The 55,878-nt window shown below is 67.8% G+C and carries 56 protein-coding genes (2 of these 56 only partly in view); 27 read left to right on the plus strand and 29 right to left on the minus strand.

Annotation, left to right across the window (positions count from 1 at the left end):
- Both ACFXHA_RS15365 and ACFXHA_RS15370 read right to left on the minus strand, forming a co-directional pair.
- Positions 1-667, minus strand: the 5' portion of a protein-coding gene (locus tag ACFXHA_RS15365; protein WP_379357025.1) for a Rieske 2Fe-2S domain-containing protein. It extends 476 nt beyond the left edge of the window; 667 of the gene's 1,143 nt are visible here — the first part of the coding sequence; it begins with the start codon at positions 665-667; its stop codon lies off the left edge, out of view.
- Between the two features lie 85 nt (positions 668-752).
- Positions 753-1,256: a flavin reductase family protein gene (locus tag ACFXHA_RS15370; protein WP_379357027.1), complete on the minus strand. Its 504-nt coding sequence runs from the start codon at positions 1,254-1,256 to the stop codon at positions 753-755.
- Positions 1,257-1,489: 233 nt separating this feature from the next.
- On the opposite strand from ACFXHA_RS15370, the gene ACFXHA_RS15375 reads away from it, so the two are divergent.
- The 5 genes from ACFXHA_RS15375 (at position 1,490) to ACFXHA_RS15395 (ending at position 7,023) form a co-directional block, all read left to right on the plus strand.
- Positions 1,490-2,323, plus strand: a complete 834-nt coding sequence (locus tag ACFXHA_RS15375) for an IclR family transcriptional regulator (RefSeq protein ID WP_379357029.1) — start codon at positions 1,490-1,492, stop codon at positions 2,321-2,323.
- 37 nt (positions 2,324-2,360) lie between these two features.
- Positions 2,361-2,996 (plus strand): PadR family transcriptional regulator, encoded by a 636-nt coding sequence (locus ACFXHA_RS15380; protein ID WP_379357031.1) that lies wholly within the window; start codon positions 2,361-2,363, stop codon positions 2,994-2,996.
- Between the two features lie 81 nt (positions 2,997-3,077).
- The gene (locus ACFXHA_RS15385; RefSeq protein ID WP_379357033.1) at positions 3,078-4,886 is read left to right on the plus strand and encodes an MFS transporter; all 1,809 of its coding nucleotides are present in this window, start codon (positions 3,078-3,080) and stop codon (positions 4,884-4,886) included.
- 156 nt (positions 4,887-5,042) lie between these two features.
- Complete coding sequence (locus tag ACFXHA_RS15390) at positions 5,043-6,269, plus strand: bifunctional 3,4-dihydroxy-2-butanone-4-phosphate synthase/GTP cyclohydrolase II (RefSeq protein ID WP_379357035.1); 1,227 nt, start codon at positions 5,043-5,045, stop codon at positions 6,267-6,269.
- A gap of 49 nt (positions 6,270-6,318) precedes the next feature.
- Positions 6,319-7,023 (plus strand): carbon-nitrogen hydrolase family protein, encoded by a 705-nt coding sequence (locus ACFXHA_RS15395; RefSeq protein WP_379357037.1) that lies wholly within the window; start codon positions 6,319-6,321, stop codon positions 7,021-7,023.
- Between the two features lie 21 nt (positions 7,024-7,044).
- On the opposite strand, the gene ACFXHA_RS15400 is transcribed toward ACFXHA_RS15395, so the two are convergent.
- Positions 7,045-8,133, minus strand: coding sequence for an erythromycin esterase family protein (locus tag ACFXHA_RS15400; RefSeq protein ID WP_379357039.1), 1,089 nt, complete (start codon positions 8,131-8,133; stop codon positions 7,045-7,047).
- Between the two features lie 108 nt (positions 8,134-8,241).
- Here ACFXHA_RS15400 and ACFXHA_RS15405 point away from each other — a divergent pair, with 108 nt between their 5' ends.
- From ACFXHA_RS15405 to ACFXHA_RS15420, 4 genes are all read left to right on the plus strand, one after another.
- On the plus strand, positions 8,242-8,772 hold the full coding sequence (locus ACFXHA_RS15405; RefSeq protein ID WP_379357041.1) for a pyridoxamine 5'-phosphate oxidase family protein: 531 nt from the start codon (positions 8,242-8,244) through the stop codon (positions 8,770-8,772).
- Between the two features lie 149 nt (positions 8,773-8,921).
- Positions 8,922-9,587 (plus strand): tetratricopeptide repeat protein, encoded by a 666-nt coding sequence (locus ACFXHA_RS15410; protein ID WP_379357043.1) that lies wholly within the window; start codon positions 8,922-8,924, stop codon positions 9,585-9,587.
- 66 nt (positions 9,588-9,653) lie between these two features.
- Positions 9,654-10,565: a DUF1295 domain-containing protein gene (locus ACFXHA_RS15415; protein ID WP_379357045.1), complete on the plus strand. Its 912-nt coding sequence runs from the start codon at positions 9,654-9,656 to the stop codon at positions 10,563-10,565.
- Positions 10,562-11,671: an FAD-dependent oxidoreductase gene (locus ACFXHA_RS15420; RefSeq protein WP_379357047.1), complete on the plus strand. Its 1,110-nt coding sequence runs from the start codon at positions 10,562-10,564 to the stop codon at positions 11,669-11,671. Before ACFXHA_RS15415 ends, ACFXHA_RS15420 begins: the two co-directional genes overlap by 4 nt.
- 22 nt (positions 11,672-11,693) lie before the next feature.
- On the opposite strand, the gene ACFXHA_RS15425 is transcribed toward ACFXHA_RS15420, so the two are convergent.
- The 3 genes from ACFXHA_RS15425 to ACFXHA_RS15435 all read right to left on the minus strand — a co-directional run bounded on the left by ACFXHA_RS15425 (position 11,694) and on the right by ACFXHA_RS15435 (position 13,762).
- Positions 11,694-12,551, minus strand: coding sequence for a hypothetical protein (locus tag ACFXHA_RS15425; RefSeq protein WP_379357049.1), 858 nt, complete (start codon positions 12,549-12,551; stop codon positions 11,694-11,696).
- A 21-nt stretch (positions 12,552-12,572) separates the two neighbouring features.
- Complete coding sequence (locus ACFXHA_RS15430) at positions 12,573-13,025, minus strand: RICIN domain-containing protein (RefSeq protein WP_379357050.1); 453 nt, start codon at positions 13,023-13,025, stop codon at positions 12,573-12,575.
- Between the two features lie 140 nt (positions 13,026-13,165).
- The gene (locus ACFXHA_RS15435) at positions 13,166-13,762 is read right to left on the minus strand and encodes a TetR/AcrR family transcriptional regulator (protein WP_379357051.1); all 597 of its coding nucleotides are present in this window, start codon (positions 13,760-13,762) and stop codon (positions 13,166-13,168) included.
- A gap of 55 nt (positions 13,763-13,817) precedes the next feature.
- On the opposite strand from ACFXHA_RS15435, the gene ACFXHA_RS15440 reads away from it, so the two are divergent.
- Both ACFXHA_RS15440 and ACFXHA_RS15445 read left to right on the plus strand, forming a co-directional pair.
- Positions 13,818-14,666, plus strand: a complete 849-nt coding sequence (locus tag ACFXHA_RS15440; RefSeq protein WP_379357052.1) for an alpha/beta fold hydrolase — start codon at positions 13,818-13,820, stop codon at positions 14,664-14,666.
- 57 nt (positions 14,667-14,723) lie between these two features.
- The gene (locus ACFXHA_RS15445) at positions 14,724-15,641 is read left to right on the plus strand and encodes an alpha/beta hydrolase fold domain-containing protein (protein WP_379357053.1); all 918 of its coding nucleotides are present in this window, start codon (positions 14,724-14,726) and stop codon (positions 15,639-15,641) included.
- A gap of 29 nt (positions 15,642-15,670) precedes the next feature.
- On the opposite strand, the gene ACFXHA_RS15450 is transcribed toward ACFXHA_RS15445, so the two are convergent.
- Positions 15,671-16,051 (minus strand): MmcQ/YjbR family DNA-binding protein, encoded by a 381-nt coding sequence (locus ACFXHA_RS15450; protein WP_379358272.1) that lies wholly within the window; start codon positions 16,049-16,051, stop codon positions 15,671-15,673.
- Positions 16,052-16,228: 177 nt separating this feature from the next.
- Here ACFXHA_RS15450 and ACFXHA_RS15455 point away from each other — a divergent pair, with 177 nt between their 5' ends.
- Complete coding sequence (locus ACFXHA_RS15455; RefSeq protein WP_379357054.1) at positions 16,229-18,529, plus strand: LuxR C-terminal-related transcriptional regulator; 2,301 nt, start codon at positions 16,229-16,231, stop codon at positions 18,527-18,529.
- Here ACFXHA_RS15455 and ACFXHA_RS15460 read toward each other — a convergent pair.
- Together ACFXHA_RS15460 and ACFXHA_RS15465 are read right to left on the minus strand one after the other, a co-directional pair.
- Positions 18,526-18,753: an anti-sigma factor family protein gene (locus ACFXHA_RS15460; protein WP_379357055.1), complete on the minus strand. Its 228-nt coding sequence runs from the start codon at positions 18,751-18,753 to the stop codon at positions 18,526-18,528. The two genes, ACFXHA_RS15455 and ACFXHA_RS15460, sit on opposite strands and share 4 nt — an antisense overlap.
- Complete coding sequence (locus ACFXHA_RS15465) at positions 18,750-19,403, minus strand: RNA polymerase sigma factor (RefSeq protein WP_379357056.1); 654 nt, start codon at positions 19,401-19,403, stop codon at positions 18,750-18,752. The genes ACFXHA_RS15460 and ACFXHA_RS15465 overlap by 4 nt, the downstream gene beginning before the upstream one ends.
- Positions 19,404-19,573: 170 nt before the next feature.
- On the opposite strand from ACFXHA_RS15465, the gene ACFXHA_RS15470 reads away from it, so the two are divergent.
- Positions 19,574-20,212, plus strand: a complete 639-nt coding sequence (locus ACFXHA_RS15470) for a hypothetical protein (protein WP_379357057.1) — start codon at positions 19,574-19,576, stop codon at positions 20,210-20,212.
- Here ACFXHA_RS15470 and ACFXHA_RS15475 read toward each other — a convergent pair whose 3' ends face one another.
- From ACFXHA_RS15475 to ACFXHA_RS15495, 5 genes are all read right to left on the minus strand, one after another.
- Positions 20,213-20,737, minus strand: coding sequence for a DinB family protein (locus ACFXHA_RS15475; protein WP_379357058.1), 525 nt, complete (start codon positions 20,735-20,737; stop codon positions 20,213-20,215).
- Between the two features lie 97 nt (positions 20,738-20,834).
- On the minus strand, positions 20,835-21,689 hold the full coding sequence (locus ACFXHA_RS15480) for an alpha/beta fold hydrolase (RefSeq protein WP_379357059.1): 855 nt from the start codon (positions 21,687-21,689) through the stop codon (positions 20,835-20,837).
- Positions 21,689-22,849: a 3-hydroxy-9,10-secoandrosta-1,3,5(10)-triene-9,17-dione monooxygenase oxygenase subunit gene (gene hsaA, locus ACFXHA_RS15485; RefSeq protein WP_379357060.1), complete on the minus strand. Its 1,161-nt coding sequence runs from the start codon at positions 22,847-22,849 to the stop codon at positions 21,689-21,691. The genes ACFXHA_RS15480 and hsaA overlap by 1 nt, the downstream gene beginning before the upstream one ends.
- A 95-nt stretch (positions 22,850-22,944) precedes the next feature.
- Positions 22,945-24,801 carry an alpha/beta hydrolase gene (locus ACFXHA_RS15490; RefSeq protein WP_379357061.1) on the minus strand — a complete coding sequence of 619 codons (1,857 nt, stop codon included), beginning with the start codon at positions 24,799-24,801 and terminating at the stop codon, positions 22,945-22,947.
- Between the two features lie 62 nt (positions 24,802-24,863).
- Complete coding sequence (locus tag ACFXHA_RS15495; protein WP_379357063.1) at positions 24,864-26,375, minus strand: FAD-dependent oxidoreductase; 1,512 nt, start codon at positions 26,373-26,375, stop codon at positions 24,864-24,866.
- Between the two features lie 166 nt (positions 26,376-26,541).
- Here ACFXHA_RS15495 and ACFXHA_RS15500 point away from each other — a divergent pair, with 166 nt between their 5' ends.
- The 5 genes from ACFXHA_RS15500 (at position 26,542) to xylB (ending at position 33,753) form a co-directional block, all read left to right on the plus strand.
- Complete coding sequence (locus ACFXHA_RS15500; RefSeq protein ID WP_379357065.1) at positions 26,542-28,929, plus strand: PEP-utilizing enzyme; 2,388 nt, start codon at positions 26,542-26,544, stop codon at positions 28,927-28,929.
- Positions 28,930-29,173: 244 nt separating this feature from the next.
- The gene (locus ACFXHA_RS15505) at positions 29,174-30,127 is read left to right on the plus strand and encodes a tyrosine-protein phosphatase (protein ID WP_379357067.1); all 954 of its coding nucleotides are present in this window, start codon (positions 29,174-29,176) and stop codon (positions 30,125-30,127) included.
- A 105-nt stretch (positions 30,128-30,232) separates the two neighbouring features.
- On the plus strand, positions 30,233-31,237 hold the full coding sequence (locus ACFXHA_RS15510; protein ID WP_379357069.1) for a glycoside hydrolase family 172 protein: 1,005 nt from the start codon (positions 30,233-30,235) through the stop codon (positions 31,235-31,237).
- Between the two features lie 102 nt (positions 31,238-31,339).
- Entirely contained in the window at positions 31,340-32,350 is a 1,011-nt protein-coding gene (locus ACFXHA_RS15515) for a zinc-dependent alcohol dehydrogenase family protein (protein WP_379357070.1), read from the plus strand.
- A gap of 14 nt (positions 32,351-32,364) precedes the next feature.
- Complete coding sequence (gene xylB / locus ACFXHA_RS15520) at positions 32,365-33,753, plus strand: xylulokinase (protein WP_379357072.1); 1,389 nt, start codon at positions 32,365-32,367, stop codon at positions 33,751-33,753.
- Here the strand turns inward: xylB and ACFXHA_RS15525 are convergent.
- Complete coding sequence (locus ACFXHA_RS15525; RefSeq protein WP_379357074.1) at positions 33,750-33,929, minus strand: ribbon-helix-helix protein, CopG family; 180 nt, start codon at positions 33,927-33,929, stop codon at positions 33,750-33,752. The two genes, xylB and ACFXHA_RS15525, sit on opposite strands and share 4 nt — an antisense overlap.
- Before the next feature lie 156 nt (positions 33,930-34,085).
- Here ACFXHA_RS15525 and ACFXHA_RS15530 point away from each other — a divergent pair, with 156 nt between their 5' ends.
- The 3 genes from ACFXHA_RS15530 (at position 34,086) to ACFXHA_RS15540 (ending at position 37,069) form a co-directional block, all read left to right on the plus strand.
- A complete protein-coding gene (locus ACFXHA_RS15530) occupies positions 34,086-35,651 on the plus strand; it encodes a serine/threonine protein kinase (protein WP_379357076.1) in 1,566 nt (521 codons plus the stop codon).
- A 151-nt stretch (positions 35,652-35,802) separates the two neighbouring features.
- Complete coding sequence (locus tag ACFXHA_RS15535; protein ID WP_379357078.1) at positions 35,803-36,456, plus strand: hypothetical protein; 654 nt, start codon at positions 35,803-35,805, stop codon at positions 36,454-36,456.
- Between the two features lie 223 nt (positions 36,457-36,679).
- A complete protein-coding gene (locus tag ACFXHA_RS15540) occupies positions 36,680-37,069 on the plus strand; it encodes a nitroreductase family deazaflavin-dependent oxidoreductase (protein WP_379357080.1) in 390 nt (129 codons plus the stop codon).
- On the opposite strand, the gene ACFXHA_RS15545 is transcribed toward ACFXHA_RS15540, so the two are convergent.
- From ACFXHA_RS15545 to ACFXHA_RS15555, 3 genes are read right to left on the minus strand one after another with little or no spacing between them, the layout of a single operon-like run.
- Positions 37,047-37,280 carry a hypothetical protein gene (locus tag ACFXHA_RS15545; protein ID WP_379357082.1) on the minus strand — a complete coding sequence of 78 codons (234 nt, stop codon included), beginning with the start codon at positions 37,278-37,280 and terminating at the stop codon, positions 37,047-37,049. The two genes, ACFXHA_RS15540 and ACFXHA_RS15545, sit on opposite strands and share 23 nt — an antisense overlap.
- Complete coding sequence (locus tag ACFXHA_RS15550; protein WP_379357084.1) at positions 37,259-37,456, minus strand: hypothetical protein; 198 nt, start codon at positions 37,454-37,456, stop codon at positions 37,259-37,261. The genes ACFXHA_RS15545 and ACFXHA_RS15550 overlap by 22 nt, the downstream gene beginning before the upstream one ends.
- Entirely contained in the window at positions 37,453-37,623 is a 171-nt protein-coding gene (locus ACFXHA_RS15555; RefSeq protein ID WP_379357085.1) for a hypothetical protein, read from the minus strand. Before ACFXHA_RS15555 ends, ACFXHA_RS15550 begins: the two co-directional genes overlap by 4 nt.
- Positions 37,624-37,795: 172 nt before the next feature.
- On the opposite strand from ACFXHA_RS15555, the gene ACFXHA_RS15560 reads away from it, so the two are divergent.
- Together ACFXHA_RS15560 and ACFXHA_RS15565 are read left to right on the plus strand one after the other, a co-directional pair.
- A complete protein-coding gene (locus tag ACFXHA_RS15560; RefSeq protein WP_379357087.1) occupies positions 37,796-38,683 on the plus strand; it encodes a helix-turn-helix domain-containing protein in 888 nt (295 codons plus the stop codon).
- A complete protein-coding gene (locus tag ACFXHA_RS15565) occupies positions 38,680-39,057 on the plus strand; it encodes a DUF397 domain-containing protein (RefSeq protein ID WP_379357089.1) in 378 nt (125 codons plus the stop codon). Before ACFXHA_RS15560 ends, ACFXHA_RS15565 begins: the two co-directional genes overlap by 4 nt.
- On the opposite strand, the gene ACFXHA_RS15570 is transcribed toward ACFXHA_RS15565, so the two are convergent.
- The 3 genes from ACFXHA_RS15570 to ACFXHA_RS15580 are packed head-to-tail and all read right to left on the minus strand — an operon-like array spanning position 39,054 to position 42,907.
- Positions 39,054-40,541, minus strand: coding sequence for an FGGY-family carbohydrate kinase (locus ACFXHA_RS15570; RefSeq protein WP_379357091.1), 1,488 nt, complete (start codon positions 40,539-40,541; stop codon positions 39,054-39,056). The genes ACFXHA_RS15565 and ACFXHA_RS15570 overlap by 4 nt on opposite strands.
- Position 40,542: 1 nt before the next feature.
- On the minus strand, positions 40,543-41,961 hold the full coding sequence (locus tag ACFXHA_RS15575; protein ID WP_379357093.1) for an L-fucose/L-arabinose isomerase family protein: 1,419 nt from the start codon (positions 41,959-41,961) through the stop codon (positions 40,543-40,545).
- Positions 41,962-42,016: 55 nt separating this feature from the next.
- Positions 42,017-42,907, minus strand: a complete 891-nt coding sequence (locus ACFXHA_RS15580; protein ID WP_379357095.1) for a glycosyl hydrolase family 32 — start codon at positions 42,905-42,907, stop codon at positions 42,017-42,019.
- Positions 42,908-42,948: 41 nt separating this feature from the next.
- On the opposite strand from ACFXHA_RS15580, the gene ACFXHA_RS15585 reads away from it, so the two are divergent.
- Positions 42,949-44,040: a winged helix DNA-binding domain-containing protein gene (locus ACFXHA_RS15585; protein WP_379357097.1), complete on the plus strand. Its 1,092-nt coding sequence runs from the start codon at positions 42,949-42,951 to the stop codon at positions 44,038-44,040.
- Position 44,041: 1 nt separating this feature from the next.
- Here ACFXHA_RS15585 and ACFXHA_RS15590 read toward each other — a convergent pair whose 3' ends face one another.
- Genes ACFXHA_RS15590 through ACFXHA_RS15600 form a run of 3 tightly spaced genes read right to left on the minus strand, consistent with a single transcriptional unit; the run spans position 44,042 to position 47,425 of the window.
- Positions 44,042-44,785 (minus strand): succinate dehydrogenase/fumarate reductase iron-sulfur subunit, encoded by a 744-nt coding sequence (locus ACFXHA_RS15590; protein WP_379357099.1) that lies wholly within the window; start codon positions 44,783-44,785, stop codon positions 44,042-44,044.
- A 13-nt stretch (positions 44,786-44,798) separates the two neighbouring features.
- On the minus strand, positions 44,799-46,733 hold the full coding sequence (locus tag ACFXHA_RS15595; RefSeq protein WP_379357100.1) for a fumarate reductase/succinate dehydrogenase flavoprotein subunit: 1,935 nt from the start codon (positions 46,731-46,733) through the stop codon (positions 44,799-44,801).
- A gap of 2 nt (positions 46,734-46,735) precedes the next feature.
- Complete coding sequence (locus tag ACFXHA_RS15600; RefSeq protein WP_379357102.1) at positions 46,736-47,425, minus strand: succinate dehydrogenase cytochrome b subunit; 690 nt, start codon at positions 47,423-47,425, stop codon at positions 46,736-46,738.
- A gap of 199 nt (positions 47,426-47,624) precedes the next feature.
- Here ACFXHA_RS15600 and ACFXHA_RS15605 point away from each other — a divergent pair, with 199 nt between their 5' ends.
- Both ACFXHA_RS15605 and ACFXHA_RS15610 read left to right on the plus strand, forming a co-directional pair.
- Entirely contained in the window at positions 47,625-48,581 is a 957-nt protein-coding gene (locus ACFXHA_RS15605; protein WP_379357104.1) for a LysR family transcriptional regulator, read from the plus strand.
- Positions 48,582-48,675: 94 nt separating this feature from the next.
- Positions 48,676-49,416 (plus strand): SDR family NAD(P)-dependent oxidoreductase, encoded by a 741-nt coding sequence (locus tag ACFXHA_RS15610; protein WP_379357106.1) that lies wholly within the window; start codon positions 48,676-48,678, stop codon positions 49,414-49,416.
- Here ACFXHA_RS15610 and ACFXHA_RS15615 read toward each other — a convergent pair.
- Positions 49,413-50,180 (minus strand): tyrosine-protein phosphatase, encoded by a 768-nt coding sequence (locus ACFXHA_RS15615; protein WP_379357108.1) that lies wholly within the window; start codon positions 50,178-50,180, stop codon positions 49,413-49,415. The two genes, ACFXHA_RS15610 and ACFXHA_RS15615, sit on opposite strands and share 4 nt — an antisense overlap.
- Positions 50,170-52,350 (minus strand): pyruvate, phosphate dikinase, encoded by a 2,181-nt coding sequence (locus ACFXHA_RS15620; RefSeq protein WP_379357110.1) that lies wholly within the window; start codon positions 52,348-52,350, stop codon positions 50,170-50,172. The genes ACFXHA_RS15615 and ACFXHA_RS15620 overlap by 11 nt, the downstream gene beginning before the upstream one ends.
- Before the next feature lie 253 nt (positions 52,351-52,603).
- Here ACFXHA_RS15620 and ACFXHA_RS15625 point away from each other — a divergent pair, with 253 nt between their 5' ends.
- A complete protein-coding gene (locus tag ACFXHA_RS15625) occupies positions 52,604-54,211 on the plus strand; it encodes a FadD3 family acyl-CoA ligase (RefSeq protein WP_379357112.1) in 1,608 nt (535 codons plus the stop codon).
- Here ACFXHA_RS15625 and ACFXHA_RS15630 read toward each other — a convergent pair whose 3' ends face one another.
- The 3 genes in view from ACFXHA_RS15630 to ACFXHA_RS15640 are tightly spaced (each overlapping or abutting the next) and all read right to left on the minus strand, a layout consistent with a single transcriptional unit that may run on beyond the window.
- Positions 54,212-54,823 carry a Dabb family protein gene (locus tag ACFXHA_RS15630; protein ID WP_379357113.1) on the minus strand — a complete coding sequence of 204 codons (612 nt, stop codon included), beginning with the start codon at positions 54,821-54,823 and terminating at the stop codon, positions 54,212-54,214.
- Positions 54,820-55,146, minus strand: a complete 327-nt coding sequence (locus ACFXHA_RS15635) for a hypothetical protein (RefSeq protein WP_379357115.1) — start codon at positions 55,144-55,146, stop codon at positions 54,820-54,822. Before ACFXHA_RS15635 ends, ACFXHA_RS15630 begins: the two co-directional genes overlap by 4 nt.
- A protein-coding gene (locus tag ACFXHA_RS15640) for an LLM class F420-dependent oxidoreductase (protein WP_379357117.1) crosses the window boundary here: on the minus strand, positions 55,143-55,878 show its 3' portion. Its footprint extends 167 nt past the window's final position; the window shows 736 of its 903 coding nt (coding positions 168-903); its start codon lies off the right edge, out of view — the gene reads right to left on this strand; it ends in the stop codon at positions 55,143-55,145. The genes ACFXHA_RS15635 and ACFXHA_RS15640 overlap by 4 nt, the downstream gene beginning before the upstream one ends.

Here is a 55,878-nt window from a genome sequence, read left to right on the forward strand (position 1 = left end):
TCTTGCCGCCCAGCGCCTTGGCGGTCTCGCCCATCATGTCCTCGCGCGAGACGGAGGTCATGTACTGCGCGGCGGTGTGGCCCTCGAAGACGTTCTTGAAGAAGGTCGGGAAGCCGTAGTGCACGTAGAAGAAGTGCGCCATGTCCACCACATTGTCGACGACCTCGCGGCAGTTGGCGTCGACGATCATGGAGTTCCAGGTCCAGTCGGTCCACTCGTCGTCGAAGGCGGCGTCGACGCGCGGGATGGCGAGCTCGGCCGGCGGCTGCTTGTTCTCCGGGTCGTGCCAGACGAACAGCTGCTTGTTCTCGACCATGGTCGGCCACGCCTTGGTGCGGGCCAGCGGCGGCACGCGGCGCGCGTAGGGGATGCCGGTGCACTTGCCCTTGCCGTTCCAGCGCCAGTCGTGGAACGGGCAGGCGATGGAGTCGCCCTTGACGGTGCCGTCGGCGAGGTTGCCACCCATATGCGGGCAGTAGGCGTTGAGCACGTTCAGGGTGCCGTCCTCGGCCGCGAACACCACGATCTCGGTGCCGAAAGCCTTGACGGTGTGCGGCTTTCCGTCGCGGAACGAGTCGGCCAGACCCAGGCAGTGCCAGCCGCGCGCGAACCGCGTCGGGGGCTTGCCCGAGTCGATGACGCGCACTTCGCTCTCTGCGGTGGTCATGATGATTCCTCTCCCTTGCCTTGCTTCAAATGGTCGCGGCCCCTGTGACGGCGATGACAGCGCAGTCTCACTGGCCGGGAGGTAGCTACTGGTGTGCGAGACGTTTGAAGCCCGCGCGGTAGAACAGCAGCGGGTTCGCCTCGGAATGCTCGTTCAGGCTGGTCACACGGCCGATCACAATCGTGTGATCGCCGCCGTCGACCTCGTCGTGCAGTTCGCAGTCGATGCTCGCCATCGACCCGGTGAGCAACGGCGACCCGTTCGCGGACGCGGTCCAGTCGACCCCGGCGAACTTGTCCGGCCCCGGCCGGCCGAGCTGGCGGCAGATCTCGTCCTGATGGTCGGCCAGGATGTTCACGCAGAACCGGCCCGCCGCACGGATTTTCGGCCAGGTGCTCGAGGTCCGCGCCGGGAAGAAACTCACCAGCGGCGGGTCGATGGACAACGATGCGAACGACTGGCATGCGAAGCCGATGGGCCCACCCTCGTCAAGGGCGGTGATCACGGTGACGCCCGAGGCGAAACGCCCCAGAACGGTCTTGAAAGCTGTCGCGTCGATGGCCGGGGTCTGGTCCAGGACCGGATCCACAGCGCCTCCTTATTTCGATCCGAAATATAGCTAGAAGTCATGACAGCAGGTGGCGGCCGGAGGGCGTCAACTCCGTGGTTCGGTCATCGGGACACGTATGCGTAGGTTTTACGTAGTTCTCCCGATTCCGCAGGTTGTGGCGCAGGGCACTGTGATGGGTAGCACAAGATCCGATCTAGGTATGTGCCTAATCGGAATAGTCCTAGACTGGATATGAACCAACGGAGGTACATATGTCCGTCACCCTGCTGCCCCCGGCGGAGACTCGAAACACCCACAAGCCCATGCGTGCCAAGGAAACCCACCCCAGCGCCGAGGTCCCCGTCTCGATGATCGAGCGAATGACCTTGATCCTGGATGCTTTCGACGCTTCCACCCCCACCCTCACGCTGCTCGGATTGGTCGAGCGCACCGGGCTGCCGCGGTCCACCGTGCACCGGATCCTCGACCAGATGATCAAGCTGCGCTGGCTGGCCCACACCTCGGGCGGCTACCGCCTGGGCATGCGCGCCCTCGAACTGGGCGGACTCACCGCCGACCACAACGAGATTCGTGATGCCGTGTCCCCGCTGCTGCACGAGCTGAGCCAGCGCACCGGCATGGTCGGCCACCTGGCCGTCCTCGACGGCCGCGATGTGGTCTACCTGGACAAGGCCGGTGGCCGTTTCGCCGCCAGCCTGCCCACCCGCCTGGGTGGCCGGATGCCCGCGCACGCAACGGCTCTCGGCAAGGCCATGCTGGCCTGCCTCGAACCGAATATCGCCGAGGCCGCGCTGCGCACCCGCATGCCGAAACTGACGCCGCGCACCATCTGCGAGCCGGAGGCGCTCAGCCGTGAGCTGCAGCAGATCCGGCTGCGTCAGGGCGTGGCCATCGACCGCGAGGAGGCCGTGGCCGGAATCGCCTGTGTCGCAGCGCCGTTGCGGGGCCGTGGCACCGCGCCGGCGGCACTGTCGCTGTCGGGTCGCGCCGACGGCATGAGCTACGACCGGCTGGCCCGCGTCGTGCTCGAGGTCGCGCACGAGGCCGGCCGCACCCTGTTCCCGCGTCGCGCGCACTGGCGTTGAGCGGAGCGGGCGGATGCGGGGGCGATACAGTTCGATGATGGCCGATGGCGTGCAGGATGAGCCGCAGTCGATTCCGGAACTGCCCACGACGGCGTGGGCGGTCCTCGGAATGCTCTCGCACGCAGAGGAACTCTCCGGATACGACCTGAAGAAATGGGCGGACTGGAGTCTGCAGTTCTTCTATTGGAGTCCGTCGTTCAGTCAGATCTACGCCGAACTCAAACGGCTGGAGAAACACGGCTACGCGGTCTCGCGCACGGTCACCTCCGAGGACGGCATGCGCGGTAAACGCATGTACGCCATTACCGACAGTGGGCGGGAGGCCGCCTCGCACTGGGTCAATCACTCCCCCGTCGAGGCCCCGGTGCTCAAACACAGTGTGATGCTGCGGGCCTGGCTGGGTCATCTGGCCGAACCCGAGCGCATGCGCGAGATCCTCACCCAGCACATCGAATACACCGAGACCATGCGTCGTCGCGCCGAGGCCGATGCCGAGGGCGCGGACGTGAATCCGGATTGGGCCTATCCGAGCGCGGTATTGCGCTGGTGCGTCAAGCATTACGAGGCCGAGAAGGAATTCGCCGAGGACCTGCTGGCCGATATGGACAAATTGGCGAGACAGCGTAGCCGTCGCAGACCTGCGAAGAAGCAGAATTCCAGCGATTCCCACTGAACGGACTTGCTCATAGTCGGCGACCAGTGGTCGTGACACGGTTCACACCATCGTTTCACTACCCACTCTGGAGGACGCAGTATGTCCACCTCCGTCGACACCGCGGTGCCTCCCGGCTCCGCGCCTGACGAATCCGGCCGCCTCGACGGCGCGTCGAATCTGAGGATCTGGTCGGTCCTCGCGGTCATCGTGCTGTTCACCGAGGTCTCCCCGATGCAGTACGTGATGGTCGCGTCGGCCATCCGGCAAATCGCGCCCTCATTCCCCGCCCAGGGCGCGAACATCAACTGGGCCATCATCGTTTTCGGCATCTTCGGTGCCGCGGTGTCCCCGCTGATCGGCAAGCTCAGCGACATCTACGGCAAGAAGCGGATGTTCCTGGTCTGCGGCGTGCTGTTCCTGATCGGCACGGTCATCTGTGCCATCACCAGCAACTGGGCGCTGTTCCTGGTCGGCCGCGCACTGGAAGCCACCGCGATCGCCACCACCGTGGTGTCCTACGGCCTGATCCGAGATCTGATGCCGCGCCGCATGGTTCCCATCGGCCTGGGCATCGCCTCCACGGGTCTGGGTGTCTCCGCCCTGGCCGGTCCGCTGATCGGCGGCTACATCACCGATCACTACAGCTGGCGCGGACTGTTCTGGTTCCTGTTCGTCTTCACCGTGATCATGATTCCGCTGCTGATCATCGTGGTGCCGGAGTCGAAGCTGCGTACCCCGCAGCGGCTGGACATCATCGGCGCGGCGCTGCTCGGCGCGGGCGCCACACTCACCCTGCTGTACCTGGACAAGGGGCAGGACTGGGGCTGGACCAAGCCGTCCACGCTGGCCTGGCTGATCGGCGGCCTGGTGCTGCTGGCGCTGTTCCCGATCGTGGAAATGCGTGCGAAGCAACCGATCATGGATATGAAGCTGCTGTTCAATCCACGCGTCAGCGTCGTGTTGTTCATCGGTCTGCTGGCCTCGTTCATGATCGGCTACCAGTCGTATGCCACCGGCTACATGACTCAGTCGCCGCCTTCGGCTCAGGTTGTCTCGCAGGTCAAGGACGCCACCTGGGAGCAGGTGAAAGCCGGTGCGCTGCAACAGGCACAGGCCATGGCTTTGACTCAGGCGCGCGCCCAGGGCCTCGCGCAGGCCGAGGCGCAGGCCAAGGCCGCGATGCCGCCGGGTGTCGATCTGCCGCCCGCGCTGGTGCAGCAGTTGACCGATCAGGTCAATGCACAGGTGACGCCGCAGGTGGTGAACGCCCAGGTGCCGCCGGAGATGGTGTATTCGAAGCTGCCGCCGGACATGGTGAAGGTGGATCTGAGCCCCGGCTACACCTACGGTGACAACTTCTCGCTGCTGAAGTACGCCACGCACGTCACGCTCGCACAGTCGTTGATCGCCATGCTGTTCGGCTTCCTCGGCGGTCTGTGGATCCGGCGCTCCGGTGCGCGGTGGCCGCTGATCACGGCGCTGGTCATCTTCGTCGGCAGCAGCCTCGCCTATGCGGCGCTCTCGCACGGCTGGCAGACGCAGGCGCTGATCAGCGCGGTGTACGGCATCGCGTTCGCGCTGTACTACGCCTCGACACCGAACCTGATCGTGGATGGTGTTCCGGCGAAACAGCAGGGCATCAGCGCGGGCATGCTGGGCGTCATGCAGGCCATGGGCGCCGGTATCGGGCTCGCGGTGGCGACGGCGTTCCTGACGGCCAACCCGGTCAAGGCGGTGGTGTCGGTGGCGGGTGCGCCGCCGGTCACCAAGGACATTCCACTGCTGTACGCCGACAAGGGGTATGAGATCAGCTTCTACTTCGTGGCGATCTCCGCGGCGGTGGCGCTGGTCGGCGCGCTCTTCATGAAGCACGGGCGCACCGCGGCCACCGGTGGTGCCGAGCACTGATACTGCTCTGATCAACGGCCCGGAAGCATGTCGCTTCCGGGCCGTTGTGCGCTCATTGTTGACCAGTGAGCGGGACCTGACCTCGCTGTTCTCCGCCCGGCATATTTCGATTGGAAATAGGCCGACAGCCCGTACGGCCGGAGGAGGTGGTCGACGATGACCGGTGGCTTCGACACCATTGCGGCGGCCGTGGCCGCCATTGCCCGCGGCGGCCCGGTGCTGGTCGTGGACGACGAGGACCGCGAGAACGAAGGCGACCTGATCCTCGCCGCCGAACACGCGACCGCCGCGAATATCGCATTCCTGGTGCGGCACACCAGCGGTGTCCTCTGCGTTCCCATGACCGGTGAGGACTGCGACCGGCTGCAACTGCCGCCGATGACCGCGGTCAATCAGGATCCCAAGGGCACCGCCTACACCGTCTCCGTGGACGCGATCGCCGGTGTCAGCACCGGGATCTCGGCGGCCGATCGGGCGCAGACCATGCGGCTGCTCGCCGATCCGCGCACCACGCCGGCGGAGCTTTCGCGGCCCGGCCATGTCTTCCCGTTGCGCGCGAATCCCCGTGGCGTGCTGGGGCGTCCGGGTCACACCGAGGCCGCTGTCGACCTGACGCGGTTGGCGGGTTTGCGGCCCGCGGGTGTGATCGCCGAGGTCGTCAATGACGACGGCAGCATGGCTCGGCTGCCCGAACTGCGGGTGATGGCCGCATCCTGGGACATCCCCATCGTCTCGATCGCCGATCTCATCGAGTACCGAAAGCAGTTGGAGCACGGCATCTCTCGCATCGTCGAGACCCGCCTGCCGACCCGCTTCGGTGACTTCCGGGTCTACGGTTACGCCGACGAGCACACCGGTGCGGAGCATCTCGCACTCGTCTACGGCGACGTGACCGGCGAAAACACGCTCGCCCGAGTGCATTCCGAATGCCTGACCGGCGACGCCTTCGGCTCGCTGCGCTGCGACTGCGGCGAGCAGCTCGACGCGGCGCTGGCGGCCGTCGCCGCCGCCGGTCGGGGTGTGGTCGTGTATCTGCGCGGCCAGGAAGGCCGGGGCATCGGGCTGCTCAACAAACTCCGCGCCTACGAGCTGCAGGACGCCGGTGCCGACACGGTCGACGCCAATGTCCGGCTGGGCCTGCCCATCGATGCCCGCGACTACGGGGCAGCGGCCCGCATTCTCGCGGATCTGGGCGTGAATTCCGTTCGGCTGCTGAGCAACAACCCCGCCAAGCAGTCCGGTCTGGAAGCCAACGGCATCACCGTGCACGACCGGATCCCCTTGCAGACCCAGCCGACCGAGCACAACGTCCACTACCTCAGCACCAAGCGTGACCGCATGAGCCACCAGCTGCCGCACTTCGAGGCGGTCGGCTACCACTGAGCTCCCCTGCCGCAATGTCACTTGGGGTTCGGCTGAAATGCTGGGCGGTATGAAGATCGCGGCCGCCCAGCTCACCTGTGTCCCCGGAGATGTCGCCGCGAATGTGCGGCAGGCGGTCGCCCTCGCCGCACGGGCCCGGGTCGCGGGCGCGGACCTCGTGGTCTTCCCGGAACTGACACTCACCGGCTACGAGTTGAAGCTGATCGCCGACGATCCCGGCCTGCTGGTCGACGCCGATGACGCCCGGCTGGACGCGCTGCGGAACACCGGCCTCACCACCGTGATCAACTGCGCCGCACCCACCGAGCACGGACCCGCCATCACGACCTTCGTCTACAGCGCCACCGGCGAACTCCTCACCGGCTACCGCAAACAACACCTGTTCGAGCACGAACGCGAGGTCTTCGTCTCCGGCGCACAGGACGGGCGATTCGAGCTCGGCGGGCTGCGGTTCTCCCTGGCCACGTGCTTCGACAATCACTTTCCCGAGCTCATCGCCCGCAGCGCCGCCGACGGCTGCGACGTCCACCTGGCCAGTTCGCTCTACGGGTCGACCGGCGGAGTCCAGGAGCGCGCGACCATCTATCCCGCAATCGCGCGCGACTCGAATATGTCTGTGGTGCTGGCCAATCACGTCGGCCCGACGGGACCGTGGATCGGCTGCGGCGGAGCGGCGGTGTGGCGTCCCGGCGGTGACCTGCTGGTCGAGGCCGATTCGACCTCGCCCGGCGTGGTCAGCGCACAGGTCGGCTAGCGCATCGAACGGGCTCGCCGCTCAGGCCAGCCAGGCCACCGGCGTCACCTCGCGGATATGAGCGACGATGTCGAACGCCTCCGCCAGATTGTGAATCGCCAAGTGCTCGTCGGCATCCCGGGTCGGGTCGTAGACACCGCTGATCACCCGCATCTTGACCGGGGTCGCGATGGGATCGGTCCGCATATCCAGCCACAGCGGCGACTCACCCCGCTCCCCCAGCTCCGCATCCAGGAAATCCGCTGCGGGAGCCGGAATCTCGGCCACTCCGACATTGCCATGGTGGAAGCCGATTGCCACGGCGACATAGTCACGCCCGAAATGCTCGCGCAGCACACTGCCGACACTGGCATTGTCACCCTGACCGGCGGCAAGACCGAGCGCGGCGGATCCGGCCGAGACATGCGCGATCCCGTCCCAGTACACAGTTCGCCGCCCGGTGTTCTCGTAGTGACCGATGATCGTCGCCGCCCAGAGTTCGGCCTCACCGGCATAACTGCCCCGCCCCGCCACGCTGTGCTGATGGAACTCCTCGATCAACCCCATTCGCGCCCGGACGCTTTCGTCGATCCCGGGGATCGCCGCGACCAGTTCCGAGGCCTCGCGGGCATGGTCGCGAAAGCGGCGGCCGGGGTGAACACCCTTGGCCCGCTGGACATGTTCGTCCATGCTGTGCGCCGTCCGAATGGGATCCAGGTGCGCAGACAGATCGTCCAGCCGCTCAGGGGCAGCGGCGCGGACTGCATCCAGAACAGCGTCGTAATCCTCCGACTTCGCCTGGGCCGGTTTGATTCCGATGATCTGAACCTGATCGTCAGGATGCGCCCGATTGAACTCGCGGATCCAGCTGAGAGTGGCGGCCATCTCCTCGGTCCGCCACGGCCGCCAAGCATCGGCAAGCGCCTCGACAGCGGTCCCCTCCCCCTCCCGCACATAGGCATCCAGCGACGCGCCGACATTCGCGCTGTCCTGCACGGCCAAGGTCCGAAAGTCATAATTCTCGACCAGATCCCGGAACAGGGTGTCGCGCAGAGCGAAAGTCTCATGGGCGAAACGAGTCGACTCACCGATGCCGACGATTGCTGCAGTTGAGAGTGCCTTGGCTTCCATGGAAGCCAGTCTTCAACCTCAACATTGGTTCAGGTCAAGCCGAGTCGTGCGATGAGTTCCGCCGTCGGGAGCCGTCGTATCTCTGTGAACCATGGAAAGGATGTAGCAATGAAAGCCACTAACCTCGACGACTCCAACGGGATGCAGATCCAGGACTGGGAAAGCGTCACGGCCGTACTCGACCGCGACATCGATCAGGGACCGGAAAGCGGTGGACCTTCCCGGCACACGACCTGGCTCACCACCATCAATGCGGACGGAACGCCACATGTCACCGCCGTGGGCGCAGTGTGGGTCGACGGCACGTACTGGTTCCAAACCGGAGATGCCACGCAGAAAGGCAAGAACGTCACGCGAGATCCGCGCTGCGCCCTGAGCGTCACCGCGAACGAATTCGATCTCGTCATCAACGGAACGGCCGAGAAGATCACCGACCCGAGCACGGTCGGGCGCATCGCGGCCACCTGGGCCGCAGGCGGTTGGCCGTGCGAAGTGGACGAATCCGGAATAGGGCTCACGGCCCCGTTCAATGCGCCCGCCACCGGTCCGGCACCGTGGTACGTCTACCGGATCACGCCCCGCTCGGCCGTGTCGGTATCGACCGTTGCGCCGGGCGGCACCACACGTTGGGCATTCTGAGCTGCCCTGAACCAGTTGGGAGGGAATCGACTGGCGCGGCGGTCGTTGGAAGTAGTCGTACTGAAAACTCGGCATACGGGGTGGTTCATATGGCAATCGGCGTCGGCGACACTTACCGGCGGTGGGTGCGGGACCCCGAACTCATAACCATGTCGGTCGCGGTGCTGCGGCCATGGGCTTCGGCGCTACCGGGCCTCGGGCCGGACCTCGCCTCCGCGCTTCGTTTACGGGCGTTGGCGCTGTCCCTCGAATATCGCTACGACGATGCGCTGATCGATGTCGAGGAGGCGCTGCGAATCTGTCGTCGTGCGCGGACCGTTCGGCGCACGACCACCGAGGTTCAATTCGCCACGGCGTTGAGTCTGCGCGCGAACCTGCTGCGGTGTGTGAGCCGAGAGCAGGAGGCGGTGGACGACGCACGGGAGGCGCTCGCGCTGTGCCGAGGGTCGCTGTCGCGCGCGCCGCATCGGTTCGGTCCGATTCTGCTGAGCTCGCTGGACGAGTTGGCCCGCTCACTCGACCGGACCGGCGAGGCTGAGCAAGCACTGCCTTTCGGCGAGGAACTCGTCGACATCCTGCGCCGCCTTGCCCCACGCCGGCCGAGCTACGAGCGCTACTTGGCCGGCGCCCTGCATCAACTCGGCGGCTACCTGTCGGACGCCGGGGATCTCTCCGACGCGTTGCGTATCGCCAATGAATCCCTGCAGCTGTACCTGCGTCTCGATCGCGCGCATCCGGAATCCTTTGCACTCCAGGTGGAGCTGGCGACGCACAATCGAGATCTGTTCCTGAAACGGCTCAACCAGCGATCGTGAGGAAGTGCGGAAACGGAGAGACTGGAAGTCGCCCGCACTAGAACACGTTCTAGGTACGGTCGGGGTATGGACAAGACCGGGGCGATAGTGCGGGTCGGCATTGCCTATGTGCTCGCCTTCGGGGCGGGTGGGGCGTGGTTGGCTTGGGGGCCAAGGACGTCGAGCCTGCTGTTGGACGGGTTGATGGCGGACCTGATCGCCACTCTCGTGGTGTTCGGGGCCAGCCGGATGTATCGGAACTCCAGCTTCTATGACGCGTACTGGAGTGTGTTGCCGCCGCTGTTGATGGTTGCGTGGTGGGTCGAGATCGGGTCGGGTGGGGATCGGACGCGGGCCTGGCTGGTGCTGGGCGTGATCGTGTTCTGGTCGATTCGATTGACCGGGAACTGGCTGTACGCGTTTCCCGGTCTGCACCACGAGGATTGGCGGTACGCGATGATTCGGGAGCGGGCGGGGAGGGCCGCGGTGCCGGCCGACCTGTTCGGGATTCATGTTGTGCCCACCCTGCAGGTTTTCGCGGGGATGCTGCCGGTGTACGCGGTGCTGACCAACACCGGCCGCGCTGTCGGCGGACTGGACATCGTCGCGTTCGTGATCGGCGTCGGCGCGGTGCTGCTCGCCTTCTGCGCCGACCTACAGATGTATCGCTTCGTGGCGCGCCGCCGTCCCGGCCAAGCCATGGATCGGGGGTTGTGGAGTTGGTCTCGGCACCCGAACTACTTCGGCGAGTTCGCTTTCTGGTGTGCGCTCGGTTTGTTCGGGCTGGCGGCCGCACCACAGGATTGGTGGTGGGTACTGCTCGGCGCTATCGGCATGTACGCGATGTTCCAGGGCGCGAGCATCCCCATGATGGAGCAGCGCAGCCTTGCGCGCCGACCCGAGTACCAGGGGGTGATCGACCGGGTGCCGCGGTTCGTGCCACGGCCGCCTCGTCGGCGAAACACCTTGGCGGGCAGCGAGAGCGAGCATGCCGCATGAGCCGCCCGCGCGTCGTGGTCGCGGGGCTGGGCGATACCGGCCTGCTGACCGCGATCCATCTTTCCCGGCATGCCGACGTGGTGGGGATCTCGACCAAGCCGGGATTGGTCAGCGGACAGGAGTTGGGACTGCGGCTGTCCCGTCCCGACGAGTGGGCGCGTGACTACTGGGTGTCCTTCGACCGGTACCGCCGGATGGACCGGGTGCGCACCGTGCACGCCACGCTCACGGGGCTGGATCCCGACGCGCGACTGGTCCATATCGCCGGGCCCGACGGCACACCCGCCGCGGAGCCGTACGACGCCCTGGTCATCGCGACCGGAGTGTCGAACGGCTTCTGGCGTCGCCCCGAACTGCTGACCCACAACCACATCGCCACCACGCTCGCCGCCGATCACGAGCGCCTCGCCCGCGCCGAGTCGGTGATCGTGCTCGGCGGCGGGGCGGCCGCGGTGAGCAGCGCGCTCAATGTGGCCGTCCGCTGGCCGGATACCCGCGTGGACCTGTACTACCCACGCGACCAAGCGCTTCCACATCATCACCCCAAGGTCTGGCGCACGTTGCGCGCCCGGCTCGAACGTCTGGGGGTCGGCCTGCATCCGCGACACCGCGCGGTCGTGCCCGCCGGATTCGCCTGCGACGAGATCACCGATGCGCCGGTGGCGTGGAGTACCGGGCAGCCGGAAAGCAAAGCGTCCGCGGTGCTCTGGACGATCGGGCGGGTCACGCCGAACACGACCTGGCTACCGCGCGCACTGCTCGACGAGAACGGCTTCGTTCCGGTCGACGAATATCTGCGTGTCCCCGGCGTTTCCGGCGTTTATGCGATCGGTGACGTCGCCGCCACCGACCCGCTGCGCACGTCGGCCCGAAGTCGCGCCGACGGCCTGCTCGCACACAACATCCGAGCCGACCTGACCGGCGGCACCGCCAAACCCTTCCGGCCGGCCACCCGCCGCTGGGGTTCGGTGATCGGTCCCCAGCACGACAGCCTCGAAGTCTTCGCCCCCAACGGCCGAGCCTTCCGCATTCCCGCCTGGTCCAGGCTCCAGCCGTTCATCGTGCGGCGCGGCATCTACGGCGGAATCCGCGAGCAGCCCAGCTGATCCCGTCGATCCGCGGTGATGCTCAGACGCCGGGAGTCAATCGATTCCGGGCGCTTTCGACGCGACGTTCGACACCGTCGAGGTGTTCCTCCGCATGCCGCAGTGCCTCGCGAGCCGAACGCTCGGTGGCGGCCGTAAATCGTTGGCGCTGTTCGGCTTCGGTCAGCTCGGTGCGCAGGACTTCGATGCGGTCGTCGAGATCAGCGAGATCGGCGACCGCCGTGTCGTGGTCGGATCGGGCGGAAGTCACAGCGGCACGGGCGGATTCGACTTCGGCGAGCATCTCCTCCAGCTCCCGTCGCGCCTCCGCATGCGGCTCGGGGTCACGCTCGTCGGCGGTGGAATCGACTGTTGTCGAGCGCGTTCCGACGTCGCGGTGCCCATCGCCTGGCACCGCAGTCAAGGCTGCGGGCCCGAATCCCTCGTAAGTGGCTGCGGCGGTCAGGGTTCCGGTACGCAATCCTTCGGCAACCGACGGATCCGCCAAGGCAGCCTGCAAGCTCGCGCCGATGTCACGCAGTACAGATTCGGTCAACCGCTGCCCCCGGCCCGCGGCCAGGTCTGCAGCCCTGCGAGTGACGGCATTGACCACTTTCTGCCGCTGCGTGGTGAGTGCGCGCAACTGCTCGGCCGACAGCCGGCGCTGAGCATCCCGCAGGGCATCGCCCACTTCCAGCAGTGCGCGAACATCATCGCCCGCCTCACGAGACAGTAGGTTCAGCGCCCACGCGGCGACGGTAGGCCGCCGCAACTTACCGATCGCCGCGGCCAGAGCCTTGTCGCCGGCATCGCGGGCCTGCCGCACCCGCTCGGTGCGGGCAGCCACGAATTCGCCGGGCGGCAGCCCATAGAGTTCAGCCACGACCTGCTCGAGCGTCATGCCATCAAACCCTACGGGCAATTACCACCGTTGATTGGTTTGACCGTTGCACGGGTACGTGACGACCGGCGCCGGATCGGGGTTCGCCCCCTGAATATCGAGGCAGAAGTTGTTCAGATAGCTGCGGATCTCCGCGCCATTCCTGTACCAGGCCTGATTGAGCTGGCCGTTGCACGGGTACGAGACGACGGGTGCCGGATCGGGATTCGCCCCCTGAATGTCAAGACAGAAGCCATTCATTCCACTACGGATCTGCTGGCCGTCCCAATACCAGGCTTGATTGGACTGACCGTTGCACGGGTACGAGACAACCGATGCCGGATCCGGGTTCGCCCCCTGAATATCAAGACAGAAACCATTCATACCGCTACGGATCTGCAGGCTGTCGGCTGACGCCGCAGACGCTACAGTCAATGCGGCCATAGCCGCCAGCAATAAAATGACAGCTCTACGAATGCCCTTCAGCACGTTCATTTCCCCTCCAGTTGCAGCCCCTCCGGCGGCAACTCCGGTCGGAGGCTAGCACAGCCATCCGGCGCCGTCTCGACATTTCTCCGAGCGTGAGAATTGACGAAAAGCCCTGCCGCGATACACCTTCCGACCTTCGGCAGGCGTCAAACGTGCGAACCGTCGATGAGCTCCGAAGCACGAGACGCCATCGCTCGACCGGCGGCCAATAGCGGTTCCTTGGAACGCAGTGTGCGGCTGAGGATGAAGGCGCCTTCCAATGCGCAGAGGAGGGCGATCATCAATTCCCTTGCGTCCGTATCGGTGAGACCACGTCGAACGAAGTAGTTCACGCCCTCGGCGATCCAGGATTGGATGACTTCCGCTGCGACGTCGCGGATTCCGGGCTCACTGTCGGCCACCTCGCCCGCGACCGTGCCGACCGGGCACATATTGATCCAGCCGTTCTGCTCGATGGTCTCCGCGGCGGCGGCGAAGGCGGCGGGGATGGCCTCGCGGAGGTCGTCGTGGGCGTCCATCAGCAGCGGGAGCAGTTGAATGTAGGCCACGCCCGAGGTGCGGAGGGCCTCGGCGGCGATGGCCGATTTACCGGCGGGGAAGTGGTGATAGAGCGAGCCCATCGGGGCTCCCGAGGCGGCGGTGATCTGTTTGACGGTGATCGCGCTGTAGCCCTGGACGCGCATGAGCTCGGCGACGGCGGTGACCAGGCGGTCGCGAGTGGTGGTTGACAGTTTCTCGCTCACGGATCCAGACTAGAGCAAACGCACTAGAGCGTGTGCTCTAGGGGAGGAGTTGGTCATGCCGATTGCCGAAGTCAGTGCGGGAAGAATCCATTACGTCGAGCGGGGCGAGGGGCCGGCGGTCGTGCTGCTGCACGGGCTGCTGATGAATCACACGCAATGGGACGCGGTCATCGACAAGCTGCCGGACGGGTTCCGGTACGTGCTGCCGGATCTGCCGTTCGGTTCGCATCCGGAACCGATGCGCGAGGGCGCGGACCTCAGCATGCGAGGGATGAACCAGTTGCTCGCGGACTTCCTCGCGGCGCTCGACCTGCACGACGTGACCCTGGTGCACACCGATTGGGGCGGCAGCCTGTTCCTCACCGCCTACGGTCTCGACGAGCGCGTCGGCCGGATGATCGTGCTGCCCTGCGAGGCATGGGACAACTTCCCACCCGGCCTGCCCGGCAAGACGGTCACCGTCGCCACGCACCTGCCGGGCGGAGTCACCTTGGGGCTCAAGCAGTTACGAATCTCGTGGCTGCGCTCGTCGCCATTGCTGTTCGGCTGGATGGCACGCTATCCGCTCAGCGACGAACTCGTGCACGGCTGGACCGAACCCGGCCTGCGGGACAAGCGGATTCAGCGCGACATGCTCGCCTACGGCAGATCCAAGCGCTCCAAGGCCGAGCTCATCGCCAATACCGAAGCGCTGCGGAACTTCTCGGGCGAGGCACTGATCCTGTGGTCGTCGGCGGGCAAGGTGATGCCGCGCGAGCACGGGCGGCGGCTGGCCGAGCTGATTCCCAAGGCCCGGCTGGTGGAAATCGATGACGCCTACGTGCTGTCGATGATCGACCAGCCCGACGCGGTCGCCGCCGCCATGTCGGAATTCCTCACCAGCGCGGTGATCGATCACGGATAGTCGACGCTACTCTTCGGTATCGTCGGTGCCGCGATCACTGGAGATACGGGAGGCGTCATGCCCAGTTTGCTCAGTCGGGCGGTGCCCGTGTTCCTGCGGATCACCCAGGCCAACAAGCCTTTCATCACCGCCGAGGGCGCGCGAAAGCACATCCGCGAGCGCAGCATTCGCCCCCAGCCGTACGGGCCGCCGCGACTGCTGCGCCCGGATGTGCGGATCGAGGTGCGGATCGAGAACGGGTGGCCGATCTACACGCTGACGCCGCGCAGCGGCGCGGTCCGCGGGAATGTCGTCTACTGCCACGGTGGCGGCTGGGTCAATCAGGTGGTCCGTCAGCACTGGGAGTTGGCCGCCGACATCGCGGCCCGGGCCGGGACGACGGTCACGCTGCCCATCTATCCGCTGGTGCCCTACGGCACGGCCGACCAGGTCATTCCGGTCATCGCGGGACTGGTGCGCGCCAATCGGGAACAGTACGGGGAGGTCTGCCTGGCGGGTGACTCCGCCGGCGGGCAGATCGCCCTGTCCACCGCGGTCGCGCTGCGGGATGCCGAAGCGGCGAGCGTGCCTCGGACAGTATTGATTTCACCCGCGCTGGACCTCTCGCTCAGCAATCCGGAGGTCCTCGTCGTTCAGCCCGATGATCCGTGGCTCGGCCGCGACGGCGGGCTGGTGCTGGGCGAGCATTGGCGCGGCCCGCTGCCGATCACGGACCCCATGGTGAGCCCGTTGTTCGCCGATTTCACCGGGCTCGGCCCGCTCACCGTCTTCTCCGGTACCCGCGACATCCTGATGCCGGACATCCGGATCTTGGTGGAGAAGGCTCGCGCCGCGGGAGTCGAGGTCGACTATCACGAGGTCGCGGAACTGGTGCACGTGTACCCGCTGACCCCGACCCCGGAAGCCCGCGTGGCGCGGGCGGTCATCTTCGACAGCCTGCGCACCGCCCTCAGTCCGGCACCCTCACCACGCTGATATCGAGCGGCGGAAACGGTCCGGAACGCCTACTCGGATTTCGGTGCGGCGGGGCCGTTTTCGGCCAGCCACTTGCGGGCACGGGTCGGGGAGGCGCGAGACAGCCAGGCGTCCTGGATCACCTCGGTGAGTTCGGGGAGCGAGAGTTCGGGAATTCGGCTGCCGCGCACCAGAACCGAGAGGTGACCGTTGAAGTGCGGGGTGGTGAAGAACGGTGAGTCCGGGTCCTGGGTGAGGGCCAGTTTGTCGTCCTCCGAGGGCACCCAGAAGACGATCACGTCGTCGTATCGCTCCCCGGTCTCCGGGTCGAAGGCATCGGGGCGTGGATTGCGGAAGAAGATGAAGGATTTGCCGCCCACCTGATAGACCGGATTGTCGGACGGGCCACCGTAGATGGTCACGTGCGGCATGGCATTGGCCAGGTCGTGGACGTCTTCGACGCGGGCGCGGCGGGGTCTGCTCGATGCTTTGCGCGGTCTGCTCGGCACCTCGTCGAGTGTATCGGCGCGCACCGCCGCCGGGGTCGCGAGCTGGGTTTATGCGTGCCTGCTGGCACAGAATGCCGCAAATCACATAGGTTGGACGCCATGGCGCGGCGTGTCGATGGAAACCTCCCCGAAGAGGTGACTAGCTTCGTCGGCCGCCGCCAGGAACTGGCTACCGCGAAGCGACTGCTGCCGACCACCCGGGTGCTCACCCTGCTGGGTCCGGGCGGCATGGGCAAGACGCGCCTGTCGCGGCAGATCGGGCACTTGGTCGCTCGGGCCTTCCCCGACGGGGTGTGGCTGGTAGAGCTTGCCGACATTCAGGATCCGGCGCTCGTGACGCTGGCCGTGACCGAGGCGCTGAACCTGCGCGACGAGTCCACCGCGCCACTGCCCCGGCTCACCGAGTTCCTCGCCGACAAGCGTCTGTTGCTGATTCTGGACAACTGCGAGCATCTGATCGAGGCGTGCGCGACGCTCGTCGAGCGGATCATCGCGACCACTCCCGATGTGCGGGTGCTGGCGACCAGTCGCGAGGTGCTCGGCATCCCCGGCGAGCAGGTGATGCCGGTGCCGCCGCTGACCGTGTCCGCCGCCGGTGAGGACGGGGACGCGCTGCAGCTGTTCATCGAACGCGCCACCGCCGCCAATCCCGGTTTCCAGGCCACGCCCGCCAATCGGGTGGTGCTCGCCGAGATCTGCCGTCGCCTCGAGGGGATGCCGCTGGCGCTGGAGCTGGCGGCACTGCGGCTGCGCATGTTCACGCCCGAGCAGATCCTCGACCGGCTCGACGACACCATCGGGCTGCTCAGCGCCGGACCGCGCACCGCGACCCCGCGACAGCAGACCATCGAGGGCGCGATCCGCTGGAGCTACGACCTGTGCACGGACGCGGAACAGGCGCTGTGGGACCAGCTTTCGGTGTTCGCGGGCGGTTACGACATCGATGCCGCGGAGGCGGTGTGCGAGCTGGGTTCGGCCTCGCTGATCGAGGCGCTGACCGGGCTGGTGGACAAGTCGGTGGTGCTGTTGCGCTTCGACGGCGACGTCGCCCGCTATTCGATGCTGGAGCCCATCCGCCAGTTCGCCGCCGATCGGCTCACCGAACGCGGTACGGCGCAACAGGTTCGGGCGCGGCACCGCGAACACTATCGACAGCTCGCCATGCGCGGACAGACCGCGTACTGGACCGCCGACGATGTGGCCTGGTTCGGCGAATTGTCCAGGGAACACGCGAATCTGCGCGCGGCGCTGAAATCGGGGCTGGAGGACGAGCCGCTGCGCACCATGGCCACGGTGACCGTGCTGCGGCCGTTCTGGGAACACAACCGCTTCCTGTCCGAGGGCTACCGCTGGCTCACCGATTCCCTCGCCCGCAACCCGGACCCGACGGCCGAACGCGCCAAGGCGCTGTCGTCGGCGGCCTCGCTGGCGGCGTTGCTGGGCGATCAGGTGTCGGCGGCGCGGTTGGTGACCGAATGTGTCGAATTGGCTTCCCGCCTGGATGATTCCGACATCCTGGCGGAGGTGGCGCTGGATCAGTCGCTGCTGGCCTTCGCCTCCAGCGATCGGCCACGGTCGCTGGAGCTGGGACGGCGGGCCATCGAGCTGGCGGCCACCCACGGCCAGCCCGCCATCGAAATGGATTCGCACGCCTTCTCTTTCATGGCGGCCATGGTGCTGGAGGCGCCCGGCCGCACCGAGCTGGCGGAGCGGTTCCTGCAGCTCACCACCGACAGCGGTTCGCATCTGCTCGGCGGGCTGGCGCTGTGGACCGTGGGCATCGACCACTGGCGGCGCGGCGAACTGGAGTCCGCCGCCGAATTCCACAGCCGCGCCATCGAACAGCTGGCCCTGTTCGAGCGCTGTGTATGGCTGTCCTCGGCCTTCGAGGGGCTGGCGTGGACGGTGTCCGCGGACAATGACTTCGAACGGGCCGCGACACTGATGGGTGCGGCGGAATCCTTGCAGCGCAGCACGATTCGCCTGGCCGATACCATCACGGTGGAGGTCGGCGAGAAGGAGCGGTTGAAGGTCCGCGCGGCGCTGGGCGAGGACGCTTTTCTCGCCGCCTTCGGCGCGGGCGCGAATCTGCCGCTCGACCGGGCCATCGACTACGCCCTCGGCCGTACCCAGGCCGAGCCGAAACCCGTTGCCGCGCCGCCTGCCCCGAAACGAATCGCCCGCTCGGCGACCGCGACCCTGACCGAGACCAACCTGCTGACCCGACGTCAGAAGGATGTCGCCCGGCTGGTGGCCGCCGGTCACAGCAACAAGCGGATCGCCGCCGACCTGGTGATCTCGGTGCGCACGGCGGAGACCCACGTCGAGCACATTCTCACCAAGCTCGGCCTCACCTCCCGCACCCAGCTGGCAGCGTGGGCGCACGAACACGATCTCTAGTGCTGGAAGCCCCGGAAGGCGTCGAGCAGCTTGCCGCGCGCCTCGCCCGAGAGGGTTTCCGGAGGTAACTCCCCCACCGCCTGGATGGTGCGGCGGAACTGTTCGAGATACACGTCGCAGCCGTCGCATTGCGAAAGGTGTTCCAGGAAACGCTCTTCGGCAGCCGTCTCCAGCGCACCGTCGAGGAAGGCGGTGACGAGTTCGACGAATTCATCGCAATTCACGACAGCACCGCCTCCGCGTCGAAGTAGCCTTCCAGTTTCGTGCGTAGCGCCGCCCGCGCCCGGTGCAGGATAACCCGCTGGTTTCCGGCCGAGAGGTCGAGCAGCCCGCACACCTCCTCGGAGGAATAGCCTTCCATATCCCGCAACACCAGCACGATGCGGTGACGGTCGGGCAGTTCGGCCAGCGCCGCGGCCACCACCCGCGCGAATTCCGCTCGCTCGGTGGCGGTTTCCGGCTCCGACCAGGGCTGCGGTTTCTGCCCGGCCTTCCAGTGCCCGGGGTAGGGGTCCCCGGCCGTACGGAAGCGATCGGGGTCCACACTGGGCCCATCGTCCTCGGACCGCAGGCTGGCGAACGGCACGGTCCGGCTCTCGGCGATGCCGCGTTTCTTGGCCGTGTTCACCAGGATTCGATACACCCAGGTCTTGAAGGCCGCGCGCCCCTCGAACCCGTCGATGCCGCGAATCACCGCCAACCACGCCTCCTGTACCACCTCTTCGGCGGAGGCATTGGTGGAGACGAAGGAGCGCGCGAGCCGGAGCATGCCGGGCGACCAGGCATCGAGCACGAGTTGAAAGGCGGTCTCGTCCCGTTTGCGGAGGTCGCCGACCAGAATGTCGTCCGGTGGCAGCATGTCGGCGTGGCCCACCCGCACTCCTCGCTCGACACAACAGACTGTCATCGGCGACTCTAGCGCTGGTTCGGGCGATGGCGAGGTTTGTTCACTGTAACGACTCTCCGTCCTCGCGGAACTGTGCTCGCGTACAGGCACAGTGCCCTGCACACCGGATCGCGTTACACCCGAGGAGAGGACCGACGATGACGACAGCCGAGGACTACCGCCGCACCCGCGAGAGCCTGCACGCGGTGGCCGAGCAACTGCTCGCCGGGCCGCAATACCGACGCAGCGGCACCATCCGGCTGGTAGTCGCGCCGGGCGGGTTCGCCACCGTCCGGGAGCCGAAACTCGCTGTGCGCGAGGACCTGCTGCTGCTCGACGACGCCCCGATCGGCAAGCTGCACGGCGCGACCATCGCCGACCTGGCCGCCGCGGCGGGGCTGGAACCGGGCCTGCCGGACGGCGTGTACAGCGACGTCACCGGCTTCGACCCGCACGCCGAACTCTGGATCGACCCGGATCAGGCGCGAATCCTCACGCGCGCATACGAACTCGGCGACGCCGTACTACGTGTCCTGGTACCCGAGTCCACGCCGACCCTGTGGCCGGAACACTTCGACCTCGGCATCGATGTGGACGAGGTCAATTACGGTGTCTCTCCGGGCGATTCACTGATCCCCGAGCCCTACGCCTACATCGGCCCGTGGACCCCACGCACCGGCGAGTTCTGGAATCAATCCTTCGGTGCGGCACACACCATCGCCGAACTCGCCGGCGCCGAGGCCCTGCTCGCCTTCTTCGCCGAGGGCAGGCGGCTCGCCGCCGACAAGGCCGAATAGCTACTGGTAGCCGGTGGCGCCGTCGATGCGCTCGCGCAGCAGGTCGGCGTGGCCGGCGTGGCGGCCGTATTCCTCGATCATGTGCAGGTAGATCCAGCGCAGCGAGAGGTCCAGGCCGCTGCGGGGATGCGGGACGATGTGGTCGAGGGGCAGGGCGGCGATGGCCTTGTCGCAGTCGGCGATCTCGGCGATCAGGCGGGCGTAATCCGCCTCGGCCTGTTCGGGGACGGTGTCGTCGAAATCGCCGTCCCGGTTGGTCTCGCTGGAGTACAGGTAGTTGAGCTGTTCACCGGCCGCGCGCGTGCGGAACCAGCCGCGTTCGCATTCGGTCATGTGGCGGATGAGGCCCAGCAGGGACATGGAGGACGGCTCCACACTGCGGGTCGCGAGCTGAGTGCCGGTGAGGCCCTCGCATTTCCAGAGCAGGATCTCGCGGCCTCGGTTGAGCAGGGAGTCGAGCTGAGCACGCTCGTCACCGGCGAGCACCTGGGGCGTGCGGGCGACTTCCGGAGCTGTCCACGTCATTCCCGGACTGTAGCGCCGCGACCGTTGCGCCGAAACCGAATTCGCGCCCGCCCGAAGTCCGGGCGGGCGCGAATCGGCGGTGCGAGGAAGGCGGCTGCTACAGGCCGTTGTTCAGGAAATCGATCACCGATCGCTCGAAGGCGTCCTTGCGCTCGATCATCACCCAGTGGCCGCAGCGAGCGAAGGTCCGCAGGTCGGCGTTGGGCAACTGGCGGGCGGCGAACAGTGCGCCCTCGACCGGGGTGACCCGGTCGTCGCGGCCCCACAGGATCAGCACTTCCTGCTTGATGCCCTTCAACTTCGCCCACAGCGGGACCGGTTCGGCCAGCTTCGGGTTGTAGAAGGTCGCGTAGGCGTCGCGCAGGGCGGCCTGGCCCTTGGGGTCGGCGGCAGCCTGCAGCCGCTTGGCGACGAGCTCCTCGGTGAGGGTGGCCGGGTTGGACACCATGGCCCGCAGGAAGCCCATGGCCTTCTCGTCGCTGGGCGCGGCGTTGAACTCCATCAGCCGCGTAATGCCCTCGGACGGTTCGGGTCCCAGGATGTTCACGCCGACGCCGCCCGGGGCCATCAGCACCAGCCGGTCCACCCGGCCCGGATGTTCCAGCGCCAGCAGCGTCGCGACCGTGCCGCCCATGGAATTGCCGAGCAGGTGCGCCTTTTCGATACCGAGCTCGTCGAGCAGCCCGATCACCGCGTCGGCGGCGATGCGCAGGTAGTTGCGCTCGTACACCTCCGGGCGTCCGCTCTCGCCGAAGCCCGGCTGATCCAGGATCAGGCAGCGGAAGTGCTGCGCCAGCACCGGCAGGTTGTCGCCGAAGTTGGCCCAGCCGGAGACGCCCGCGCCCGAACCGTGCAGCAGCACCAGCGCCGGGCCCTCGCCCGCCTCGTGGTAGCGCAGCTTGTGGCCGTCGACGGTGACCCAGCGGGTGGTGTTCTCGACGGTGAGACTCATCAGAGCATCCGATCCGAGACCTCGACGCCCATGGCGCCCTTGCCGTACATGGCCAGTGCGCGTTCCACGTCGTTGATCACGTGCACGCTGCCGGCGTGCGCGTCGCGCCAATTGCGTTCGATGACGTTCGGCTTGCGAATGGCGTGGCCGCCGGAGTTCTTGAACAGCAGGTCGATCGCCTCGAGCGCGCGCTCGGTGCCGCGCACCTGATCGCGGCGGGTGGCCAGGCGCAGCTCGAACGGGATCTCCTCGCCCGCTTGGGCGTAACGCAGCTGCTCACCCATATTGCGTTCCATCTGCAGCACGGCGGCGTCGATTTCCGAAGCGGCACGGGCGATCCGGACGTGGGCGAAGGGATCGTCGGACACCTTCTGGCCGCCGTAGGACAGCCGCACCCGCTCGCGCTGACGCTCGATATGGGCGTCGTACGCGCCCTGGGCCGCGCCGATGATGGGGGCGGTGATGGTGTTGGAGAACAGCGCGCCGAACGAGATCTTGTACAGCGGAGCGGTATTCACCGCCTGGCCGGGGCCGACCAGGTTGGCCTGATCGGTCGCCGAGTAGGCGCGGTGGGTCGGCACGAACGCCTGCTCGATCACGATGTCGTTGGAGCCGGTGCCCGACAGGCCGGACACATTCCAGGTGTCCTCGATGCGATAGTCGGTGCGCGGCACCAGGACCGTGTAGTAGTCCATGCCGGTCTCGGTCGGGACCAGCGCACCCAGGAACACCCATTGGGCGTGGTCGCAGCCGGAGGAGAACTGCCAGCGGCCCGACAGCTCGTAGCCGCCGTCGACGACCTTCAGCTTGCCGGTCGGCGCGTAGGAGGAGGACACCAGCGTGTCGGGGTTCTCCGACCACACGTCCTGCTGCGCCTGATCCTCGAACAGGGCCAGCTGCCACGGGTGCGCGCCCAGCACCGAGGACACCCACGCGGTGGACGGGCACACGGTGCCGATGGTGCGGATCACCTCGTAGAAGGCGACCGGCGACTCCTCGAGACCGCCGAAACGCGCGGGCTGCAGCATCCGGAAGACACCGGCCTCGGTGAGCTCGGCAATGCTGGCGTCGGGCACCCGCCGCTGCTCCTCGGCCTGGACCGCGCGTTCCGCGATCGCGGGCAGTAGATCGCGAACCCGATCGAGCACCTTGTTGGTCATGCGGGTGTTCCCTCCTCGTGCAAGAGTGTCTGCACTCGAAGCTATGGCCCGCGAGGTGTTTCGAACCGAAATAGTCCCGATCATCGGAACGGGGGTTATTTGTGGGCGTACTCCCACAGAATGTCCTCGTCCAGCGCCTTGCGGATGTGCTCTGCCAGGTCCGGGTTCCAATCCTCCGGCTGGGCGACCGCCACCCAGCCGTCCAGGACCGTGGTGCCGTACTTGTGTCCGTGACCGGCGGGCACCGACTGGGCGTGCGCCATGTCGGCACTGATCTGCCAGAAGGTGACGATCGGCCACCAGCGGATGGACTTGGAGACATCCGAGCCGCGCGGCTCCTTGAGCCAATCCGGTTGGGTGAACAGCAGATCCGGTGACCACCAGACGATGGGGTCGGAGGCGTGCTGGAGGTAGACCACGCGCGGGTTGGTCCAGGGGCGCGCCGGTTTGGCGAGATCCTCGGCGGTGGCACCGAATCGGACCAGCAGACCGTCGGCGTAGATGGGCAGGATCTCCGGTGTCCCCGGGTCACGACGCTGTTCGAGCTGGGTCCAGATCCGGTTGGAGTTGGGCGGGCCCACCCACAGCACGCCGTCGACCAGCGTGCGGATGTCGTCGAGACCGGTGAACGCGCCCTCGGAACCCTGCGAGCCGAGGCTCTCGCCGTACACCAGCAGTTTGGGGCGGTGATCCGGCGGCAGCGTCGCCCACTTCTGGTGGACCGCGTGGACCAGCAGCTTTCCGGCCTCGGTCGCCTTGTTGCGGTCCGACAGGAACGACAGCACGCTGGGCAGGTACGAGTACTGGGTCGCGGCGATCGCCTCATCGCCGCCGTACATGTACTCGATGGACTCCGCGGTCTGCGTGTCCACCCACCCGGTCCCGGTGGTGGTCACCACCACCAGCGCCTTGCGCTCCCAGGCATTGGTCCGATCCAGTTCCTGCACAACCAGATTCGCGATGTCCTCCGGCGTCTTGGCCGACTCCAGGCCCGCGTAGATCCGAATGGGTTCGCGCGCCGGCCTTCCGGTCACCTCGGTGATCCGCTGAGCGGTCGGCGCGGTCGCGACGAACCAGCGCCCTTCCGAGCCGAGGGTCTTCCACTGCGCCAAAGACGCTGGGCTACCCGACCTTTCGGGCAACTGCGGTTGGATCGCGGCCGGTGACGTCTTCCCGTTGCGCGCGCCGAACGCCGCATTCGCCACATTGAAGAAGCCCCGCGCCAGCACACCCTGGAACAGCAGCACCGCCAGCACGGCCACGATGACCACCACCGCCGGGTAGGCGATATTCCGCGGTATCCGCAGATCCAGATTCACCAGCCGCACCAGCCACCGAATCAGCCACCGCACCAAGCGATATGCCCCGATGACCAACGCCACCGTCAGCCCGGCGACCACCTCGGCCCGCAGATACCCCGACGTGGTGGTCGGGTTCATCCCCATCAGTACTTCCAGATCCCGCTGCCACCGCGCCGACCGCGCCAGCACCAACGCGGCCCCCACCACACAGGCCACCACGATCACGATCTTGGTGATCCCCCGCGCCAGATCCGATGGATGCCACAGCTTCTCCCAAGTCCCCGCCTCCGGCACCCGAGGCCACACCCACTTCAAGAACGCCCACTGCAGCACACATCCCACCCCGTACCCGATGACCGCACTGATCCCACTCACCAGCCCCTGGAACAACCAGGTCCGCGGCATCAACGACGGCGAGCAGGACCACGCGAAGAAGATCGCCGCCACGATCAACCCCGGATAACTGGGCCGGACAACATCCTCGAGCCGATCCGCGACCGCCCACACCCGCCCCAGCAACGACTGCTCCCAGCCCCGAGCGCCGGACGTCGCCTCGCCGCCGTCCGCCTTGTCACCGGGTCCGGGCTCGATGCCGCCTTCGACCTCATCGCCACTCACCGGCTCGTTGCCCGACCGATCCTCCGCCGTCATGCCCTCGAGTCTGGTCGCCCGGAGTCCCCCGTCCCCCGAGCGACACGCCCGGCGGGCCGGGGTCAGGGGCGGCGGCGGGCGGCGGCGGTGCCGGCTCGGCGGCCGAAGAAGGTGCCGTCGCCGAGGGAGGTGCCGGAGATGTAGCCGAAGCCGTGCAGGCCGTTCGCTGCTCGGCCGGCGGCGTAGAGGCCGGGGATGGGGCGGGCATCGTGGTTGAGGACGTGGCCGTCCAGATCCGTGTGGAGGCCGCCGAGGGTGAAGACGGAGGCGCCGGTGCCTCGGCGGTCGCCCGCTTCGGCGGGCGGGCGGATGCCGGCCTTCACGTCGATCGCCGCGAAGGGCGCGGTCAGGGGGCGGAGCCAGCGGGTGGCCTTGTGGTGGTCGAGATCCTGGCCGTGAGTGGCGAATTCGTTGTAGCGGGCGATGGTCGCGACGAGAGAACCCATCGGGAGGCCGGTGAGGGCTTCCAGTTCTTCCGGGGTTTCGGCGACGTGGGTGGGTTGGACGCCCCAGCGCTGAGGTTCGGGGACGTCCTCGAAGCCGGTCTCGTCGACGATGACCCAGACCGCGGTGTCGTCGCCGGCCCAGCTGCCGCCCATGTTCTGGCGGTAGAGGGCGTGCTGGCCGATGCGGCCGGGGTAGGTGTCCTCGTTGATGAAGCGGCGGCCGAGGGCGTTGACCACCAGGCCGCGGGCGGCCAGACCGGGGATGAGGGACATGCCGACCTGGCCGGCGGACATGTGGCGGACGGCCGCGCCGAGGGCCTGCGCCATGCGAATGCCGGAGCCGTCGTCGGTGCCCGCGCTGACCTTGGTGTGGCCCAGCAGTTCCGGCGCATGGGCGGCGAGCATCTCGTCGTTGTCGACGAAACCGCCTGTGGTGAGCACGATTCCGCGGTGCGCGCGGATGGTGATCTCCTTGCCGTACTGCCGTGCGACCACACCCGCGACGGCACCGTCCGCGTCGACGATCAGCGTGGTGGCGGCGGTGTCGAACAGCGCGGTGGCACCGGCGGATTCGGCCGCGGCCGTCAGACATTCCATCAGCAGCTTCCCGCCGAAGTCATTGGCGGTCGGCCGATGCCCGCGCGGGGCGGGGGCGGCGGATTCGGTGAAGGGCCAGCTGTTCTCGCCGAGCCACATCAGGCCGTCGTCGGTGGGCGGCACCCAGGTGGGCGCGTCCCACATGCTCGGCTTGAACGGCACGCCACGATCCACCAGCCAGTGGAAATGCTCGACGCTGCCCGCGCAGTACTCCTCGATCTTCGCGGCGTCCGCGCCCGCGCCGAGCGCCGCCTTCAGGAAGGCCGCCATGGCTGCGGGGGTGTCGTCGAATCCGCAGGCGGTCTGTATCGGCGTGCCGCCGCCGAGGTAGATCTCCCCGCCCGACATGGCCGACGCGCCGCCGGGTCCGCCCGTCCGGTCGATCACCAGCACCCGGGCCCCGGCGTAGGCCGCCTCGTAGGCGGCCGACGCGCCGGCCGCGCCGTAGCCGACGACCAGCACATCGGTGTCGATGTCGTAGTGGCTCACCTGGGCGGCCGCCCGCGGCGTGACCGAATTCCGCACTGTCATGCTTCGACGGTGCCCGCTCGAGGGCCGACTACTTAGCGGTACATCTTGCTGACCGAATCCCCGATCCCGTTGACCGGGACTGTCACCCGTCACGCGACCGAGCAGTGGGGATGGTGTGTGAACGGCGTCACTGTGGTTGGGGACGCCTGCACGAGGAGGAGAGTCAATGCGGATTCTGGTCACCGGAGTCACCGAACCGACCGGCCGGGCCGTGGCGCGCATGCTGCTGGCGGCCGGCCACCAGGTGGTCGGACTGGACCGGCAGCGGCACCGCTATGTGGACCCGCGGGTCGAGGTGATCGTCGGCGATCTGTCCGACGCCCAGGCCGCCACTCGCGCGGCCGCCGGGGCGGATGCCATCGTGCACCTGTCGGGCACGGCCACCGCGACGATCGCCCGGGCCGCCCAGGAGTCCGGTGCGCGCCTCGTGGTTCCCGTTGCGGCGGGCGGTGATTCGGGTATCGAGCAGATCGTGACCGGTTCCGGCGCGGACGCGCTGATCGTGCGCACCGCGCTGGTCGCGGGTCGCCGCATGGACGCTCGCGCCTGGCGCACCCTCGAGGGCCTGACCGGCGGCAAGGGCAGCATCCAGGTGCTGCACTACGACGATCTGGAACGTTTCCTGGTGCTGGCGGCGCTCTCGCAGCGCGGCGGCGTGGTCGAGCTGGCAGCCCCGGGCGAGGTGTCCGGTGCCGAGGTCAAGCGCATCTTCGCCGACGCGGGCGTGAAATACAGTGCGTGGCTGCCGAAGTCGTCGACGGCCCCGGCCCGGCTCGAGGCCGCGACCGCCCGCGAGGAGTGGGGTTTCCGCTACGGCTGGACCGCCGCCGAGACGGTCGCCGACGTGGCGCGCGGTCTGCACGGGCGTAAGGCCGGGGGCTCCGGGATCAGTGCCCGCCGCGGCGCGATCCCGCTGCCCACCCACGTGGTGCCGCAGAACGCCCCGACCTCGGACGGCTACGCGCTGAAATCCGCTGCGCCCGAAGGTCTGGACGGCGAGTTCGACGATCTGGTCGACGATCGCATCCCGGTCTACACGGCCACCAATACCTCCGAAGCGCTGCCCGGCCCGCTCACCCCGCTGACCATCGATCTGCAAGCCGGTGCGATTCGGCTTGGCAACGAGGCCATGGGCCAGATGATCGCCATCGAGGGAATCGCGTTGGAGCACTGGGTTTCCCGTGTCACCAGCGTGCTCGGCCACAATATGTACATCAACGCCTCGATCGGCGTCTTCTCCGCGCAGAACATGCCGGGCTGGGACGAGGAGAGTGTGCGCCGCGACGTCTACGGCACCATCGGCGATGTCGAACTGCATCCCAAGGGCCGTCCGGCCATGCCGACCGGAATGGCCGCCCGCGCGGGCACTTTCAAGGCCATGGGCCGGGTCGCGGCCACCGCCATGAAGTACGCCAAGACCGCCGAGCACATCAATGCCGCCTCGCACGCGGAAGCGTTGACCCGCGACGAGATCTCGGAGCTCACCGACGAGCAGTTGCATGCCCGCGCCCTGCTGTGGCGCGACCGGCTCAACCAGGCGTGGCAGGCGGCGTCGATCGGCGTCATGATGACCGGCGCGGCCACCGCCGCCCACAAAGGCGAGGTCAAGATCGACCTGAATCGCCTGGAGTCGGCCAAGACCATGCTGGCCGTAGAGCGGCTGGCGGCGTTGTGCCGCAAGGACGCCGGGCTGCAGGCGGTCGCCAAGAGCGGCGATGTGGGCGCGGCCCGGGAGAAGTCCCCCGAATTCGCCAAGGCGCTGGATCAGGAGCTGGCCCGCATCGGCCACCGCGGTCCCGGCGAATGCGAACTCATCAACGCCACCTTCGGCGACCGACCCGAACTGCTGGTGACCGCCGCCGGTCGGGCCGCGGAAATGCCTGCGCCGCACCGGGAACCGGTGCCGGAGCCGAGCAGCCGCACCGCCAAGATGGCGGTCGGCGCGACCGTCTACCGTGAGCGGGCTCGCGACGCCGTCGTACGGGTCACCAACTGCCTGCGCCTGGCAACCCAGGAGCGCGCCGCGCGCTTGGTGAAGGCGGGCAAGCTCACCGAGATCGAGGATTCGGCGTTCCTGAATCTCGACGAGATCCTCTGGGCCCCGGCCGATCTGAAGGAGCGGGTTGCGCGCCGTCGGGCCGAGCGGACCAAGTTCCAGGCGGTCCGCATGCCGGATGTCGTGAACGGCCCGTGGGAGCCGGAGGAGATCTCCGGGGCGATCGCGGTGGGCGAGACCATCTCCGGACTGGGTGTGAGCCCCGGCGTGGTGGAGGGCACCGTCAAGCGCATTCTGACCCTCGACGACGATATCGAGCCCGGCGACATCCTGGTGGCCGCGGTGACCGATACCGGCCACACCGCCATGTTCGCCTATGCCGGTGCCGTGGTGACCGATATCGGTGGTGCCGCTTCGCATGCCGCGATCGTGGCCCGCGAGTTCGGCGTCCCCTGCGTGGTGGACACCAAGACCGCGGTCGACGCCCTCAAGGACGGGCAGCGCGTCCGCGTGGACGGCGCCGCCGGGACCGTCACCCTGCTGACCGATGTCGAATAGCCCTGTGCACCAGTAAGTCTCACTGATCGGCCGACTCGTCCCACTGAGCGGGACCCACACCGGACCGTCGCCACCGCGACACCGGACGGTCCCGCTACGGATACCAACCAGTCCCCACGGTGGGGCGGAATGAGCGGCAACCGAACCTCCGCAGCGAAGCCGAAGCAGGGTGTGGGCCCGGCCTCGGCGAAACGGACCGGGACGACCCGTCCCGGTCCGCGTTGTACCGAAAGGAAAATCTCGAGTGACGATTTCACGTGCTGTGCGTGGCACGCTGACCGGTGTCGCCGCCGCTCTCATCGCCGCCGTGCCGATCACCCTGACCCCCGCCGTCCAGGCGGCTCCGACCAGTTCGATTCTGCGCCAGGCCCCGGTCGGCGCGGACTTCAAGCTGCAGGCCGCCCCCAATGCCCGCGATATCGGCGGGGTCGCCGCCAACAACGGTGTCGCGAAGATCAAGTCGGGCGTGGTGTTCCGCACCGACGCCCTCAATCGCCTCACCGCCGCCGATCAGCAGACGCTGGTCGCGGCCGGGGTCACCAAGGTGATCGATTTCCGCAGCCCGACCGAGCGCGCCGCCAGCCCTGATGTTCTGCCCGGTTCGATCCCGGAGGAGTCGCTGCCGGTCTACGACCCCAACAACGATTTCTACCTGTTCTTCGCCAAGCTCGTGCAGGGCGGGCCGACCGTGCAGCAGCAGCAACTCGGCGACGGTAAGGGCGCGGAGTACATGCGCAACTACTACAAGTGGATGGTCACCGACTCGACCGCCCGCACCCAGTTCGCCACGGCGCTCAAGGAAATCGCCAACGCGCCGGGCGCTATCCTGTACCACTGCACCGCGGGCAAGGATCGCACCGGCTGGATGACCGCGATCCTGATGAGCATCCTGGGCACCCCGGATGCCGCGATCTACGACAACTACCTGCTGTCCAACGATCGTCTGGCGGCCTCCAACAAGGCCACCCTGGACGGTCTGGTAGCCAAGGGCCTGGTCACCGATCCGTCGCTGTTCACCCCGGTGCTCGGCGTGCAGAGTGACTACCTGGCCGCGGCGTTCGGTCAGGCCGTGCAGTCCTACGGCACCATGAACGCCTTCGTCTCGCAGGGTCTGGGCCTCGACGGCGCGACCGTCGGCAAGCTGCAGGCCAAGCTGATCGAGCAGGGCGGCATCGGCGCCGGTCCGTTCGGCAGCTAGTCGTTTTACCACGGATGCCGGCGTCGTGAACCTGACGACGTCGGCATTCGTGTGTCCGCGTCATGTCCGCTTCGCGCCGAGTGCGCACGTGCGAAAATTCGCATGGTGCACGAGATCTGGGAACTGGACGGTCGGCGCACCCGCTCGGTGAGTGCGGAGAACCCCACCGGCGCACCCGGCGGGGGCGGCCGGGCCATCTCGGGGACAGGGGCATTCGCGGCGGCGGGGCTGGGACGCGGCTGGAAGGTGTCGCCGTCGATCGATGTCGCGCCGGGGGAAACTGCAACGCTCGCCGACGTTTCCGGGCCGGGGGTCATCCGGCACCTGTGGCTCACCACCGATCGCGGCCTGCTGCGCGACTTCACGCTCCAGATGTATTGGGACGGTGCGGCCGAGCCCGCCGTCGCAGTGCCGCTGGGGGACTTCTTCTGCAACGGCTGGGGTGAACTGGCGCTCGTGGATTCCGCCATGATCGTGGTCGCGCCCGCGGGCGGGCTGAACAGCTACTGGCCCATGCCGTTCCACACGCGCGCGCTCATCACCCTGCACAACGGGTCCGAGCGAACCGCGCCCGTCTACTACCAGATCACCTACCTGGAAGAGGAGTTACCCGGCGCCGCCGGGTATCTGCATGCCCGGTGGCGTTGCAGTGATCCGCTGGGCAGCCCGGCGGATCATCCGATCGTCGAAATCGACGGTGGCCCCGGCCGGTACGCGGGCACCTACCTGGCGGTGCAGCCCCGCGCCGCGGGGTGGTGGGGCGAGGGAGAACTGAAGTTCTATCTGGACGATGACTCCGAATTCCCTACGGTGTGCGGCACCGGTACCGAGGACTATTTCGGCGGCGCCTGGAATTTCGATCTCGAGGGCGCTTATCGCCCCTACTCCACCCCCTATCTGGGCATGCCTCAGGTGTTGCCGCCGCATCGAATCTACGAACCGCACCAACGATTCGGCATGTACCGCTGGCACATTCCCGACCCGATCTGTTTCGACGACGGGCTGCGCGCCACCGTGCAGGCGCTGGGCTGGCGCGACGACGGGCACTACCTCCCGCTCGAGCAGGCCCATGTGGCCTCCACCGCCTTCTGGTATCACGTACTCCCCTGAGCCCCCGGCGGTTCCCGTAACGATTGCGGGAAAACCGGAAGAATGCGATTGCTATTGCGTAAAACGCGTCGAATGCGCGCCGCGCGGGTGCATGGTATTGCTATGCGCGCCTTGGTTGTCGAGAAGCCTGGACAGTTCTCGGTCGAGACCGTTCCGGATCCGCTACCGGGTGTCGGCGATGTGGTGATCCGAGTGGACGCGGTCGGCATATGCGGCACCGATATCCATATCGTCGAGGGTGAATTCCCGCCCACGCCCTATCCGATCATCCCCGGGCACGAATTCTCCGGGGAAGTGGTCGCGCTGGGCCGGGACGCGGCCGGCGTGCGAGTGGGTGATCGGGTCGCGGTGGATCCCTCACTGTTCTGCGGGCGCTGCCACTTCTGCGCGATCGGGCGCGGCAATCTGTGCGAGAACTGGGGCGCCATCGGCGATACCGTCGACGGCGCGATGGCCGAGTACGTGAAAGTGCCCGCCGCCAACTGTTATCGACTGCCCGGCCACCTGTCGCCCGCGCACGGCGCACTGGTAGAACCGCTCTCGTGCGCGGTGCACGGATTCGATGTGCTGCCACGGCGTCTCGGTGCGCACTACCTGATCTACGGGGCGGGCACCATGGGTCTGCTCATGCTGCAACTGGGTCTCGCGGCGGGCGCGGCGTCGGTGTCGATCGTCGACACCAATGCCGATCGGCTCGCCATCGCCCGCACGCTGGGCGCGGACGCCGCCACCATCTCCGCCGACGATATGGACCGACCCGAGGGCTGGGAGATCGTGATCGATTGCAGCGGAACGGTCGCCGCGGTCGAGGACGGTCTGTCGCGGGTCCGGCGCGGCGGCACCTATCAGCAGTTCGGCGTCGCCCCCGCGGCGGCGCGCGCGAGCATCTCACCGTTCCGTATCTACAACGACGAGATCACGATCGTGGGCTCCATGGCCGTCCTGCACAGTTTCGGGCGGGCCGTGGATCTGATGGGCGAGGGCGTGATCGACGCCGACATGGTGATCACCCACGACTTCGCCCTCGACGAGTTCGGCGATGCCCTGCGGACCTTCCGCGCGGGCACCGGACGCAAGATCCAGCTGCATCCCGGACGACGGGCAGCACGATAAGACGGGTAAGGCCAATGACGGTCGTAGCCGGGGTCGATTCGTCGACCCAGTCCTGCAAGATCGTGGTGTGCGACGCGGATACCGGAACGGTATTGCGCCATCGCCAGATTCCGCACCACGACGGGACGGAAGTGCCGCCCGACATGTGGTGGGAGGCGCTGCGCGCGGCCTGCGACCGCATGATGCGGGATGTGGAGGCCATCGCGGTGGCCGGGCAACAGCACGGACTGGTGGTGCTCGACGCGGCCGGGCATCCGGTGCGGGACGCGTTGCTGTGGAACGACACTCGCTCGGCGGAGGCGGCCACCCAACTGGTGAGCGAGCTGGGCGGGCCGCAGGCGTGGGCGGACGCGGTGGGCAGTGTGCCGCTGGCCGCGCACACGGTGGCCAAACTGCGCTGGTTCGCCGACCATGAACCGGAGTTGGCCGACCGCACGGTGCGGGTGCTGCTGCCGCACGACTACCTGACCTGGCAACTGCGCGGCGGTGATCCGGCCATGGAACCCACCACCGATCGCGGTGACGCGTCCGGCACCGGGTACTGGTCACCCGCCGACGGGAAGTATCGGCCCGATCTGCTGTCGATGGCGTTCCGCGGACGCAGTCCTGCCCTGCCCCGAGTCCTGGCTCCCGCCGAGATCGCGGGTCATACGCCGGGCGGCCGCCTGGTGGCGGCGGGCACCGGCGACAACGCGGCCGCCGCACTGGGTTTGGGCATCGAGGACGGCGATGTGGTGGTGTCGCTGGGCTCCAGCGGCACGGTGTTCACCCGGGCCACCAGTCCCAGCGCCGACGCCTCCGGGGCTGTCAACGGATTCGCCGACGCGACCGGGGCATTCCTGCCCCTGGTCTGCACCCTCAATGCCGCGCGCGTGCTGGACGCGACCGCCGTCCTGCTCGGCACCGACGTATCCGGGCTGGAAGTGCTGGCCGCGCAATCCCCTGCCGGCGCGGACGGTCTCACCCTGCTGCCCTATATCGCCGGTGAGCGCACGCCGAACCTGCCCTACGCCACCGGCAGCCTGCACGGTCTGCGCCCGCACACCATGCGCCCGCATCATCTGGCCCGCGCCGCCATCGAGGGCATGCTCTGCAATATCGCCGACGCCCTCGACCGCCTACCGACGGTCCCGCATCGAATCCTCTTGATCGGCGGCGCATCCCGCTCCCGCCTCATCGCCCACGCCGCCGCCACCATCTTCGGCCGCACCGTGACGGTCCCCAACCCCAGCGAATACGTGGCCCTGGGCGCGGCCCGCCAAGCCGCCTGGGCCCTGCGCGGCGGCCCCCGCCCACCCCGCTGGCCCACCCCGTCGGGCACCGAATTCCACACCCTCACAGCCGGAATCGGTGCGGCGGTCCGCCAACGCTACGGAGAAATCAGAGACACCTACTACGCTTAACCGGCGTTGCGATACACCACCGAGTCATCGGACAGATAGTCGTCCCAAGTCTTGTGCCGAGTGATGTAGGTCCGAATGGCATCCCGGACGATCTCCTGTTTCGATCGCCCTTCCATCGCCGCCTGCGCACTCAGCGCAGCTTCTTCGTCCTCGCTGAGCCGCAAAGTCCATGCCACGGGCAAGTAATACCACCTCGAGGTAACCACCGGCGACGCAACTGTGAAAAACGTTTACTTCATAATCTGCGGGTCCGGGATGTCCGATGCCCGGCCGATTCATCCGCCGGGGTGGGATGATGGCCGAGATTTGTTGTGCGGCTTGGGGGGCGCGCGGTGGAGGGGACCAGGTTCGGCCGGTACCTGCTCGAACAGTTGGTCGGCGAGGGTGGGATGGGCCAGGTCTACCGGGCCCACGACACCGGCACCGACCGGGTGGTCGCGGTGAAGGTGCTGCACGCGCACGCCGCCCAGGATCCGGTATTCCGGGAACGGTTCCGGCGTGAGGCGAAATCGGCTGCGGGACTGGGAAATCCGCATGTGGTGCCGATCTACGACTACGGCGAGATCGAGGGGCGCCTGTTCATCTGCATGCAGTACCTCGACGGGGTGGGCGTGGACGCGCTGCTCGCTCGGACGGGTCCGATGCCGGCGCAGCAGGCGGTGTCGATCGTGGCACAGGCAGCCGAGGCCCTCGATGCCGCGCACGCGGCGAATCTGGTGCACCGGGACGTGAAACCGTCGAATCTGCTCGTGACCGCAAACGGTTTCGTGTACCTGATCGATTTCGGGATCGCCCGCATGTCCGGGGACAAGGGGCTGACCACCGCGGGTGCCACGATCGGCACCTTCGCGTACATGGCCCCGGAACGATTCACCAGCGGCACCGCGGATGCGCGGACGGACGTGTACGCACTGACGTGCGTGTTGTTCGAATGCCTCACCGGGCATATCCCGTACCCCGCGACCGGCATGGAACAGCAGATCGCCGGACACCTGACCCTGCCACCCCCGCAACCGAGCCGGCAACGCGCCGGGCTCGGAACCGTTTTCGACGACATCATCGCCCGCGGCCTGGCCAAGGACCCCACCCAGCGATACCAGCGGGCAACCGACCTCGCCGCCGCCTGCACCGCCGCCCTGACCGCGTCGGCCGTAACCGTGTCACCGGCACCCACTCTCGTGGCCGATCACGATCCGAACATCGGTGCGGTCGTTCCCGACCGCACCCGGCGGCGCAATCCTCTACCGAAGGGCGTCCCGCTGGCCGCGGCCGCGCTGGTGGCCGCGATTCTCGGCGCGGCGACCATCTACCTGGTGCACGACACCGGCCGAGCCGGGTCCGTTTCCGCCGGCACCCTGACGACGGCCCCCGGCACCGGCGTGGTCACCACCAGCCGGACCTCCGACCGCGCGCCCACGACAACCGTTGCCCCGGTACCGGTTACGACAGCAGCGCCGAACACCGTCGCCCCCTTCGGGACCGCACCGGTTCGACTCTCGACGCAGTACAAGGGTCTGAGCATGTGCATGGACGTAGTCGACCGCACCGACCTGGCCGATGCGGCACAACTGGAACCCTGCGACGGCTCGACGCGCCAGCAATGGACCGTCGTGCCCGTCGGTTCGGGCTGGGTGCGCCTGCACAACAACGCCCGTGGCGACGGCGAGTGCCTCGACACCGTCGGTGAGGACGACCAGAACCGCGCCCGCCTCCAACCGTGTGGCAACTACACCGGCCAGTTCTGGCGCATCACCCTGCACCCCGACGGCGTCTACTACGAATTCACCAACGAATACCGGGGCACCGGCCTGTGCCTCGACGTCTATGGCGACACCCTCGCCGTCCACCTCTCCCAATGCGGTGCCTACAGCGGCGAATTCTGGGCCGCATCCCGGTGACGCACCCAGGGCGGTGTGACTGTGCCAACACGGATTCGCATACAAACCTACTAGTAGGTAATACTGCGCGAGAGCCGTCCGGGGGGATGATGGCAGTTCTCGATCTGACCCCGGCGTTCCTACCGCAGCAGTCAGAATCGAAGGAAATTCCGTGAGCATTCGCCGTACCACCACGTTGTTCGCCACTCGCGCGGCCGCACTGTGCGCGCTTCCCGTCGCCGCCACCGTGATGTGCGCCGGGCTCGCCCAAGCGGCCCCCATCGACCAGGCCACCAGCCCGGCCCCGGCCGCCGTGGTGGCCGCCGCCGCACCGATCGCCTCGGTCGCGGCAATCGACGCGCCCGCACCGATCGACGCGCCCGCCGGTCCCGACCTGACCAAGGTCGGCAACGCGGCGTTGGCCGGTGCCGGTATCGGTGCGGTCGCGGCCGGGGTGCCCGCGGCCGTGATCGGTGGCGTGGGCGGCGGTGTCGCCGGTGGTGTGGCCGGTGCCGGAGTCGGCTTCCTCGTCGGCATCGGCGCTCCAGCCCTCGCGACCTTGGCGACCGCAGTGGTCGGCTGCGCCACCACCGGATGCGTGATCGACGTGCCGATCTTCATCGGGGGCCTCGCGGCCGAAGCCGCCGGCGCGGCCGGTGGCATTGCCCTCGGTGCCGCGATCGGCGCGGGCCTGGGCGCAGTCGCCGGTGCCGCCGCCCTGGGCATCCCCGCCGCCGCCGTGGGCGCGGGCATCGGTGCGGGCATCGGTGCGGGCATCGGTGCGGGCATCGGTGCGGGCGCTGGAGCACTCGGCGTCGCGCCGTAGTCGTCCCCCGCGGGGCAGGGTGTACTCACGGAGGCGAACCGGACAAAATTCCGCAGTGAGTACACCTTGATCTTGAAGAACCGGGGTACTTGCGGGGCTGCACGGCGAGTTGTTGTCGTGTGTAATGAGATTCGTGGGGATATTGGGTGGGCTGGTTGTTTCGGGTTCCGAGCGGTTGAATCGGCGCGGGATCTTTCTCGGGCGGCGATCCACGAAAGTGCATGTGGCGCTGTACAGGTGGTCGTCGGGGCGGATCGGGGGCCGGATCACCGGGTGGCCGGAGGCTCGAATTCTGTTGTTGGAGCACGTCGGGGCCAAGAGTGGGGTTCGGCGGACGTCGCCGGTCATCTTCCATCAGGACGGTGAGTTGCTGGCGGTGGTGGCGTCGAAGGCGGGGCAGCCGAACAATCCCGCGTGGCTCTACAACCTCCGCGCCAACCCGAACACCACCGTTCGAATCGGCGCTGAGATACGGGCGGTCCACGCCCGCCCTGCCACCGAAACCGAGCGAGACAGGTTGTGGCCCAAGTTCGTCGACGCCTTCCCTGCCTTCGACTCCTACCAACGCAACGCCGACCGCCGAATCCCGATCATCGTCCTCGATCCGCGCTGAGCAGCACGGCCACACCCGCACCTCCGCCGGCACGTTCGTGTTCGATGCGGGCTCGGATGGAGGCGACCGAGTAACGGTCGCGGCGGTGGCGGGCCGGGGTGGTGGGCGCGGACGGCCAGGGTCTGGGTGATGGTGCGGGGCGGAGGGCGAGGAGGGTTGGGAGGGCGCAGGCTGCCGAGATGGCCGTGATCAGCAGGATTTCGAGATACATGGCCGGACCTCCGGGTGGGTGGCGAGGTAGTCGCGGGCGGTGAGTTGGCGGGGGCAGGGCGGGGTGCAGGAGGCGTGGAGGGCCACGATGCCCTCGGCGCGTTCCCGGGTGATCGGCACGATGCGGGAGTTTCGACAGTGGTCGTCGATCCAGGAAGTCGTTGCGGGCATAGTCATTTCGACCCACTCGAGGTGATGCGGGCAACGAAGTCGTCCAGCGCGGCGCGGGCTCGCCGCCGCACCCGGCAGGTATCCCGATCACAGAAGCGGTGCAGTCGCCACGCAAGCTGCGCGTGTGCCCGGGTCAGGGGGCCGGGATCCGACTGGCAATCAAGCAGATTCATCACACCAATGGACGCCTCGAGACCTGGGCGGTGACGCCAAATCGGGGACTCCGATCCGGGTTCACCGAATTGCCTGCACGAGCGCCGTATTCGGTGGGACGCTTACACCGGAACGGTGATGAGAGCAGCCCGAAGTCGGTGTAGGTGACCGCTCGAAACGGGGGACGCGGCCATGCCTGACGGTGGAGTCGGTTCGACAGTGCCACTGCGGCAGCTGGGGCGGCTGATGCTCGAATGGAGAAACCGCTCGGGGCTGAGCCAGGCGCGGGCTGCCGAATTACTCGAGATGGGCGCAACCAGTCTCGCGCGCATCGAGAAGGCCGAAATCACCCGGGTCCGAACCGGTGTCATCAAGGAAGCCTGCGGGATATACGGAGTGCCTACCGATATCGGCGAAGGCATGGTGCAACTCGCGCAGCAGGCCAAGGTCAAGAACTGGTGGCACTCCTATGCCGATCTCCTGCCCCGCAACCTCGACGTCTACGTCGGGCTCGAGGCCGCAGCCGACGGATGTGTCACCTACCAGCCGGAACTCATTCCCGGCCTGCTTCAGACCGAGGCGTACGACCGCGCCCTGCTGAGCCAGCGGTGGCCCGACGCCCCGGCGGAGGAACGGGATCGGCGCGCTCAGATCAAGAAGCATCGACAGGTGACGACCACGCGCAAGCACCACCCCTTGGACCTCGATGTGGTGATCGGACAAGCCGCACTGCATCGCCCGGTCGGCGGGCCCGCGGTGATGGCGGCACAACTTCGGCACCTCGCCGACAGTTCGACCCGCGAAAACATCGCGATCCGGATCCTGCCCTTCGAGGCCGGGTTTCCCGGCGGAATATCGATGCTGCCCTTCGTGATTCTGGACTTCGGAGCACCACCGCCCGGTGAGCCCACCGAGCCTTCGGTCGTCTATCTGGAAGGCACAGTCGGCAGTATGTATCTCGAGGACCACGACGATGTGCGGTTCTACCACTCCGCCCACGACACTCTGCGCCAGGCGGCATTGGACGAGACAGCTTCACGAAATCTGTTGAGACGGATAGCAAAGGAGTACGCGCCGTGAACATCGAACTGACCGATGCACAATGGTTCAAGAGCAGCTACAGCCAGGCAGGTGGGGAATGCGTCGAAGTGGCGTTCCTCGGGGCCGGGGCGGTCGGAATCCGCGACTCGAAGGATTCCGGTGGACCGGCACTGGTTTTCGCGCCACAGGAGTGGGATGCGTTCGCCAGCAGTGTCCATCGTGGCGAATTCGACGCAGGATGGTTCAAGAGCAGCTACAGCCAGGGCGGTCAGGAGTGCGTCGAGGTGGCGTTCCTCCACACCGGCGCGGTCGGAGTCCGTGATTCGAAGGATGCCGGCGGGCCGGCGCTCGTTTTCGCGCCACTCGAGTGGGACGCCTTCACCAGTGGTGTTCGGAGCGGCGAATTCGGTTAGGCTGGTGTCTGTTTGGCGGCGCGGTGTTGTTCGCGGGCCAGGAAGTGGGCTGTGGCTTTCGTGTTTTCGTAGAGGGTGCGGTAGTGGCGGTAGTAGGGGTCGTAGGTGGCGGTGTGGTGGGGGTCGGGGTCGATTGTGGTGATGATGGGGTTCCAGGTGGAGGTGTCGAGGTGTTGGGATTCGGCGGCTAGGAGGGCGTTGCCGAGGGCTGCGCCTACGGTGTCGGCGGGGAGTTGTTGGGGGAGGCCGGTGATGTCGGAGACTATGTGGGTCCAGAGGCCGCCCTTGGTGCCGCCGCCTACGGCTACCAGGCGGGTGGCGGAAGTACCGGCGGCGGACATGGTTTCGAGGTTGTGGCGGACGCCGTAGGCGGTGCCTTCGAGGATGGCGCGGTAGAGGTCGGCGCGGTGGTGGGTGAGGGTGAGGCCGGCGATGATGCCGCGGGCGTCGGGGTCGAACAGGGGGGTGCGTTCGCCGGCGAAGTAGGGGAGGACGAGGAGGCCGCGGCTGCCGGGTGGGACGTGGGTGGCCTCGTCGAGGAGTTCGGTGAAGTCGGTGGCGGTGAGGGCGCGCAGCCAGTCGGTGATCGCGCCGGAGGTGGCCATGCCGGCGGCGGAAGTGTAGGTGCCGGGCCAGGTTCCGCAGGTGGTCCAGAGGCCGGGCTGGGGGCGGGGGTCGGTGCGCACCTGGGTGAGGAACATGGTGGTGCCGTACATGATCATGCAGTCGCCGGGGTGGCGGACGCCGGCACCGGCGGCCTCGGCCCAGGCGTCGATGGTGCCGGTGGTGACGGGTACGCCGACGGGGAGGCCGGTGGCGGCCGCCGCCTCGGGAGTCACCCGGCCGACTATCTCTGTGGGCCAGGATAGTTCGGGTAGTCGCAGACCGGGAGCCACCGATTCGGCCCAGTCGGTGGCCCAGTCGCGGGCCGCCAGGTCGTACATGGGGACGCATTGGCTGGCGGACTGGTGGTCGAGGACGTAGCGGCCGGTGAGGCGGTGGACCAGGAAGGAACTGGCCATCAGCAGCATGCGGGTGGACTGCCATACCTGCGGTTCGTGGCGGATGAGCCAGCGCAGCTTCGGTCCGACGGCCTGACTGGTAAGCGGTGACCCGCAGCGCTCCAGCACCGTGTGCGCACCCAATTCCGCGTTCAGTTCCTCGATTTCGACGCTCGCGCGCGTGTCGACGCCGTAGAGGATGGCCGGGCGGAGAGGCTTGCCATCGGCGTCGGCGGGCAGCAGGCACGGCCCGATGCCGCTGACCGCGAGCGCGTCGATCGGCTCGCCGTCGGCGGCGTGCACCAGCTCGCGGGCGATCGCTACGAAGTCGGCCCACCACACGGTCTCGGCGTCGTGTTCCACCCAGCCGGGCCGGGGTGTCGAAACCCGGTGCGGCCGTTCGGCTCTCATTGCGACCAGGCCCGAATGGTCGACCAGGACGCCCTTGGATCCGGAGGTGCCGATATCGATGCCCAGCAGCATGTCAACTCGCCCTGGTGAATTCGTCCAGGGTGACGCCGAGCAGCTCGCAGGCCGCGCGCACGGTGGCCCGGTGATCGCCGGGCACGGCGTGAATGTGATTGGCCCCGAAGCGGGACAGGAAGTCCCCGGCATCGGCGTCGAGCCGGGCGAAGGCGTGCGGCCACTCCCAGGTTGACTGTTTCATCAGCGATTCGTTGGTGGCGGCGTCGTAGTTCTCGAACTCGCCGAGCATCAATTGCATTCGGTAGGAACCGTTCCGGCGGGTGAACCGGGCCAGTGTCATCTGCCCGGGCGCGGCCAGATGGTGCACCGACGCGCCACCGGCCGGGAAGAAGAACACCTCGGGATACAGGTGCACGCGCGCCAGATTCTCGGCCGGATCGTCGCTGCGGGCGGCGTACCAGGTGGCATGCTGCCCGGAATTGCACAGGTCCCAGATGTCGCGGTCCGCGTGATAGTGGCGGACATCGGCGAAAAGCACCGGGGTGTCGGCGATTCGGTGCAGCAGCTGCATGGTGAGCGCGCCGTCCATATCCGCCTCGGTGGCGCAGATGTGCGGGCGTTTGGGCCCGTTCCAGTCGTACGGGTCGTTGAGGAACGCCTCGGTGATGTCCATGGTGGCGAAGTATTGGGTCAGCTCCGGCTGCCCCTTGATGCCGGAGAAGTCCAGATGCCATTCCGCGATCAGATCCCGCATCGCCAGGTACGCGCGGATCTGGCGTTCCAGCAGCTCCGGGGTCAGTTTGCGCCCGTCGTAGTGGACTCCGGCGGCATTGCGCTCCAACCATTCCCGCGCCGCCTTGGCCTCACCGGGATCGGCGAGTTCGGCGCGGCGCACGATCTCCCACTGGTCGATCTCCTCCACGTCGACCCCGAACAGCCGCTGCCACTGATCGGTATTGGCGACCGCGGTGTTCATGCCCATGGGCCGCCCGCCGATGCGCCCGAAGGTGCTGCCGCGCAGGCTCGCCACCGCCGCCGCGGCCCGCGCCCGCTCCCCTATCGCGGCGATGAGTTCCGGATCGGCGGGATCACCCCACAGCCGGGCGTGTTCGCGCCCGATCTGATCGAGTGCGCCGCCCGCCGCCAGCATGCCGACCATGCCCGGCTGCACCGGATCGATATTGGACAGCAGGAGCAGCGGGCCGTCGAGGGCTCCTGCCGCCAGCATGGTGAAGTGCGGGAACGCCCACACCGCGTAGTGCAGCACGGTCAGATCCACCCCGGCGGCCGCGACCTGTCGCGCCACCGTCACCGCGCACTCGTTGCCGCCGATGGGTTCCACGCCGCGAATCACGGTGTGCCCGGCCGCGGTCAGCTCGGCGACGAGCCGATCCTCCGCCGTCCGAATGAATCCGACAATGCCGCCGTGCACGTAGTCGCGGCCGTCGGAAAGACTGATCACGCCGATTCGGGCCATGCGCCTGCCTCCCCGCACTGGGTGGGACTCTCGACTCCCGATTCAGAATCCCAGTTCAAACCGCACGCCACGCCCGAAATCGGATTATCGGTGGTTTCGGGAAAACCAAGGGGGCGAGGAAGACTCCGCCCTGCCCCCAGCCCGCGTGGGTGATCCAGAGGGTGTGGTCGTGGGTGATCATCTCGGCGGCGTGGGCGGGGATCTGCCCCACGCGGTCGGACGTGTCGAAGTGAAAAGGGTTATTGCTGCGAAAGATCTCGGTGCCGACATAGTCGGGGCGGGGACCGATCAGGAGATACCAGGCATCGTCATGGCGGAAGACGAAGGGGGATTCGGTATTGCCCGCTCCGGTTCCGGTGGTCGGGTCGGTGTAGGCGATCCCGCGATGGCTCCAGTGCACAAGATCCGCGCTGGTGCGGTAGGCGACGACATGGTGACCGCCCGTGGGAGCACTCGTCGCGCAGTAGTACATGACCCATTGATCTTCCAGACGAAGAACCATGGGGTCGCGGGCGTCATAGCCGTCGCGGAAGACCGGAGTGCCGGGATGTCTGTCCCAGTGGAACAGGTCGGTGGAGGTGGCCAGGCCCATACCCGTTGCGGTGCGGTCGGTTCCGCCGCCGTCGTAGAACATCCAGTAGCGGTCGCCGTCGTGGACGACGAAGGGAGCCCACAGGTGGGTTTCGCCGCGCTGCGGGTCGACCGTCAGGACCGACGGATGCTTGGTCCACGGCCCGTGCGGATCCGCGGCGGTGGCATGCGCGAACTCGGTCTCGTCGAACGGATCGGCGGGTTCGGGATGGGTGATCCCGAACAGATGCCAGCGGCCACCGGTGTCGCGAATCAGGCAGTGATCATTGATGTACCACCGCTGATCCGCCTCACTCGGGTCGTAGATGTGCCGGAACTCCCCCGCCCGCACCTCGTCCATATTCTCGTCCTTCATCTAGGAACAAAACTGTCCTACTTGGCTTCGACAATGGATTCATGCCGGAACTCTCGCTGCGCACACTGAACCGCACCCTGCTGCTGCGTCAGAAGCTGAACGAACGGGTCACCATGCCCGCCGCCGACCTGATCCACCACCTCGTCGCGGTCCAGGCGCAGGAACCGAACTGGCCCTACATCGGCCTGTGGACCCGGCTCACCGACTTCCACCGCGACGACCTCGCCTCCCTGTTGCGCGACCGAACCGTGGTGCGCGCCACCATGATCCGCCGCACCGTCCACCTGGCCACCGCCGCCGACTACCGCTGGCTGTACCCGACCGTGCGCCCCGACATCGACCGCACCCTGCGCTCGTTCTACCTCCGCGACACCACCGCGGGCCTGGATATCGACGAATTCGCCAGCACCGCACGTCAATTGCTGACCGGCCGCACCCTCCCCCGCCGCGACCTCGGCAAACTGCTGGCCGAACGCTTCCCCGGCCGCGAATCCGGCCACCTCGTGCACGCTCTCGGCGTCGTTCACCCCCTGCTGCACGATGACGCCGCGGGCACATGGGGCGCGTGGCGCGGCCGCTCGGTCGCGGTCTCCCTGGCCGAGGAATGGCTGAACGCGCCCCTGTCCGAATCTCCCCGCCCCGAAACGCTCATCCGCCGGTACCTCGCCGCTTACGGCCCCGCCACCACCGCCGACATCCAGGAATTCGCCGGCGTCACCCGCCTCGCGGAGGTGATGACCCGCCTCCGCCCCGAACTCCGCGTCTACCACGACGAATCCGGCCGCACCCTCTACGACCTCCCCGAAGCCCCGATCGCCGACCCCGACCTGCCCGCCCCGATCCGCTTCCTCCCGGCCTTCGACAACTCCTGCCTCGGCCACCGCGATCGCACCCGCATCATCGGCGACGCGGACCGCGCCCGCATCGCCAAGATCGCCTCCGGCGGCGTCCCCTTCTATCTCGTCGACGGCTTCGTCCACGGCCGCTGGGATCTCGACGGCTCCACCATCCGCATCACCCCCTGGCATCCCCTCACCAAGTCCACCGAAGCAGCCGTCCGCGCCGAGGCCGAACGGCTGCTACCGGTGATCGCACCGCACGAGGACGGCAAGATCGTGTTCGAACGCCACTGATTCAGGAGCGGTTCCGTGCCGCACGCAGCAGGTCGTGGTTGAGGCGGCCGATGACGTCCTGCGGGATTTCCTTGGGGCAGGCGAGGGTGCACTCGCCGGTGTTGGTGCAGCCGCCGAAGTCGAGTTCGTCGTGCGTCTCCAGCATCGCGGCGACGCGGGAGTAGCGCTCCGGCTGCCCTTGTGGCAGCAGGCCCAGGTGGGTGATCTTGGCAGCGGTGAAGAGCATGCCGGAGCCATTGGGGCAGGCGGCCACGCACGCACCGCAGCCGATGCATTCGGCGGCTTGGAAGGCGAAGTCCGCGTCGGGTTTCGGGACGGGGACCGCGTGGGCTTCCGGAGCGGTGCCGGTGGGGGCGGTGATGTAGCCGCCGGCTTGGATGATCTTGTCGAAGGCGGTGCGATCGACGACGAGGTCCTTGACGACCGGGAAAGCCTTGGCGCGCCACGGTTCCACGGTGATGGTGTCGCCGTCGGTGAACTTGCGCATGTGGAGTTGGCAGGTGGTGGTGGCCTTCTCGGGGCCGTGCGGGGTGCCGTCGATGACGAGGGAGCACATGCCGCAGATGCCCTCGCGGCAGTCGTGGTCGAAAGCGACCGGCTCCTCGCCCTGGTCGGTGAGTTCTTCGTTGAGGACGTCGAGCATTTCGAGGAAGGACGCGTCGGGCGAGATGTCCACCGGGTAGTCGACGAGACCGCCCTTGTCCCGGGAGTCGCGCTGCCGCCAGATCCGCAGTGTGAGTTTCATATCCGGTACTCCCCTACTTGTACGACCGGGTGGTCGGGTGGACGTGGTCGAAGGTGAGCGCTTCGCGGTGCAGCGTCGGCGGCTGCCCGGTGTTCCACTCCCAGGCGGCGACGTAGGCGAAGTTCGCGTCGTCGCGGCGGGCCTCGCCGTCCTCGGTCTGTGATTCGGCGCGGAAGTGGCCGCCCGCGGATTCGGTGCGGTGCAGGGCGTCGATGACCATGAGTTCGGCCAGTTCGAGGAAGTCGGCGACGCGGCCCGCACGTTCGAGCGACTGGTTGAGGTCGTCGCCGGAACCGGGAACATTGACGCGCTCCCAGAACTCCGCGCGCAGGGCGGGGATCAGCGTGAGCGCCTTACGCAGTCCCACCTCGGTGCGTTCCATGCCGCAGTACTCCCACATGAGCTGGCCGAGCTCGCGGTGGAAGGAGTCCACCGTGCGGTCGCCCTTGATGGACAGCAGGCGATCGATCATCGAAACCACCCGGGCCTCAGCGTCTTTCACCGCTTCATCGGACACCTCCCCGACCGGTCCGCGCGCGAGGTAGTCGCCGAGCGTGGCCGGGAGCACGAAATACCCATCGGCCAAGCCCTGCATGAGCGCGGAGGCGCCCAGCCGGTTCGCGCCGTGATCGGAGAAGTTGGCCTCCCCGATGACGAACAGCCCGGGAATGGTCGATTGCAGGTCGTAGTCGACCCACAGCCCGCCCATCGTGTAGTGCACGGCCGGGAAGATGCGCATCGGCCGCGCGTACGGATCCTCCCCCGTGATCCGCTCGTACATCGTGAAGAGGTTGCCGTACTTGGCTTTCACCGCGTCGAGCCCGAGCCGCGCGATCGCCTCGGCGAAGTCCAGGTAGACGCCCAGCCCGCCGGGCCCGACCCCGCGGCCCTCGTCGCACACGTTCTTCGCGGCCCGCGACGCGATATCGCGCGGGACCAGATTGCCGAACGCCGGGTAGATGCGTTCGAGGTAGTAGTCGCGCTCGGCCTCCGGAATGTCCTCGGGCGCACGGTGATCGCCGACCCGCGCCGGCACCCACACCCGGCCGTCATTGCGCAGCGACTCCGACATGAGCGTCAGCTTCGACTGATGGTCGCCCGACACCGGGATGCAGGTCGGATGGATCTGGGTGAAGCACGGATTGGCGAAGTACGCGCCGTGCTTGTGCGCACGCCAGGACGCGGTGACATTCGAGCCCATGGCATTGGTCGACAGGAAGTAGGCATTGCTGTACCCGCCCGAGGCCAGCACCACCGCGTCACCGGTGTAGGACCGAATCTCCCCGGTGACGAGATCACGCACCACCACACCGCGCGCCACCCCGTCGACCATGATCAGGTCGAGCATCTCGTGCCGCGCATGCAATTCCACTGTGCCCGCTTCGATCTGACGCATCAGGGCTTGATACGCGCCCAGCAGCAACTGCTGTCCCGTCTGCCCGCGCGCATAGAAGGTCCGGGAAACCTGTGTCCCGCCGAAGGACCGATTGTCCAGCAGCCCACCGTACTCGCGGGCGAACGGAACCCCTTGCGCCACACACTGATCGATGATCTGCGTGGAGATCTCCGCGAGCCGGTGCACATTCGACTCCCGCGACCGATAGTCCCCGCCCTTGACGGTGTCGTAGAACAGCCGGTGCACGCTGTCACCGTCATTGCGGTAGTTCTTGGCGGCATTGATACCGCCTTGCGCGGCAATGGAATGCGCGCGGCGCGGCGAATCCTGGAAGCAGAACTGGATGACGTGATAGCCCTGCTCACCCAGGGTCGCACCAGCCGAGCCGCCCGCCAACCCGGTGCCGATGACGATGACCGTCTTCTTGCGCTTGTTCGTCGGGTTGACCAGCTTGGCCTCGAACTTGCGGGTGGTCCACCGCTCGGCGATCGGTCCGCCCGGAGCCTTGGTGTCGACCAGAGGCTCGCCGATATCGAAAAGTCCTTCACTCATGGCTATTTCACCCATCCGAACGTGACGGAGACCGGGACGGCCAGGAAACCCGCGACCAGCAGCGCCGAGACGACGGCGGCCACCCGGTCGTAGGTGCGATAACTGGCACTGCTCGCCAGACCGAGGGTCTGGAACGCGCTGCGAATGCCGTGCCGCAGATGCAGACCCACCATGACGATGGCCACGACATAGAACACGGTGACGTACCAGTGCGACGGCGCGAAGTCGGCGACCACCTTCTCGTACGGAGTCGCAGTGCGGCCCACCGGATTCACCGCACCGAAGGTCAGGTCCATCAGATGCCAGACCACGTACAGCGCGATGATCACCCCACCCCACCGCATGGTGTGGACCGCGTACCCGTTGGCGTGCGACTTCTTCTTCGCCGCATACCGCACCGGCCGCGCCCGCCGCGCGGTCCGCGCCAGTGACACCGCCGACCACATGTGCGCGATCACGCTCACCCCGAGCACGACCTCCGCCGCCGACAGCACCCCGCGCCGGGGAATGGCGGGCTCACCGATCGTGCGCAGCCACTCGGCATAGTGGTTGAACTCCGCCGCGCCCAGAAAGACCTTCAGGTTCCCGGCCATGTGGGCGATGAGGAAGAGAACAAGGATGCCCCCGGTCACCGCCATCACGGCCTTCTTGCCCACCGTCGTGCGGTAGAGCTCAGGTAATGCGATAGCCATGAGCGGAAGCTACGACCGCCGCGCGCACCCGGTCCAAGTCCGCTTGGATCTGGTGACCATGACCGTGGACTATGGACCGAGCTGCGCACCGAATTACTACTGCCGGTAGTGAATTCGCCGGGTGAACGATGTCACACGGCGACTGTGATCATCGCCTCGGCATCAACATTCCGAAGTCCATAGTCCTAGGCTATCGAGGGTGCAGTTGCAGCAGTTGACGTACTTCCTGGGCGTGGCGCAGGCCAGGCATTTCACCAAGGCCGCCGATGAACTCGGCGTCGCCCAGCCCTCCCTGTCCAAGCAGATCCGCACGCTGGAAACCGAACTCGGCACCGAGCTGTTCAGCCGTGCCCGCGGCAATATCGCGCTGACCCCGGCCGGCGAGGCGCTGCTGCCGCTGGCCACCCGGATCCTGGCCGACGTCGACACCGCACGACTCGAAGTGCAGGAACTGGCCGGACTGCGGCGTGGTCGAGTGCGGCTCGGCGCGACGCCCTCGCTGTGCTCCGGGCTGCTGGCAGACACGCTGCGCCGCTATCACGATGCCTACCCGGGGATCAGCCTGCTGGTCGAGGAGGGCGGCTCCCGCGATCTGGTACGCCAATTGACCAGGGGCGCATTGGATTCGGCGCTGGTCATCCTGCCGCTCGCCGAGGACACCCCGCTGGCCACCACGCCGATCCTGCGCGAGGACCTGGTGATCGCCGCCAGTATCGCCGACACCTCCCTGCCGCAGCGTCCGCAGCTGCGCATCACCGATCTGCGCGATCGGCCCCTGGTCATGTTCCGCACCGGCTACGACCTGCGCGAAGCCACGATCAGCGCCTGCCGCGAGGCCGGATTCGAACCCCGCTTCGCGGTCGAAGGCGGCGAGATGGACGCCGTGCTGCGGTTCGTCGAAGTCGGCCTCGGGATCGCGGTCGTACCGAGCACGGTGCTGGCCGGACGCCCCGGACTCCGCGGTATCCCGCTCTCGAGCGACGGCGGCCATACCGCCCACGGCCTGCACCGTACGGTCGCCCTCGCGCACCGCAAGGACGTCACCCCCACCCACGCGGCCCGCGCCTTCCGCACCAGCTTGGAGACCTTCATCCGCGAGGCCGCCCTGACCGGCGACCTCCCGGCGGGCGTGCGGTCACTGCTGCCGGTGGCGTGAACTGTCCGCATGTGGCGTGACGGCGTCGGCCCGGCACCCCAAATCGCTTCTTACGCTCCATAAGTCGATATCCGCCATGCGATGAAGGAGCAACATGAGTGAGCTGACCGGCAAGGTAGCGTTGGTGACCGGAGGCAGCCGCGGCATCGGCGCGGCGATCGCCCGGCGGTTGGCCGACGCGGGCGCGGCCGTCGCATTGACCTACGCCCAGTCGAAGGATCAAGCGCAGGCGGTCGCCGACCAGATCGAACTCGAGGGCGGCCGAGCCGTGATCATCCACGCCGATCTGACCGATCCGACCACCGCGGCGGCCGCCGTCGACGAGACGGTGAAAGCGCTGGGCCGCCTCGACATTCTGGTGAACAACGCCGGATTCCTCGCCTACGGCCCGATCGGCGAAACCACCCTCGAAGATCTGGACCGGGTACTGGCCGTCGACGTCAAGGCCATCTACCTGGCCGCCCAGGCCGCATCCCGGCACCTGGGCGAAGGCGGCCGCATCATCAATATCGGGTCCTGCTTCACCGGTCGCGTCCCGGGCGAGAACTTCGTGCTGCAAGCGATGGCCAAGACCGCGCTCATCGGCCTCACCAAGGGCCTCGCCCGCGAGCTCGGCCCGCGCGGAATCACCGCCACCACGGTCGATCCCGGCCCCATCGACACCGACATGAACCCGGCCGACGGCGACTCCGGCGACTTCCAGCGCAACCTCACCGCCCTGGGCCGCTTCGGCGAGGCCGAGGACATCGCCGCCGCCGTGGCCTACCTGGCAGGCCCCGGCGGCCGCTACATCACCGGCACGTCACTGGCCGTGGACGGCGGCTACACCGTTTAGGACTCGACCAGAACCGCACGCAACCGCTCGAGCTCGGCGGCCGAAAGACCCCTGGCCAGCAGCCATTCGGCCGCGCCACCGTGCTCGGCGTGCAGGTTCTTCAGGAAGCCGAGCATGACGTCCGGGGAGACGGCCAGGATGCCCGTGTTCGCCTGCGGGAGACCCTCATACGACGGCAGGGCGTCGAGGCGGTCGCGGACGCGCGGCATGCGCTCGTTGGTGAGGGCGTAGTCGTCGGCGATGGGCTCGGCGGGGACCCCGACCGCGTCCAGCAGGACGGCGGCCAGGACGCCGGTGCGGTCTTTGCCTGCGGCGCAATGGAACAGCACCGAGTGGCGGGCCGGATCGATGATGAGGCGGACCGCCTCGACGATGTGCTCGCCGCTGCCGCCGAGCAGCTGACCGTAGAGCTCGGTCAGGTCGACGCGGGTCTTGTCGGGGACCAGATCCCTTGCCGCCAAAGAGGACTGGGGCGACTTGCGGATCGGGAGATTGGCGATGTGGACGTCGGCGTCGCCGATCAGGCCGTAGCCCTCACGTTCCACCTCGTCGGGCAGGCGCAGGTCGATGACCGTGCGCAGACCCTGGGCGACGAGCAGCTGGGCGAGGTCGTCGCAGGTGGCCTGCTGCAGGGTGCTGGAGCGCAGGACAACGCCGAATCGGGTGGTGCCGCCGCCGGTTACAGGCAGGCCGCCCAGATCGCGGACATTGTCGATCTGGGCGAAATCGACCCAGCGAGTGGTCTTTACAGGCTCAGTGGGCACGGCCGGCCGCCGCCTCTTCGGCACGGGTCAGGCCGCACAGCCCGATCAGGTCTTCGTGCAGCTCGAACCAGACGGTGTGATAGCTGTCCATGATGGGGCGCGCCACGTAGGTGTGGTCACCCTCGCCGATCCGCTCCACCGCCCGGTCCAGCCGGTCCAGGTAGCGCGACAGGCGCGGGGCCAGACCACCCAGTCGCCCGATGAGGGGGCGCAGTCGCTGATGCGTGTCGCCGAGGCGAGCCAGCACCGACGCGTCGTACTCGGCATCGGCGTGGTCATTGACCGTGGCCGCGTCCTTCATCTGCCAATCGGTGATGATCACCTTGAGATCGGCGTTGTAGACACAGAATTCGTCATAGGCGGCGGTCATGGCGGCCGCGTCCACGGTGGCGCGTTCCTCGGTCAGCAATTGCTCGAGACGCGGACGGCCCTCCGGGGTGATACGGAAACCGGCGGGTGACGTCACGCAGTACCCGGCAGTCACCAAATGCTCACAGCAGGAGGCGATCTCGGCGGTCTCGGCGAACAAGCTGGCAGCCAGATTGTCGGCGTTCACCCGGCCCTTGATGCCGACCAGCCGCAGCACGGCCAGTTCGGTGACGGGAGCGTGCATGGAAACCTCTTCCTGCTCGGTGTCTTCCGGCTCGGCAACCGCCGACTCGGAGCCGACGGGAGTGCGAGCCTCGAGCCGCTCGGCCAGTCCCGCGCCGTCCACGCCGGCCCACTGGGCGAGCTGCGCGACATCGTCGAGCACGGCCTGCTCGACGGGTTTGCCGACCACCTCGCCCGACAGCACCAGACCGGCCCCGCCGTCCACGGTCACGGTCCTGCCGACCAGCGCGTCGACGACGCCCGGCCCGCAACCGACCACGCACGGGCGCCCCAGTTCGCGGCTCACCAGCGCGGCATGCGAAGTGGTGCCGCCCAATTCGGTGACGACCGCGCGGGCGGCGATCATGCCGTGCAGATCGTCCGGGCTGGTGGTGGGACGCACCAGAACAACGTCCTCCCCCGCCTCCGCACGGGCCTCGGCCTCATCCGGATCGGTGACTACAACACCGGAAGCCAGTCCGGGACAGGCCGATTCGCCGCGTGCCAGCGGCAGCTGACCGGCACTGTCACCGGAGGCCGGGCGCAACACCTCACGCACCTGCTCGGCGGTGACCCGATCGAGCGCCTCGTCGGTGCTGATCAGCCCCTCGGCGACCATGGCGACCGCCGAGCGCACCGCGGCCCGCGCCGAACGCTTGGCCGCACGCGACTGCAACAGCCACAACGTCCCGGATTCGACGGTGAACTCCACGTCCTGAATGTCACGGCCGTCGCGCTCGAGCAGCTGCACGGCGGCGATCAGCCGCTCGTGCACCGCGGGCTGGGTGGCGGCCAGCTCGTCGAGCGGGCGCGGGGTCAACCGACCCGACACCACATCCTCGCCCTGCCCGCCGACGAGCCACTCGCCGTAGACGGGACCGTCGCCGGTGTTCGGGTTGCGGGTGAAAAGCACTCCGGTGCCGGAGGATTCGTCGAGATTGCCGAACACCATGGCCTGCACGGTGACCGCGGTGCCGAGGGTGTCGGCCACGCCGCGATTGGCGCGATAGGTCTTGGCGCGCGCGGAATCCCAGGACCGGAACACGGCCTCGACCGCGCCACGCAGCTGCTCCCACGGATCGGCCGGCACCTCGCCGCTCGGATCACCGAGCACGGTCTCGCGGTACTGGTGCACGAAGCGCTGCCGGGTGTCCTGCGCGTACGCCGGATTGCGGGTCTCGGCGGCCAGCGCCTGCTGCACCGCATCGGTCATGCCCAGGTTCAGCACCGTGTCCATCATGCCCGGCATGGAGATGGCCGCGCCCGAGCGCACCGACACCAGCAGCGGCCGTTCCGCGGAACCGAAGCGCCGCCCGGTGCCACGCTCGATCATGGCGATGCCGTCGCGCACCTGCGCCCAGATCTCCTCGGCGATGACGCCCCGGCGGGTGTAGTCGGCCCAGCCGTCGGTGGTGATCACGAACGCGGGCGGCACCGGCAGCCCGAGGGCCCGCATGTGGTCGATGCTCCACGCCTTGCCGCCGATCCGCTCGCGCGACAGTCCGCACGCGCCGTCGAGTTCGACAACGGTCACGGTGTCCGCATCGGGACGCCGCACCAACTCCGTTCCGGCCGTCATGTCACTCCTCCGAGATCCTGGATTCATTTCGCACTCCAGCGCTCCGCCGCTGCTCCAACGGCCTGCCGGGCAATATCCCCGTTCCCCACGGGACCACTCCATCGAGCGTGCCGCGTGACCGCCCCCACACCCAACTCCCATCCCGATCACTGGAATCCCCTGCGTTCGCAGGGCTGCACATGGCACAGCCGGTCAGTGGGATGGCACACCGAAAATGGGGATTCACCGGCGGGGCGTGGGGCAGGATGGGCGGATGGATCGGCGGCACTCGGGCGGGAGCTCCACGGTCGGACCCGTGACGACCATCCCGGCACTGGTGGCGGAACGAGCGCGACGGTATCCGGACGCGGTGGCCATGGCCGGACCGGCCGGACGCCTGACATTTGCCGAACTGGCCGAAGAGGTCGCTGCGGTGACCCGCGCCGCCATGGCGTCCGGTCTGGAAGTCGGGGATCGGGTCGGGATCTGGGCGCCCAACAGTGTGCGCTGGGTGGTGACCGCGCTCGGCATGCTCGGCGCGGGCGCGACGCTGGTGCCGATCAGCACCCGGCTGCGCGGCGCGGAGGCCGCCGACGTGCTGGCCCGCAGTCACGCCAAGGCGGTATGCACGGTGCAGGAGTTCCTGGGCCGCGACTATCCGGGCATGCTGGCCGAATCCGGTGTTCCGCTACCGGATCTGGAGCATCTGATCCTGCTCGACGACGCCCGCGGCGAGGGCGACACGACCTGGGACATCAGCTCGTGGGCCGGATTCCTGGCCCCCGGCACCGTGATCGCGCCACAGTCGGCGACCGAACGCATCGCCGAGATCGAACCGGACGCCGTCTCCGACATCCTGTTCACCTCCGGCACCACCGGCGCGCCCAAGGGCGTGCTCGCCACCCACCGGCAGAGCCTGGAAGTGTTCGCGCAGTGGGCCGATGCGGTCACGCTGCGCCCGCGCGACCGGTATCTGCTGGTGAATCCGTTCTCGCACACCTTCGGATACAAGGCCGGAATCCTGGCCTGCCTGCTGAAGACCGCGACCATGGTGCCGATGGAACGCTTCGACACCGCTACGGCCCTGAAACTCATCGAGACCGAGCGCATCACCGTGCTGGCCGGTCCCCCAACGCTTTTCACCGATCTGCTGGCGACCGATCACGACAACTACATGCTCGGCTCGCTGCGCCTGGCCGGGACCGGCGGCGCGACCATTCCCACCGAACTGGTGCGCCGCATTCGCGACGAGCTGCGGGTGCCGTTCGTGTTCACCGCCTACGGTCTCACCGAATCCATCGGCGTCGTCTCCATCTGCCCGCCCGACTCCCCCGCCGAACTTGTGGCGGGCACCGTGGGGAAACCCTTGGCAGGCAGCGAGGTCCGCATTCTGGACCGGGACGGCAAGGACGTGGAGACCGGTGAGCCGGGTGAGATCGCGGTGCGCGGACCGAATGTCATGCTCGGCTACCTCGACGACCCGGAGGCCACCGCGGCCGCCATCGACGACGGCTTCCTGCACACCGGCGATATCGGCACCCTCGACCACGACGGCTACCTGCGGGTCACCGACCGGCTCAAGGACATGTTCATCGTCGGCGGCTTCAATGCCTACCCGGCCGAGATCGAGCGAATCCTGCTGCAGCATCCCGATATTCGTGATGTCGCGGTGATCGGCATCCCCGACGAGCGGCTCGGCGAAGTGGGCCGGGCGGTTGTGGTGGCCGCCGACGGCGTCACGCTCGATCCGGCCGCCGTCATCAACTGGTCGCGTTCCCGGCTGGCGAGCTACAAGGTGCCACGGGAGGTCGTCTTCGTCGACGACCTCCCGCGCAATACCGGCGGCAAGGTGCTCAAAGCGCGACTGCGCGAACCGAACTGATCAATTCCCGAGCACCGGGCCGTCCGCCCAGCGGTACAGGTGGGCGATGGCCGGTGCCACGATCGCGCCGGGGATCTCCGCATCGAACCAGCGATCCACATGCGTCCAGTGGTACGGATGCAGCAGATAGTCGCCGTTGAGCCCGTCCGGATCGGCGAATTCCTGCTCCCACACGTGCGTCCAGCGCGGGTGACCCGGCACCCGGCTCAGCGACCAGGATTTGATGGCGGAGATGTGGGCGGGCATGGCCATCAGATCGGATTCGAAGCGCGACACCGTTTCCGGCGGGGTGTCGTGACGGACCGTGAGCAGCAGGGTGCGCTTGATGCGGCGGGCCGAGTCCAGGCGCACCACGCGGGCATGCACCGGAGCCAGCGGCACCACATCGGCGTGCGCGGGCAGGCCCGGCAGCACGGTAGCGGGCGCGGAATCGGTAGTCAGGTCCCACAGTGCGCCCTGCCCGCCGGTGCTGCCGGGCAGGTCCAGCCCGGCCGAGCAGTGCGTCACGCCCGGAGTCGCGACAGCCACCGCAGCGTCGGCCGCGAGCTGGGCCTCGGCGTCGACGGTGGCGGAGAGGTCGGCGGTGGCGGACAGAATCACCCAGCGGCTCAAGGCTTTTCCTCCTGCACCGCCAGGACGTGACGCTCACGGGTGACGGCGACGGCATCGGTGCGCGACCAGAAAGCCGCGACCGCGGGATCGGCCGCCGCCGCACCCCGCATGCCGTAGAAGTCGTAGATGCCGGGCAACTCCCAGACGATCTGCACGGCCACCGAATCCGCTCCGGTGTACTCGCGCAGCACCTGCGGCGCACGCAGCCCGCGCGCCGTCGCGCCGGGCAGGTACTCACCGCGCCAGTGGGTCAGCCAGTCCTCGGCGCGGTCGACGGGCAGGACGATGCGGTCCACGACGCGGACGGCGGTTGCGGGGTTCACAGTTTCGCCTCCACGTCGTTGCGGTACCGATCCACGTACACCGCAAGGTTTTCCACACCGTTCAGCAGGGACTCCGGGCCGAACATGGGCGGCGCGAGGACCAGGCGGCTCGCACCCGCGGCGACATAAGGCCGTACGTAGTCGATATCGAATTCGCGGGTGAAGTCGAACGAGCCCGGCCAGATGGTCATCTCGACCGCATCTTCGGAACGTCCTGCGGCAGCGCCGATCTCACGAATCTTGTCCGCGCCGCGCGCGAAATCCTCGGACGAAATGGTGTACGGGAACCACCCGTCACCGACCTTCGCCGCCCGCCGCACCGCCGGAGCGCTGTTGCCGCCCAGCACGATCGGTATCGACCGCTCCGGCTGCGGCAGACAGTTCTGCCGCTCGAACGACACATGCTTGCCACTGAAGCTCGCCGGAGCCTGCGTCCACAACGCCCGCATCGCCCCGATGCAGTCGTCCAACCGCGCCCCACGCTCCTCGAACGGCACCCCGATCGCCGCGTATTCCTCTTTCTGCCAACCGATTCCAAGCCCGAGCAGGACCCGTCCACCGGAGAGCCGATCCAGCGTCGCCGCCCGCTTGGCCAGCACCACCGGACTGTGCAACGGGGCAACCACCATCGCCGTACCAAGTTTCAACGTGCTGGAGGCCGCCGCCAGAAACGCAAGAGTCTCGAGCGGATCCGTCATGGGCACTCCGAGATCCCCGCCCGGCATCTTCCCA

Source organism: Nocardia sp. NPDC059240 (assembly GCF_042753865.1).
GTDB lineage: Bacteria > Actinomycetota > Actinomycetes > Mycobacteriales > Mycobacteriaceae > Nocardia.

Bases quoted from the DNA above. Each gene is read 5' to 3' on its own strand.
- ACFXHA_RS15590 (WP_379357099.1), bottom strand. From the start codon at position 44,785: ATGAAACTCACACTGCGGATCTGGCGGCAGCGCGACTCCCGGGACAAG.
- ACFXHA_RS15450 (WP_379358272.1), bottom strand. From the start codon at position 16,051: ATGCCGCACGTGACCATCTACGGTGGCCCGTCCGACAATCCGGTCTAT.
- ACFXHA_RS15570 (WP_379357091.1), bottom strand. From the start codon at position 40,541: ATGCTGCTGGGCATCGATATCGGCACCTCCGGATCCAAGGGCGTCCTG.
- ACFXHA_RS15390 (WP_379357035.1), top strand. From the start codon at position 5,043: ATGACCGGTGGCTTCGACACCATTGCGGCGGCCGTGGCCGCCATTGCC.
- ACFXHA_RS15375 (WP_379357029.1), top strand. From the start codon at position 1,490: ATGTCCGTCACCCTGCTGCCCCCGGCGGAGACTCGAAACACCCACAAG.
- ACFXHA_RS15425 (WP_379357049.1), bottom strand. From the start codon at position 12,551: ATGACGCTCGAGCAGGTCGTGGCTGAACTCTATGGGCTGCCGCCCGGC.
- ACFXHA_RS15440 (WP_379357052.1), top strand. From the start codon at position 13,818: ATGCCGATTGCCGAAGTCAGTGCGGGAAGAATCCATTACGTCGAGCGG.
- ACFXHA_RS15415 (WP_379357045.1), top strand. From the start codon at position 9,654: ATGGACAAGACCGGGGCGATAGTGCGGGTCGGCATTGCCTATGTGCTC.
- ACFXHA_RS15575 (WP_379357093.1), bottom strand. From the start codon at position 41,961: ATGGCCCGAATCGGCGTGATCAGTCTTTCCGACGGCCGCGACTACGTG.
- ACFXHA_RS15385 (WP_379357033.1), top strand. From the start codon at position 3,078: ATGTCCACCTCCGTCGACACCGCGGTGCCTCCCGGCTCCGCGCCTGAC.
- ACFXHA_RS15500 (WP_379357065.1), top strand. From the start codon at position 26,542: ATGCGGATTCTGGTCACCGGAGTCACCGAACCGACCGGCCGGGCCGTG.
- ACFXHA_RS15490 (WP_379357061.1), bottom strand. From the start codon at position 24,801: ATGACGGCGGAGGATCGGTCGGGCAACGAGCCGGTGAGTGGCGATGAG.
- ACFXHA_RS15420 (WP_379357047.1), top strand. From the start codon at position 10,562: ATGAGCCGCCCGCGCGTCGTGGTCGCGGGGCTGGGCGATACCGGCCTG.
- ACFXHA_RS15560 (WP_379357087.1), top strand. From the start codon at position 37,796: ATGCCTGACGGTGGAGTCGGTTCGACAGTGCCACTGCGGCAGCTGGGG.
- ACFXHA_RS15580 (WP_379357095.1), bottom strand. From the start codon at position 42,907: ATGAAGGACGAGAATATGGACGAGGTGCGGGCGGGGGAGTTCCGGCAC.
- ACFXHA_RS15430 (WP_379357050.1), bottom strand. From the start codon at position 13,025: ATGAACGTGCTGAAGGGCATTCGTAGAGCTGTCATTTTATTGCTGGCG.
- ACFXHA_RS15550 (WP_379357084.1), bottom strand. From the start codon at position 37,456: ATGACTATGCCCGCAACGACTTCCTGGATCGACGACCACTGTCGAAAC.
- ACFXHA_RS15595 (WP_379357100.1), bottom strand. From the start codon at position 46,733: ATGAGTGAAGGACTTTTCGATATCGGCGAGCCTCTGGTCGACACCAAG.
- ACFXHA_RS15475 (WP_379357058.1), bottom strand. From the start codon at position 20,737: ATGACGTGGACAGCTCCGGAAGTCGCCCGCACGCCCCAGGTGCTCGCC.
- xylB (WP_379357072.1), top strand. From the start codon at position 32,365: ATGACGGTCGTAGCCGGGGTCGATTCGTCGACCCAGTCCTGCAAGATC.
- ACFXHA_RS15400 (WP_379357039.1), bottom strand. From the start codon at position 8,133: ATGGAAGCCAAGGCACTCTCAACTGCAGCAATCGTCGGCATCGGTGAG.
- ACFXHA_RS15600 (WP_379357102.1), bottom strand. From the start codon at position 47,425: ATGGCTATCGCATTACCTGAGCTCTACCGCACGACGGTGGGCAAGAAG.
- ACFXHA_RS15555 (WP_379357085.1), bottom strand. From the start codon at position 37,623: ATGAATCTGCTTGATTGCCAGTCGGATCCCGGCCCCCTGACCCGGGCA.
- ACFXHA_RS15455 (WP_379357054.1), top strand. From the start codon at position 16,229: ATGGCGCGGCGTGTCGATGGAAACCTCCCCGAAGAGGTGACTAGCTTC.
- ACFXHA_RS15620 (WP_379357110.1), bottom strand. From the start codon at position 52,350: ATGACGGCCGGAACGGAGTTGGTGCGGCGTCCCGATGCGGACACCGTG.
- ACFXHA_RS15610 (WP_379357106.1), top strand. From the start codon at position 48,676: ATGAGTGAGCTGACCGGCAAGGTAGCGTTGGTGACCGGAGGCAGCCGC.
- ACFXHA_RS15480 (WP_379357059.1), bottom strand. From the start codon at position 21,689: ATGAGTCTCACCGTCGAGAACACCACCCGCTGGGTCACCGTCGACGGC.
- ACFXHA_RS15495 (WP_379357063.1), bottom strand. From the start codon at position 26,375: ATGACAGTGCGGAATTCGGTCACGCCGCGGGCGGCCGCCCAGGTGAGC.
- ACFXHA_RS15585 (WP_379357097.1), top strand. From the start codon at position 42,949: ATGCCGGAACTCTCGCTGCGCACACTGAACCGCACCCTGCTGCTGCGT.
- ACFXHA_RS15395 (WP_379357037.1), top strand. From the start codon at position 6,319: ATGAAGATCGCGGCCGCCCAGCTCACCTGTGTCCCCGGAGATGTCGCC.
- ACFXHA_RS15410 (WP_379357043.1), top strand. From the start codon at position 8,922: ATGTCGGTCGCGGTGCTGCGGCCATGGGCTTCGGCGCTACCGGGCCTC.
- ACFXHA_RS15470 (WP_379357057.1), top strand. From the start codon at position 19,574: ATGACGACAGCCGAGGACTACCGCCGCACCCGCGAGAGCCTGCACGCG.
- ACFXHA_RS15545 (WP_379357082.1), bottom strand. From the start codon at position 37,280: ATGTATCTCGAAATCCTGCTGATCACGGCCATCTCGGCAGCCTGCGCC.
- ACFXHA_RS15625 (WP_379357112.1), top strand. From the start codon at position 52,604: ATGGATCGGCGGCACTCGGGCGGGAGCTCCACGGTCGGACCCGTGACG.
- ACFXHA_RS15380 (WP_379357031.1), top strand. From the start codon at position 2,361: ATGGCCGATGGCGTGCAGGATGAGCCGCAGTCGATTCCGGAACTGCCC.
- hsaA (WP_379357060.1), bottom strand. From the start codon at position 22,849: ATGACCAACAAGGTGCTCGATCGGGTTCGCGATCTACTGCCCGCGATC.
- ACFXHA_RS15405 (WP_379357041.1), top strand. From the start codon at position 8,242: ATGAAAGCCACTAACCTCGACGACTCCAACGGGATGCAGATCCAGGAC.
- ACFXHA_RS15445 (WP_379357053.1), top strand. From the start codon at position 14,724: ATGCCCAGTTTGCTCAGTCGGGCGGTGCCCGTGTTCCTGCGGATCACC.
- ACFXHA_RS15515 (WP_379357070.1), top strand. From the start codon at position 31,340: ATGCGCGCCTTGGTTGTCGAGAAGCCTGGACAGTTCTCGGTCGAGACC.